Origin of the sequence: Paenibacillus xylanexedens (genome assembly GCF_001908275.1) — a bacterium.
GTDB lineage: Bacteria > Bacillota > Bacilli > Paenibacillales > Paenibacillaceae > Paenibacillus > Paenibacillus xylanexedens_A.
Genome location: NZ_CP018620.1, coordinates 5707404 through 5765074, shown reverse-complemented (window position 1 = coordinate 5765074; position 57671 = coordinate 5707404). Strand labels below are relative to the sequence as shown.

The window sequence follows — 57671 nt, the reverse complement described above, 5'->3', positions numbered from 1 at the left end:
AGACTTTTCTTGGAGCTGAAGAAGGAGATAATGTGTTTACCTGGTTGCCGCATACGCATGATATGGGGATATTTGGACAGCACCTGACACCCGTCCTGAGTGGAGCCAACATCATGGTGATGTCACCTTATACCTTCGTACGGTCGCCTTATCTGTTCTTGCGCAAGATTACGGAGCATCAGGGAAAATGGTTTTGCTGTACCAATTTCGGTTTCGAATGGATGGTTCAGAAGATCCCGGATTCCAAGCTCTCAACGCTGGATCTGTCTTCACTGCGTATGACCTTGAATGGTGCAGAGCCTATATCAACGTCTGTTATCGAGCGATTTGTCAAAAAATTCAGTTCTTGTGGCTATCGTTCCAATATGATGTTTCCTGCGTATGGCATGGCAGAAGCGACAGTAGGTGTATGTACCTCCAGACTGGGTGAAGAGCCGCGAATTGAACGTATTTCGCGTTCGCGGCTGGTGCAGGAAGGACTGGCTGTGCCAGTCCAGCTGCCTAGCAGTGATAGCCATACTTCGGATGTGATCGAATTTGTCCATGAAGGATATCCCATGACAGGGATTCAAATCCGGATTGCGGATGAACAGGGTGAAGTGCTGGATGAGCGGGTTGTTGGCGAAATCCAGATTCGTGGGGAATCGGTAACCTCCGGATATTACAGTCTTCCCGAGATCAATCGTGAAATGTATGTGGATGGGTGGCTTCGCACTGGAGACTTGGGTTATATGGCTGATGGTTCCCTGGTTGTAAGCGGACGAATCAAGGACATTGTGTTTATTCGGGGACAGAACCATTATGCGCATGATCTTGAAGAAATTTTGTACCAGAATAGCAGCATTCCGAGAGGGAATTTGACGGTAGTCGGGCACTTTAACAGCCTCAAACAAGTAGAGGAGCTGCTTGTATTTGTTAAATACAAATCGAGCGCTCCACAGTTTCTGGAGGTACGACAGGATCTGATCCAACGTATGAGGGCTGGATTGGGTATTGAGATCACTCATGTTCTCCCAATCAAGGTCATCCCCAAAACGACGAGTGGCAAGGTCCAGCGCTTCATGCTGAGAAACGATTATGAGCGTGGAGTATTTACCAAGGACATCGAGGCCATTGAAGAGCTGATTCGCAAAAACACACAACAGCAAGGACACGAGACGGTTTCCACATCGTCTTTGGAATATACCGTACGTAAAGCCTGGGCCGAAATTCTTCAATTGCCCGCAGGAAAGATTGAGATGGATACTTCTTTTCTCGCACTTGGAGGCAATTCCATCCTCTCCTATCAATTACTTGACAAGCTGTCTGCACATATGGGACGTGAATTAGGACAAGAACTACTTGTTTTTTGCAGTACAGTACGTGAGATGGTGGAATATCTGCAGGAACTTCCAGCAGAAACGAAGGACTTTGAACAAGCTGAAACCACAGATAATCACCTGAATGTACATCGTGCTATTGCTATTACCGGACTGTCTCTGCGTCTGCCTGATGCCGACACCCAAGAGCAGTTCTGGAGCAATCTGGTTAACGGGTTAGATAGTGTTGACCGGGTTAGCCTAGAGCGTGCAACACGTTCCAAGCAACCCGATTGGGATGACTGGATTGGGGAACTGAAGCAACCGGATACGTTTGATCATGAGTTCTTTGAAATCCCGTCTGAACAAGCTGCATTTATGGATCCGCAGCATCGCAAACTGCTGGAAGTTGCTCATGAGGCGCTGGAGGATGCGGGTATGCTCGTGGACCATGAGGATAAGCGTGATGTGGGTGTGTACGTAGGGATTAATCCAAGCACTTACTTCGATCTGGTTGTTGATTATATGAACCGGAGTCTTGGAAAGGCTGTTCATTCTCACGCTATGGTAGGCAATATGTCCAATATTGCAGCAGCCTCCATTTCACACATGTACAATTTCACAGGACCGGCACTGTCCATAGATACGGCATGTTCTTCCTTTCTGGTAGCACTGACACAAGCTGTGGCGGCCATTCAGGACAAGCGTATCTCTGGGGCAGTTGTAGGTGGAGCGAACATTTTGGCTACACCGCATGTTCATCAACTATCACGCAATGCTGGAATCTGTTCTTCCACTCAACATACGAAGGTATTTGACCGGGAAGCAGATGGTTCAGTCCTGGGGGAAGGTGCTGTTGTTGTATATCTGGAGCCGCTAACAGAGGCAGTTCGCAACAATAAGCATATTTATGGTGTGATTCGCGGGACAGCGGTGAATAACGACGGATATTCCCTGGGCATTATGGCACCCAACCCTCAGGGGCAATATCAGGTACTCCGTGCCGCTTATCGCGATGCCAACCTAAACCCGAGCGAGATTTCTTATATTGAAGCACATGGATCGGGGACAAGGATTGGAGATCCAATTGAGGTGAATGCCTTGCTCCGACTATTCCGGGAAAAGGGATATACAAGCGACAATTCAATTGGATTAGGTTCAGTCAAAACCAATATTGGTCATTTATTTGCAGCCTCCAGTGGAGCCAGTCTTGCCAAGGTTCTGCTCAGTATGCAGCATGGGGAACTGGCACCAAGTCTGCATATGGATAATCCGAATCCAGCCCTCCGACTGGAGCAATCGCCGTTCCATATCGTTAGCGAGCGTAGACCATGGGATGTGCCTGAAGGAAAAACACGGAAGGCAGGCATTAGTTCGTTTGGCCTGGGAGGTACGAATGCCCACATTGTGCTGGAAGAATGGAAAGCCCCTGTCCGTGCAGAAGCCCCGGCACGAGGCCAATTGTTAACGTTCTCTGCGAAATCAGAGCAGGCTTTAAAAAAGCTGATTGATAACACGGAGCAATATGTGAAGAAACATGCGGACCTGGCACCAGAGGATCTTTGTTTTACCCGGAACAGATATAGAAAACATTATCGGTATCGTGCAGCAGTAGCTGTCAGCTCCACCGGAGAGTGGAACATCGAAGTGATGGAATTTGGCTTCAAGCCTAGAAACCGAGCTGCTCGTGTCAATATTGTGGTTGGGGGGCAGGAGATTCGCGGAGAAGATGAAGCGGAAGCACGCCAAGTAATCAGGCCAGACGTTTCTAATGAAGATACGGTATCTACCTTGAACTACTGGGTGACCTTGCTTGAGACACTTGTACGTCTGGTCCCTTCCATTCAAGAGATTCGAGGAATAGCTTCAGGAGAGGAGCTTGTATCCCGTTTACATCTGGATGGCGAGGAATATCACAACGCTCATGCAAGCCAATCCATTCCAGTGAACAACAGAGTGACGTTAGAGAGTCTGCAAGACACACCTGGCAAGATGGCAAACGCCGACATTGTAATTATGATTGCTGCAGATCAGACAGTGCAACAGATTGAATACAGTGGCAAGGAGAGCTTCATCCGCCTGTCTGCCGAGCCGACACTTACCATGGAGGATCAGCTTGCTGTATTGCTGGGACAGCTTTATGTACGTGGTGCTGCGCTGGATTGGGAACAGTTACATCCGAATGGCTCTGGCCAGATTGTACATCTGCCAGCACACCCATTCGAGCCGTATGTACATTGGATAGATGTGAATCAGGGAACGGAGGTCATGATATGACAAAAGAAGAAATTGAGCTTTTTCTCAAAAGCGAGATTGCTGCAGCGTTGAATCAGGAGCCAGAGGACATCGATGAAGAGATGAATTTTTTGAAAATTGGTGTCTCATCTGTGCAGGCGCTCAAGATCATTAATCGTGCGCGTAAGCATCTTCAAGTTGACATCAGTCCGGTTGCGTTGTTTGAATACAAAACAATTGCCGAGTTCGCCGCCTATCTCAATGAATCTCTTCTTCAAGAGGGGGTTGCCGAATGATTGAAGTGGATGTAGAGCAAGAGATCATTCATGAAGCTGAATTGTTTGCTGCCCGTGAAATTCGTCCTTATGCTCGACAGATTCAAGAGCAGCAAGCCATTCCCAGAACATTGATCCGTGCCATGGCTGAAAAAGGTTACTTGGCTGCCTCGATCCCGGCTGAATATGGCGGAATGGGTCTCGGTCCTAAGGCGTACGGGCTGTTGACTGAAGTATTTGGCAAGGCTCTTCCAGCCGTTCGCAGCTTGTTAACGGTACATACTTCACTTGTAAGTGAAACTTTGGTACGTTTCGGAACGCCTGAGCAAAAATCGTCCTGGCTACCCAAGTTGGTGAAGGGAGAATGGATTGCTGCCTTTGGCCTGACTGAACCGGAAGTTGGTTCAGATGCCAAAAGTGTAAAGACCGAGTGGAGAGAAGAATCGGACTGTTATGTTTTGAATGGAAAAAAGAAGTGGATTACGTTTGGACATCTGGCAGATGTATTTATCATTATTGCCTCGAATCAGGGACGAAGCACTGCTTTTTGGGTCGAACGCCAGTTTGAGGGTGTACAGACCAAACCTATTGAAGGTGTCATGGTTGCGGGAGAGACAGGTATAGCTGAGATTGATCTCCATGAGGTGCGTGTACCAAAGAATCACATTATTGGACGTCTGAATGAAGGTTTTGAGTACATCGTAACCGGGGCGCTGGACCAGGGGAGATATAGCATAGCCTGGGCAGGGCTGGCGATTGCGCAGGAAGCGCTGGATGCCATGGTGACTTACTCAAGAAAGCGGAAGCAATTTGATCAGAAGCTGAGCCATTTTCAGCTGATTCGCGGCATGATTGGAGATGCGGTGACAAAAGTCCATGCAGCACGAGCATTATGTTTACGGGCAGCCGAGCTGAGAGAAGCCAAGGACCCGCAGGCCGCCATGGAGACAACGATCGCCAAATATTTTACGTCCAAAGTTGCTGTTGAAGTTGCAAGTGATGCGCTACAGGTTCATGGTGCGAACGGAATTAGTAACCAATATCCTGTTGCCAGGCTGTATAAGGAAGCCAAAATTCTGGAGATTATTGAAGGTTCTTCTCAGATGCAGCAGGAGATGATCTCGCATTACGGATTAAAAGTCTATTACAAGCGTGGCGGTAGCGTATGACGTTCTGTGCGCTATTTCCCGGCCAGGGAAGCCAGTATATCGGAATGTGCAGCGAGTTGTTGCACAGTGAGCCGGAGGCGAATCAGATCTTTGCGGAAGCGAGCGAGGTGATCGGATTTGATTTGAAGGCACTGGTTATGGAAGGGACCCTGGATCAATTGACGGTCTCTGAATATGCTCAGCCTGCTGTACTGACAGCAAGCTACGTTTTATTTGATTCATTTGTTCGCCGAACAGGAATGACTCCAGATTATGCAGTAGGTCACAGTTTGGGGGAGATTTCGGCTTTAGTAGCGGCGGGAGCATTGCGATTTGCTGATGGAATCCGTTTTACAACTCAGCGTGGTGCGTTGATGCATCGCTCCATTCAGGAGCAAAAAGGAAGAGCGGGTATTGTTGTTGATGTAACCCAAGAAGCGCTTGAAGAATTAGTCGAGAATATTCGTCAGAACGAGTATGCGACGATCTCCGGTTATAATTCACCGGGACAGTTTGTCGTCGCAGGTACTGCGAAGGGGCTTCAAATGCTGGATGATCAGGTGGATGGCTACGGTGGGGAATTCATTCCTTTTCGCATGATGCCAATGAAGGCAGATGCACCTTATCATAGCGAGTTGATGCAGTTCATTCAGCCTGAGCTTGAAGAGATGCTTGCAGGGATTTCCTTCTCTGCACCGGTGTTTCCCATCTGCTCTACAGTACATGGGGAGTTCATTCGCGGAGCCGAGGACATTCCTAAGCTGCTGAGTAGCCAGCTTTTGCAACCCATTCGCTGGAATCAGGCATTGGCACGCATTCAAAATCTGGGAGCGACGGTATGGATCGATATCGGTCCAGGCCAGAGCATAAGAAATATGCTGGCTGAGAATAAGACCTTGCCTGCAGCCTATTCGCTGGATGATCCGCAAGATCGGTCCAGGTTACTGGAGCGATATGAAGCAGTAAACCAGACAAGTGGGGGAGGCGATAAGGGATGATCACGGAGATGATGCAGTACAATCAGCGGGTGAAACAATGGCTGCCTGGCGGTGTGCACTATAATTTTCACCTTCCTTGGGAAGAGACGCCGCTCCATTTCAAGCATGCTTCCCGAAGCAGAGTGACGGACATGAACGGCAACGAGTATTTGGATTTATATGCCCGCTTTGGTGCCCTCATTGTTGGCCACGGCAACGAGGAGTATAACGAGTGTCTGAAGGATACCATTGACCGTGTTCTTTCCGTAAGTCATTGCGATCTGGATGCAGAGGCTCTGGAACTGATCCATCAATATGTACCTTCAGCAGAGATGATTCGTTTTGGGTTATCAGGTACGGAGATTGTCCAGAATGCACTTCGTCTTGCCCGGGCGTGGACAGGTAAAAATCGCTTTGTACGTTTTGAAGGCCATTATCATGGCAATGCGGACAATATTATGGGTGGTAAGACTGCACGTACAGGTTTGCCGGTACCTTCAGACTATCCTGGTGACATGAAAGGAACAAAGGGGAGGGCAAGGGATGCCATGGAATCTCAATCCTACCTCGTGCCATGGAATGACGCAGCCCGTCTGGAGGAACTATTTCGCCAGCATGGAGACGACATTGCAGCAGTAATCATGGAGCCGGTTTGTGTAAATGGAGGCGGAGTCATGCCTGCTCCGGGTTATCTGCAAAAAGTCAGACAGTTATGTGATCAGTACCAGGTCGTGCTCATTTTTGATGAGATTATAACAGGATTCCGTATGGGTCTCGGTGGTGCCCAACAGTTATTCGGTGTAACGCCCGATCTGACCACACTTGGGAAGGCAATCGCGGGTGGCGGAGTTCCGGTGTCAGCCCTGGTTGGCCGAGCGGATATCATGAAGTTACTTGTAGACAAAAAAGTAATTCATGCGGGTACGTTTAATGGCTATCCATTAGGTACAGCTGCTGTAAAAGCTACGCTGGAAATGTTGGGACGCAATGGAGGTCAGGCGATGCACAGCATGAACCGCCACGCTGAGATGATGCATGACATACTCTGCCAGGAAGCAGTGAAGGTAGGTCTGCCTTTAATTGTTCAAGGGCCGTCTGGCTGTGCTTCTTATCACTGCTGTACGGAGCCGCTTACGGATACGGCTGAATATACGTTTGAATTGATGTCTTTTGATATTTTGTTAAATAGCAAGCTTGCTGAGCACGGTGTTCTGGTATCTACGCTCTCGCGGATGTATCCGAATATCCTGCTTGATATGCAAGATGTTGCCTGGTTCGGTGAGCGTGTCCCTGCAGCACTTGCAGAAATGAAAGAGATCTACGACGAGCTGATCTAATGGTAGCTCAATAAGGAGGTGATTAGGTATGCATAATCGACTCATTGCAATCATTGGCGCAGGGGTGATGGGATGCGCCACAGCACTGGATGTCGCGAGGGCTGGTTATCGTGTGATTTTGCAGGATATTTCGGCGTCGGTCATCGAACATGCCCCTGATGTTATACGTCGTGAATATCGTTCAGCTTGCTTTCTGAAGCAAGGGTACGGTCAGGTGCCCCTGGATCAGATCATGGAACGAATCTCGTTCCAGACACAAGATGAAGGTGTGGAAGAGGCAAGTATCATTATTGAAAATGTAACCGAAAACCTGGAGTTGAAAAAGGAAGTTTACGCACGACTATACCACAGGGCTCGTCCGGATGCTTTATTTGCGCTAAATACAAGCTGTATTTCCGTGACAAAGCTCGCTTCATTTTTGCCTGACCCAGGCCGAGTCATTGGGGTGCATCTGATGAATCCGGTTCCCGTTAAATCCATGGTGGAGGTGATCAAAGGACATCATACAACGCAGGTTACGGAACATGAGATGGTAGCGTTTTTGGAAACTCTTGATAAAAGTCCAGTTGTCATAGAGGATCTGCCCGGGTTTGTCTCTAATCGCCTCTCGCACTTGTTAATGAATGAAGCGGCGTACATTGTACAGGATGGAATCGCTACACCCGAGCAGGTGGACGCCATTATGAAGAAGGGCTTCAATTATCAGATGGGGCCGCTGGAGACGGCGGATCTGATTGGTCTGGATACGGTCGTGCATTCATTGAAAGTATTGTACGACAGCTATCAGGACCCCAAATTCCGATGCTGTCCGATGTTGCAGAAAATGGTTGATGCAGGACAGTGGGGGCGGAAGACGGGTCAAGGATTCTATGCCTACTAAGATGAAGGGTGGCATGACCATGGAAAAGCTCAAGGATATCAAGTGTATTGTTTGGGATCTGGACCACACCATATGGGATGGGGTTTTGCTTGAATCTGCAGATGTGCAACTGAAGCTGGGCTTAAAGGAGGTGATTGAAAAACTGGACCAGCGAGGTATTTTGCACTCTGTTGCCAGTAAAAATGATGCAGAGCTAGCTTGGGCGAAACTAAACGAACTGGGCATCGCCGAATATTTTCTGTATCCCGAAATCCATTGGGATGCGAAGTCCGTCTCTGTTCAGCGGATTCAGCAGAACATTAATATCGGCATGGATGCCATTCTGTTTGTGGATGATCAACCTTTTGAACTGGAAGAAGTGCAAAGTGTACATGCTGACATCCAGGTACTTCATGCGGATCAATATGAAACCATGCTTGATGACCCAAGGCTGATGCCCCGATTCATTACAGCCGACTCTGCGTGCAGAAGGCAGATGTATCAGGCGGATACGCTCCGTAAACAGGCTGAAGAACAGTATGAAGGACCTTCAGAACAATTTCTGGCTACGCTCGGCATGAAATTTTCCATCTACGAGGCTACTGAGGATGATCTTCAACGTGCAGAGGAACTTACCGTTCGCACCAATCAACTAAATGCAACGGGAATTACCTACAGTTACGAGGAGCTGCATCAACTGATGACTTCGCAGGAGCATATGTTATTGGTGTGTGAACTCGAAGACAAATACGGAACGTATGGCAAAATTGGGCTTGCACTAATTCACATGCAGCAGAAGGTATGGCGGCTAAACATGCTTCTGATGTCTTGCAGAGTGATGTCCAGGGGAGCAGGGAGTGTACTGCTAACGTATATCATGCGTGAAGCTCAGAAGCAGGGCAAACAAATGCTTGCGGACTTCAGGGATACCGGAAGGAACCGAATGATGAATATCAGCTATCGCTTTGCCGGTTTCAAGCAACAATCTGCAGATCAGGAAGGAAGAGTACTGTTTCATCATGATTTACAGCAGGCTGTAGAGTTTCCAGACTACATTGAGGTTTTAGTGCCCGAGGGGCAACATCAATAACAAGGGGGAAGGGCAGTGGATTATCGTCAGGAAATTCGGGAGTTTATCGGGAACAACCTCACCATGGATCATGAGGACACTCAAATTAATGATAATGACAATTATTTTGAGCAGCGGTTCGTCAATTCGCTCTTTGCGATGCGTTTGGTGGACTTTGTAGAGCGTAGATTCCAGATTGAGATAGCAAATGAAGATCTGGATTTGGCTAATTTCTGCACGATTAACCGTTTGCATGATCTTATTGAGAGAAAGTTGACTGAGAAGGAGGCGGCACTATGATTACAGCTAATCAGGCATCCATTCGTCCAGTCACAAGTCCGGCAACCAGCCCGTCCAACAAATATATGTATTTGTTTTTGGGAATTTCCTTTGGCACATGTTATGGAATCGCAAGTTTGTTCATGTTCTTTGCGGATTTTATTGTACCCATAACAGGTGAGTTAACCTTGATGCATCCACTTGCGATCGTTGCTCTGTATTCACCTTCCATTGCCGGATTAATTACATGTTATGTGATGGGCGGAAAGGAAGCATTAAAAGGAATGTTTATGAAGCTGGTTCCGCGCAGACAGGACCTGTTCTGGATACCGCTCATTATTGGAATTTCCATCATCTTTGCATCAACAATGCACTTTGGTTCCTTGTTATTCGGCATACCGGTCCCTGAGCTGACATATAGTGTACCTGAAATGATCTGGTTGGGAATTGTGAATCTGATCAAGGAGACGGGGCTGATTGGTGGGCTGTTTGGCTGGATCGGATTTTTGCTTCCATTCTTGCAAGGGAAGTTAAAAAATAATATAACAAGTGGTCTGATTACCGGCCTGTTGTTCGGATTATGGGTGCTTCCGGGATACTTGATTTCCTCTTTTGGCACCTCAACCACTTACATATACTACGTTGTTCAGCTTATGGCATTTATCGTGTTCCAAAGTTATATCTTCAATGCAACCAAAGGTACACTTCTGTTTTATCTGCTTGCATTCTGGCTTGTAGCTACAGGAAGTCAAATTGATTTGTACTACTTTAATCCGCAAGTTCAAATTATGCAATTTTTCTTTTTTGCAATATCGGCTATTGTCATACATGTCATCTTCAAGCGTAAAAATGTGGATACTTCACTTCAGACATTCCCTGCATATGTTCTGGAAAGAAAGTAAGCCTGGTTATGGTGGTGGATAAGTGATGGAACCGATCTATTTGGAGCAGCTACAAAAGGGGGAGGGAAACAGACAAATGGTCTGTTTTCCTTATCTCGGTGGCAACTCCAACAGTTTTCAGCCCCTAGTGCCGTACCTTCCTGACACGGAAATTTGGGCGTTTACGCCCCCGGGTCATGGTCTGAACACCGAAACACCCCTGGAGCATATGCAGCAACTCGTAGAACTGTATACCAGCAAGCTCCTGGATGTTATACAGCCCGGCAGTCTGTTATTTGGACATAGTCTGGGAGGGATTACAGCCTACTTCGTTGCGCAGCGCTTATGTCAGGAACATCCAGATGTAGCTAAAACGCTACGGCTTGTGTTATCTGCCTGCAACACGCCTGACGAATGCGGGATGCAGAATTATGATCGGATGTCAGACGAAAATCTGATTGATCATCTGTTTTCCTATGAAGCTCTCCCGCAAGAACTGATACATGAAAAAGAATTATTGAATTATTTTCTGCCCGTCATCCGGGCGGATTTCAGGATGCTGGAATCTGCAGCAACGCTTGAATATGAGCCGCTCTCATTGCCGGTGTTGTATCTGTGGGGAGAACGGGATCGTACCGTTACCCTTCAATCAGCGTTGAGATGGGGCCGATATTTTGGCACATCCATGAAGCTTCAAACCATCAAAGAGGGTGCTCACATGTTCATGATGCATCAACCTTCAACGGTGGCGCATTGTCTGACAAGCTTTATGACTCCAGATAAATAGGAACAACTTGTAGATGAGAGGAGCCATGTTCGTTTATGCTGCTACGAATGCTGAGAAACGATATAACGAGAAAAAAAGGGATTACGGCTGCGTTGTTTATTTTTGTACTGCTGGCCGCCTTGCTGGTATCTTCTGGGTCACGAATGATTATGGAACTGACGAGTTCCATCCAATATCTATTTTCTGAATCTAAAACACCACACTTTGTGCAAATGCATGCCGGAGAACTCGATCAGGTCAAAGTAAACACGTGGGCTGAAGAAAATGCCATGGTCCAGCAACATCAGATTGTGGAAATGGTCAACATTGACGGCTCTAATCTGTTTCTCGGAGCAGAGTCCGAAAAGAACAGCGTTATGGATATTGACTTTGTTACACAGAATCAGGGTTTCGACTATTTGTTGAATCTGGACAGTGAGATTATTCAGGTGAACGATGGCGAGATCGCGGTTCCGGTATATTACATGCAGCAAAAAAAATTGAGCGTGGGCGACCAGGTTCGGATCGATAATGGTCAATTTGAGCGTTCTTACACCATCGTTGATTTTGTCCGTGATGCTCAGATGAATCCATCGGTTGTGCACTCCAAACGTTTTATTGTGAGTGCAGGGAATTTGCAGGAACTGAAGCAGAGCGTCGGAGAGATGGAGTATCTCATTGAATTCCGGTTGACGGATCCCGGACTGACGAGTGAATTTACCCAGGTTTACCAAAATGCCGGACTTCCCAACGCGGGTCCAGTTGTAACCTATGGGCTGTTCCAGGTATTGAATGCGATGACCGACGGAGTCATTGCAGCCGTTATTATTCTGGTCAGTCTTGTGCTGATTCTGATTGCGATGCTCTGCATCCGATTCACGATGCTTGCGACCATCGAAGAGGATTATCGTGAGATTAGTGTCATGAAAGCGATTGGAATCGCAGAGAAGGATATTAAGAGACTGTATCTGATGAAGTATGTATTTATGGCCGGATTTGCATCCGTGCTTGGTTACATTGCATCACTTGGCGTTAACAGACTATTTGTTTCCAACATCATGTTGTATATGGGAAAAGCACCTGCAACCCTGTTGCATTTCGCGATTCCGTTATTAGCCGCTGGAATCATATTTGCCATGGTTGTTCTGTTCTGTCGATCGGTACTGCGACGTTTTCGTTCCATCTCCGCGGTGGATGCTCTCCGTACTGGGAGCCTGGGAGATACACAGATCATTCGAAACCGGCTTAGTTTGTCCCGCAATCGCTGGTCTTCCGTACCTGTCTTTCTTGGTCTGAAGGAAGTCATACAGCGAATCAAGATGTTCCGATTATTGTTATTTGTCTTTGTAGTCAGTTCATTTATCATGATTGTGCCGGTCAACTTCCTGAACACTTTGCAGGCGCCAAGTTTTATCTCTTATATGGGTGTTGGACAAAGTGATATTCGCATTGACTTGAGGCACACAGATGATGTGGAGCAGCGTTATGACAATCTGGTTGCCCAGATCCAAAATGATAAAGACATCAAAACGTATTCCCCATTGGTAACAAGCCAGTTCAAGATTAAAAATGCGGAAGGAAGTTACGACAATCTGAGTGTAGAAACTGGGGATTTCAGTATTTTCCCATTGTCTTATGTTAGCGGTAATGCGCCAACAACCGAGAATGAAATTGCGTTATCTGATGCAAACAGTAGCGAGCTGCGCCTGAAGACTGGTGAGCAACTTACCTTGCTGGTTAATGGCAAGGACCAGATGATGACGGTCAGCGGAATATACCAGGACGTTACGAATGGTGGCAAAACGGCGAAGGCCTTATTGCCTTACAACAAGGATAGTGTGTTGTGGTATGTGGTCAGTTTGGATCTGAATAATCGCGGGGACATGGCTACCAAAATTGCTGAATATGAGGCGGCTTTCTCGCCAGCCAAAGTAACCGATCTTCAAGGTTATCTGGATCAGACGTTAGGCGGAACCATCCAACAATTGAAAATGGTGACGATGCTGGCCTTGGTCATCGGTGTCTTCATATCTATTTTAATTACAGCACTGTTCCTTCAGATGTTAGTAGCCAAGGACAACAACGACATTGCTGTACTAAGAAGCCTTGGGTTTGCCTTGTCTAAAATCAAGTTCAAGTATGTCGTGATGTCACTTGTCATATTAATCTTAGGGGTTGTTACTGGAACGATATTGTCCAATACGTTGGGTCCGTTACTGGTTAGTGCCATTATGTCGACGTTCGGTGCTTCCAATATTGTTTTTGTTGTTAACCCGTTACAGGCATATGTTTTGTGTCCATTGTTACTTGCAGGCACGATTGTACTGACAGCATGGATTAGCATCCAATCGATCAAGGAAACGAGCATATCCAAAATGATTGTCGAATAGGGAGGATCAACGATGACAACTATACTTGAGGCTAAAGACGTGAATAAATCCGTAGCGATCGGCGAGAATGAAGAACATAACATCTTAAAAGATATCAACCTTCAATTAAAAAAGGGAGAATTTGTTTCTATCATGGGGCCATCTGGCTCAGGCAAGTCTACCTTACTGTACAACATAAGTGGTATGGATCAGATTAGTGCTGGAAGTGTCTATTTTAATGGCAAAAAAATATCGGCATTTGAGGAGAGGGATCTGGCAAGTCTACGTTTGACCAAGATGGGATTCATCTTTCAAAATATTCATCTGCTCAAGAATCTGAATCTATTAGACAATATCGTACTTTCCGCGTATCTGGCCAAGAATAGCAGCAGAGAAACGATTAATACACGGGCAATGTCATTAATGAAAAAAATGGGGATTGATGAGCTGGCTGGGCATAACATCACCCAAGCCTCAGGCGGACAGCTTCAACGGATTGCCATCTGCCGTGCGCTGATCAATAATCCAGATATTTTATTCGGCGATGAACCAACGGGGGCGCTGAATTCCAAATCAACGTATGAGATCATGGATATTCTGGGCGATATTAATGCAACGGGTACAACCATTCTGCTGGTGACCCATGATGTGAAAGTCGCTGCCAGATCGGAACGTGTACTGTTTATGATGGACGGTAAGCTGGTTGCAGACAGAAATATTGGAAAATATGCAAGAGAGCGTCAGGATCTAAAAACAAGGGAAAGCCATTTGGCGCAATGGTTGACTGAAATGGGGTTCTAAAAAAGGAACTCCATGACTACAATAGACCGACAGTCGGTCGAACGTATCGGAGGCCAGGATATGAGACTGATAAAAAACCCGGAAGAACGCAGGAACGAGATTTTGGATGCCGCCGAGATTCTGTTCATAACAAAGGGGTACACCAAAGCTACGGTCATGGATATCCTTCAGGCGTGCAACATTGCCAAGGGTACATTTTATTATTATTTTCAGTCCAAGGAAGAGGTTATGAACGCCATCGTTATGCGTTTTATTCTGAGTGGGGAGGCATCGGCCAGGCACGTGGTGTCCGATCTCAAACTGAACGCCCATGACAAAATTTTTCGCATCATGATGGCGCAGAATCAGCCAGACGGCAGAAAACATGATCTCATCGAGCAATTACACAGTGTTCATAATGTGGAGATGCACCAAAAGAGTCTTGTAGAGACGGTAATACGATTAAGTCCCATCTTGGCCGAGGTGGTAGAGCAGGGCATTCAGGAGGGGGTATTTCATACACCTAACCCAAAGGAATCCATCGAATTCCTGCTCGTATCTTCACAATTTTTGCTGGATCGAGGCATCTTTCAATGGGAGGAGGAAGAACTCCAAAAAAAGGTTGAAGCATTCACACATATTATGGAACGTGTGCTGGGAGCAGAACAAGGAAGCTTCGCCTACGTCACTCGTCTCTATTTTCCGAATCAAGGTTAGCCGAGAAAGGAGTATCATCCATGGAACATACCGTTCAAAAATCATTTAAAAAGTTTCTGGTAGTATGGTTCGGTCAGCTCATCTCCATGATTGGGATTGGACTTACAGCCTTCTCCCTGGGGGTGTATGCCTTCGAAAAAACGAATACAGCAACAAGTGTTGCATTGATTACCTTATTCACGTTTCTGCCGAATATCCTGCTTCGACCTATTGGAGGGGTACTGGCAGATCGATTCGACCGTCGAACGATGATGATTATCGGCGACCTGGGGTCGGCAGCCGGTTTGATTTTCATTCTGTCCATTATGCTCACAGGTGATATCCAATTATGGCATATCTATGTGGGAGTAGCCTTTAGTTCCGTGTTTTCCGCGTTGCAGAGCCCGGCATATAAGGCCTCTGCTACGGACCTGCTGGATAAGGAGCAATTCTCGAAAGGCAGCGGACTTGTACAACTGGCTGAATCCTCGAAGTTTCTGTTTTCACCCATCATTGCGGGCATTCTGCTTAGTATAACAACCATTGAAGTCATTCTGGTCATTAATATTCTGACATTCCTGGTTGCCATTCTGGCTGTGCTGGTTATTCGGAAGAGCATGAAGGTGGAGCGAGAGGATCGAGAAGGAAAAAACTGGATCACCGATATTCAAGAGGGCTGGAGAGAAGTTGTAACCAACAAGGGAGTACTGTTGCTGGTGGTGATTATTTCACTTGTCACCTTTTATCTGGGATTCCTGGAGACACTCATTGGTCCGATGCTTCTGTCATTCACGGATGCAAAGACACTTGGAACGTTTCAGTCTGTTAGTGCCATCGGCATGCTGATTAGCAGCTTGTGCATCGGCATATTTACAATAACAAAGAGATACGCAAGTGTGCTTGTGATGGGTCTGATTTTGTGCGGTTTGTCCTTTTCACTTCTGGGCATATCCACCAACATTTATTTTATTATCTTCGCAGGTTTTCTGTTCCTGTCATCACTGCCGTTTGTCAATATGAGCGCAGATGTACTGGTGCGAAACAATATCGCCAACGATAAGCAGGGCAGGGTATGGGGAATCATTGGTATTCTGTCACAACTCGGGTTTATTATCGCGTACAGTTTGGCTGGTTTTCTGGCCGACCATGTGTTTAATCCGTTACTGATGGAGGGGGGAGCACTGGCTTCGTCTGTTGGTCAAATTATTGGAACTGGACCAGGCAGAGGTATTGCCTTTCTGTTTATCATCGCGGGTCTGTTTGTTATTCTGATCGCAATAATCACATCCCGGTTGAAAATGATCAAATCTCTGGAGCAGAGCCCAGATATAGCGGCTCCATCCGATGTTGGCGGGTTGGCGCACGATTAATTCGAATCCAACAGCGTAAGCCCTTGTCCGCAGCAGCGTGCGATACTTCTTCTGTACGAAGAAGTTGTTCACACGATGAGCAGACAAGGGCTTTTTGTGCTAAGGAGTCAGCAGATGTACTTAGACAAGATGCGTTTGTGTATTTGGATTGTCGGTGGAGCTTACCCTTTAACCGCCCCTGAAGTTAGTCCTCCTACAATATACTTTTGCCCAATGAGGAACACAATCAACACAGGCAATGACGTGAGCACGATATCGGCACTGACCAGATTCCACTGGGCACTGAATTGTCCAAAGAAGTTATATACAGCCAGCGTCATCGGCCACATCTCCACTGTATTCAGCATATAGAGTGGGGCAGTAAACTCATTCCAGACACTCAGGAAATTAAGAACAAATACCGTTACCAGCACCGAGGTTAACAAAGGTACAATGATTCGCAGGAACAGCTTGACCCCATTACATCCGTCCATGATCGCGGCTTCATCCAGCTCCTTCGGGATGTTAGACACAAACGCATACGTAATGAACAGCGAGATTGGAATACCCATAGCCGTATAGAGCAGAATCATGCCGACATGTGAATTGATCATACCCATGGACTTCATGACTTCCATCAGCGGAATGTAGTTGAGTGGCAGCGTGATACCAAGAATCAGGAAAAAGTACAGAAACTTGCTGAGCTTCGAATGGTTGCGGGATAACGTGAAGGCCGAGAATGCCACAACAAACACCAATAGCAGGGAAGAGACCCCGGAGTGCAGCAGACTGTTGAAAAAGGAACCGCCCAAATGTCCCTGTTCATAGACAATTTTGTAATTTTCGAAAATAAACTTCTCGGGCAACGTCAGTTTAAGCACTTTGGCCTCGGCGTCCGACTTGAATGAATTCAGTACAATGACGACAAAAGGAATCAGAACCACCAGGCTAAGCAGCCAGGCGAGAGCATTTAACCCGATGGAAGCCAATCTTTTTCTCAATCGCATGTTAGTATTCCACCTTTCGGTTCATCAAACGAATGATGAAAAAGGAGATAACCGCCATGATGACAAACAGAATGGTAGATAGCGCACTCCCCAGTCCCCAATACCCTTTGGCAAAAGAGGAATAGACCGCCGTGTTAATCACATCCGTTGCGTTTCCGGGTCCACCATTGGTTAGCACGTATACGGCATCGAATACTCTCAGCCCGTATGTAATATTAAGCACCGTGGCAATGGTAATGGTAGGCATCAGCATCGGAATGGTGATCCGGAACAGCTTTTGACCGAACCCGGCGCCGTCAATGGACGCTGCCTCATAATAATCGCGGGGGATGGCGAGCAGTCCGGCGATGAATAGCACCATGATGTACCCCATGCCTTTCCACGTGTCCACTGCCATGATGGATGGCATGGCCCAGGTCAGGGAGCCCAGCCAGTTCTGGGCGAGAACGTCCAGTCCCATGGAACGCAGGGTTACGTTTACGAACCCGTTGTTGGGGTCAAGCAGACTTTTGAACACAAGCCCAACAATCAGGAACGACAGCACCTGCGGGGAGAAAATGATCATCCGGTGCAGATTCGCGGCCTTTACACCGCTGACCAACAGCAGGGCCAGAAACAAGCCGAGAACCGTCTTGGCGATGGATGTAACGAGGGTGAACAGGACTGTATTTTTGATAAAAAGCAGATAGGTCGGATCACCCGCCAGAATGGTGCGGAAATGCTCCAGACCGATAAAGTTCTTCTCCGAACTATAACTGTTCCAATCGGTAAAAGAATAATAGATGCCCAGCAGGGCGGGAGCGACAATGAACAGCAGATATAACACAATCGCTCCAGATGAGAAATACCAGGGGTAGATTTTGTTTGCATTCATAATCCGTAACACCTTTCCTTCCTGCCAAAATACACAAGCGGGCAAATGCCCGCTGCATGTAACGCTGTTCAGCGTTTATGTTTATCTGTGATTTACGCTGTTACTGCCACTTCTCATCTTTCAGCACTTTGGCTTGTTCAGCACGACGTTTATCAATATTTTGCAAAATCTGATCCGGTGTCATTGCGCCAGCGAACATACCTGACAAGTCCTTGCCAATATCCATCCATTGTGGATCAATGTATTTCACAGCGGCCTGCATGACCGTACCTTTTTCATGATTTTTCTCATAATCAATATAGTCCTGTGTCAGCTTTGGTTCGATTTCCGGCCAGCAGATCGTTAGATTACCTTCACCTTCATCGAACACACGTTGCAGATGATCATGCTCTGTAATCCAGCGGAAGAATTTCAGCACTTCTTCAGGATGTTTACTGTTTTTGTTACCAAACATCGCAGCCGATCCGCCCGGATTCACACCAATCGTTTGATTATCTCCCCACGGCATGACGAAGAATCCCATATTGTCTTCCATTTCCGGATACGCTTCGGACACTTCCTTTTCCGTCCCTGGAACCCGCAGCAGCATGGCCGCTTTCTCCTGACCAAACGCCTCAATTCCCGCTTCTACCGTATTGGACAAGAAGTCTTTGCCGAAATAACCGAGATCCGCAAATTCCTTCAATTGTTCAATGACCGTCTTGAGTTGCGTCATATCTGCGACCTTCATCTCATTGTTGTTTAATTTCTCGTAGGTTCCCGCTGTTGTTTGCTCATAGTTAGGCCCCGTTTCGAACAAAGGCAGAACCTGATACCAGCCGCTGGCAGGTGCTTGATAGAACGGAATAATGTCTTTATCCTTAATTTTCTGGCTGATTGCCTTGAATTCGGCATAGGATGTAGGAGGCTCTATGCCGAGCTCTTGGAAGATACGTTTGTTATAGTACACATACCAGATTTTCGTTGGCGCAAAAGAAACCCCGTACACCTTGTCATTATGACTAACGGTTGGCAAAATCTCTTCAGACATCCGACCTGTGAATTCCTCATTGGTCAAGTCAATGGCATTTTCCTCCGGTCTTACGTTGGCCGGCATGCTCAGTGGGTCCACATCGACATTGAAAATGTCAGGTGCTTCGCCAGAGGCCAGCTTCACCTTGATCAGGTCACGCCACTGTGCGTCAGGTACGACCTGGAAGTCAATTTTGACACCCGTCTCCTGCTCATATTCCTTGGCCATCGTCTGCATGATGCCTGTACGCGGAATACCGGATTGACTTGTTCCAAACGTGAGAGTCACCTTACCCGAACCTTCCGTACTTTTACCTGAGTTGCACCCGGCAAGCAGCAGAGTGGAGAGCAGGAGCACACTTGCAAGCGAAAATAGAAATCGTTTTCTCATCATTGAACCTCCCAGAATATAAAGAAAATTGTCACTTGCCGAAACGCTTAATGTAAGCGTATTCTTATGTGGATAACTTTACTGTGAACAGCGGATGTGCTCAATAGACAAAAGCGTTCTGTTGGGTGGACATTTTCGAATGGTGTGACAGATATCATCATAGGACGAGGTGTGTGGGGATTGCGATATCAATTTGGAACGCTTCAGCAAAGTCTGTTTGCCTATTACTCTGCGGTATTTATTATCTTTTCGCTGATTGTGGCGGGGCTTCTGTATGTTTTTCTTGCAAGTGACATTCGTCAGCGAAGTGAAGAACAGCAGAGACAACTGGGGGTATCAATCGTCAGTAATCTGGATCAGGAAGTGGTGAAAATGAACAACTTCTCCATGAATATCGTGTACTCCAATCTGGTCAAAGAACACTTCAGTCACTACTTGGCACCAGCGGAGGATAGCGAGCAGACAATGACGAGTGATCCGGCATTGTATAAGGATACAACCACACTAATTGATGTTATTCTCGCGATCATCAGCAGCTCCAATACAGCCAAACAGGCCAATATCTATGATGTGAATGGCAAGATGCTGGGAGCGGGTGCATTCAACGGTCAACTGTCGGTAGACCTGACTCAGCGACCGTGGTACAAGGAAACCTGGGAGCGGAGTGGCTGGCGAGTGATCCAATTGTTAGAGGGCGGAGCCTTGCCCATACCGACCGGTGAGGGGAAATCGGATCAACCCTACATTTCGCTTACCCGGGTATACAAAGATGGCAATTATGTCAGCCAGGGTGTCGTTGAGATTTTGCAGGATGCCGGAACCCTGTTTCAGCATTTGAATGAATTGCAGACCAATAACAACGATCTTCGGATCTATGTAGTGGATGAACAAAATACACGGTTGTATCCACTTGCTTCGGATGCTGATGCTTCTCAAGCAGGCCATTTCGATGATGTGGACTTGATTCAAAATCTTTCATTTCCGCCTGATACGATGCAGGAGATTACCGATCCTTTGAGTCAGTCCAAACAAATGATGACGTACATGACGTCACAGGAGACAGGATGGACCGTTATTGTCATGCAGTCCAAACAGTCCCTTTTTGCTAGTCTCAACCGGATGGCTGTGATGTTTATTGGTGCCACATTAGCTACTCTCATGCTGATCCTGGTTCTCTCGTATCTGATCTCCAAACGGGTTACTTTGCCGCTGCATCGCTTGCAGCGCATTATTCAGAAAACGGGTGAGAATGATCTGGTATCGGGTCAGGATTCAGGTCAGTTGTTCAAGCTGGAGCATCCCGGTTCTATTCGGGAGATGGATGAGCTGAATGATACATTTATCCGGCTGAATCAACAGCTTGTGCAATCGTTTCAGGACAGGCTGGCGATGAAATCTCAGGAGACAGAAGCGAGATTACTGGCGCTGCAGTCCCAGATGAACCCGCATTTTCTCTATAACAACATCACAAATATTAGCATCATGGCGGAGGAAGGCATGAATGAGCAGATTGTGGCGTTCTGTGGTCATATTGCGTCCATGCTCCGTTATATCTCTACCCCGGGTAAAAACGGGGTTCCATTGTCTCAAGAACTGGATTATTGTGAGCGGTATCTGGAGTGTATGAAGATCCGGTTTGAAGATGATCTGCACTACGAGTTTCATATTCCGGATGAGATGCAACATATCCAGGTTCCGATGCTGATGGTACAACCACTACTCGAAAATGCCATGAAATATGGACTAGGTGATACCCCTCCATGGAAACTAAATATCACTGGAGATATGGATGCAGTACAGCAAACCTGGCAGATCCACGTGGAAGACAACGGACCTGGCATGGAACCCGAGGCACTTGCCAAGATCATGCATTACATTGAACAGTCACAGGAGTGGGAGCGGATGCCTGACCTCGAAATTAACGGCATGGGACTCAAAAATATATGGGTCCGATTGAAATTATGGTATGGCACGGCAGCCCACATGCAGATTACGAACAAGCCTTCCGGCGGTGTCCAGATTACAATAGGTGGTTCCATTCGAAAGGAGCATGACTGAACCCATGACAATCAAATATAGAACGATTATTGTGGAAGATGAAGCCCTGATTCGCCGGAATGTCTCACGCAAATTCAGAGAGTTGGGCACCCGGTTCGAGGTGATCGGTGAGGCGAGGAACGGTCAGGAAGCGTTACAGCTGATCGAACATTCCGTTCCTGATCTGGTTGTAACCGATATTCAGATGCCGGTGATGAACGGATTGGAACTCGCCAAACATCTGTATTTTGCCTATCCGCATGTTAAAATTGTCATTCTGAGTGGTTATCATGAATTCGAATATGCACGGCAGGCGATCAGTTACAAGGTGGAGGATTATCTGCTCAAACCATTATCGGAAGAACAGCTTCGTACACTGCTGGATGCGATGGAATTGAAGCTTGGGAGCGCTGTGGATTCGCTTGCGCATGTCAGTGCCGTGCTGGATGAGCAGGTGAAGTCGGAGGATATCGCAGAGGCCGTTAAGTTGTATTTGAAGCAGAATTACATGCATGAGATTACACTCCAGGACATGGCGGGACAGATGCATTTTAGTGTGGACTATCTGGGGAAGTGTTTTAAGAAAGTAACGGGTGAGACTCCGCTAAAATATATGACAGGTCTGCGGATTAATGAAGCAAAACGTATGCTCGTCACGCACGAGAATATGGATATCAAGACTATTGGTGGAGCGGTAGGGTATAGTGATTCCCACTATTTCAGCCGGATCTTCAAAAACAAAACGGGCATGTACCCTAGCGAGTACCGACTGCAATTGCAGGAACGAAAAAAAGCCCTGTCCATGGATGATGAGCACCATGTTGACTTGAGCTGATTACTGGGCCAGAGCTTCTTCGGTTATTTTGCGAATATCAAACGGGGAGCGGATACCTTCTTCGATCATGTCGGGGAGAATCTGTTCCAGGAAATACTGCACACAGTGGAGGTCGATATTTTTGATTTTGACCAAGGCATAACGGTACATAACGATAAATTCTTTCTCCGTATTGCCACGTTGGAGCTCAGCAAAGGCTTCATATACTTGATCCATCTTGTCTGCGACTTCGAGTATCAGTCCTTCAACCGACTGGTCTTTACCCTCACGCAGCTGTCTGCGGAAAATAGGCTGGAACTCTTCAGGAATATTTTCATTAATAAAATGTTCAACCATGCCTTCTTCCACCTTTTGCAGCATCGAACGCAGCTCCAGTGAATAATGTTTGACGGGTGTTTTGATATCACCGATGAAGATTTCGCCATAATCATGACTGCTCGTAATTTCGTATAACTTCTTCCAATCGATGGTGGTTCCATGTTGCTCCTCAATATCTGCGAGCGTTTTGGCGTACTGTACGACTTTCCAGGAATGGGCGGATACGCTGTGTTCTTCGAATTTGAATTTGCCAGGTGTACGAATAATACGTTCAAGATCGTTTAGTGACCTGAAGTACGTGTGAATTCCCATATAAGCGTTCATCCTTTGCTGGTTGAGTATAAGTGTGAGTATCCATCGACTATACGCCAGTTATGTCAACTGTGGATTAACGCGGATAGCGACGAAGGTAAAATGAAGTTTTAATTCTCTATAGAAGGACGAGAGGATTACGAGAGGATTAAAGGGAACCTTACGAGAGAGTACGCAGGTTATCGACAAACAATAAAAAGCCACGATGTGTGACTGAACGTGAGTTCGGCATCCATCGTGGCTTTAGTGTGCAGTTACTTAGCGCTACATAAGTGCAGTTGAATCAATAATTATGATTTTTTACGTACCGGTGAAGTATACCAGTAAGCCATTCCAACAAAGAGGGCACCGCCGATAATATTACCAAGCGTTACCGGAATCATGTTATGGAACCAGCCTGCCATCGTGATTGTATCCGGGTGGTTTGGCAGCAACCAGGATAAAGACAGCAAAGTCATATTGGCAACACTGTGCTCATAACCACTTGCGATAAATGCGTACAGACACCACCAGATAAGAACAAGTTTGGCGATATCTTCTTTGGTGCGAGCAGCCATCCAGATCGCCAGACAGACGAGCCAGTTACAGAGAATTCCTCGGAAGAACAACTCAGACACGGGCGCCGCCATCTTTTTGGCAGAGACGACAAACAGCAGATGTTCCGGTGTGGCCGTTTTGAACAGACCGCTACCTACAATGAGTAGACTTAATAGAATTGCGCCGAGCAGGTTACCAACAAAGACGAGCCCCCAGTTCTTCAGCGTTTCGTTCACTGTGGTTCGGCCTGCCAGTGTACTCATGGTAAAGAACATATTGTTACCTGTAAACAGTTCTGATCCGGCAAAGATGACCAGCGTGAGAGCGAGTCCGAAGGACATGCCCATCAACATGGTTTGCAGTGGTGACTGTGCCGCAAGGAGCGGAGCACCAATACTGAAGATCAGAACGATGCCAAGCCCTACATAGGCACCAGCCATCAAGGCAGCAACCATATAACGTGGCAGGCTTGCGTTCATTTGATCCCTTTTTTTAACCGCAGCTTCAATAATTCCCTCAACACTTGGTGTATACATCACGGTTTCCCCCATTATTTTGCATCAATCTTTGAATGTTTCAATGGAGCTATATTTCAATCCAGACCTGGCCGTTCTCTACCTTCACCGGATACATTTGGACTTGACCGTTGTCCGGTGCTTGCACAAGACCTGTAGTCAGGTCGATCTTCCAATCATACAGCGGATCGTACAGATAATGCCCGGACACGATGCCTTCAGCCAGCGGCCCACCCTTAGGGTGGGGGGTGTGATTATCCGCAGCGAAGATGGTACCATCCGATGCACGAAAGACAGCAAGCTGATGGTCCTTAATCTCAACTACTCTTCCGATTCGTGGCAGGAATTCTTCAACTACTCCGGCAGGGAAGTAGGTGCCTGATTGTTTTGTCGTCATCTTAAACCACTCCTTATCTATTTAACATTCTCCAGTATTAATCCTGCAAGCTTGCTTATGGACGAGCCGATACTTCGATGCCATGGAACATTTTGCTTTGGCCTTCCTCATTGCGAATCGCTTTTTGCCAAGGTTCTTCAACATGCTCAAGTGCAAATTCAATCCGCTGCATCAACGCTTTGCGTTCCTCCAGGTTATCCACGACAACCGAACGAATATGCTCCAGACCCATGCGTTCCACCCACTCGGACGTCCGTTCCAGATAGTTACCTGTCTCGCGGTAATATTGCATGATGGCGCCGCACAGTTCTATCAACTCTTCATCTGTTTTCACTTTGCATAGGGAATCAGCCAGTCTAGCTTTAATACCGCCGTTTCCACCGATAAAGATCTCCCAGCCTCCGTCGTTACCAACGATACCGATATCTTTGGTACATGCCTCTGCACAGTTCCGCGGACAACCGTTGACGGCATATTTAAACTTGGCTGGCAGATCCAGACGTTCGAATTTACGTTCAATGCGAGCACCCATGGCCATGGAATCCTGTGTACCGAATCGGCAGAATTGGGAGCCGACACATGTTTTGACCGTACGCAGCGATTTGGCGTATGCATACCCTGAAGGCATATCCAGTTCAGCCCAGACTTTAGTCAGATCTTCTTTTTTAACACCAATCAAGTCGAGACGCTGACCACCGGTAACTTTGACTGCTTTCACATCATATTTGACTGAAACGTCAGCGATACGTTTGAGGTCCGCTGGTGTAGTCACCCCGCCATACATCCGAGGTACAACCGTATACGTTCCATCCTTTTGAATATTCGCGTTCATACGTTCGTTAACAAAACGGGATTCTTTCTCATCTTCGTGAGTATCCGGTGCAATCATGCCAAGGTAATAGTTGATCGCCGGACGACATTTGGAACAACCTTCAGGTTGACTCCAACCCAGTACATTCATGACCTCTTTGGTCGTTTGTAATCCATTTGCACGAATCTCGGCTACAATCTCATCCCGTCCCATGGAAGTACATCCGCAGATGCCCTGTTTGGCTCCAGTACTGAAACTGTCTCCAAGTACATATTGCAAAATCTGTTCCACAACCGGTTTACATCCACCGCAAGAGCGGGTTGCACCGGTACAGGCTTTGATTTCATCTACGCTGGTAAGTCCTTGATTTGTAATGACATCAACAATGGTTCCTTTAGTTACACCGTTACATCCACAAACAATCTCGTCTTCCGCCATCGTTTCTACAGAGGTGGTTTTCTTATGACCCCCGCAGCCTGTACCCATGAGTGAACCATACAATTCTTCGGTCATTTCAGTCTGTTGTTTGATCAGTTTCTGCAATTCGGCAGAATCCGTAATGTCACCGAAGAGAACGGCGCCGACCATTTTATTATCACGAAGCAGAATTTTTTTGTAAGTCCGTTTCCAGTCATCTTTGTGCGAAATGACGGTGTGCTCTGGGCTGTCGATGAATTCACCAGTTGAAAACACGTCCACACCCGAAATTTTCAATTTCGTGGATACAACTGAACCTTCATAAGGAGCGGTCTCCACACCGCAGATATGTTTCGCCAGAATCATACCTTGCTCGAACAATGGGGCAACGAGGCCGTAACATACCCCGCGGTGCTCTGTACATTCCCCAACCGAGTACACATTCTCAAGTGAAGTCTGCATATAGTCATTCACGACAATGCCCCGATTCACTTCCATACCGCTTTCGCGGGCTACAGCCGTATTGGGTTTAATGCCTACAGCCATGACCACAAAATCAACATTCAGAACCGTATCATCTGCAAAACGAATTCCTTCAACCCGTTCGCCACCCAGCAGTTCGGAAGTCTGCGCACCCATTTTGAACCGGATACCCTGACGTTCGAGTTCTGCCTTCAACATGGCTGAAGCTTGCGGATCAAGCTGACGCTCCATCAGATCTTCCATCAGATGCACTACGGTAACTTCCATGCCAAGTTGTACCAACCCTTTGGCAGCTTCAAGACCAAGCAATCCGCCTCCGATAACGGCCGCTCTTTTATACTGCTTAGCAGCTTCCAGCATGACATTACAATCGGCGATATCGCGGAAACCGACAACACCTTCTTTGTCATGTCCAGGTACGGGGAGAATAAAGGAGTTGGAGCCTGTTGCAATGATAATTTTGTCATAAGGAACGCGAGTTCCATCCTCAGTCACAACTTCGTGTGTCTCGGCATCGATTCGTGTAACCGTTGTGCCTGTGTGCAATGTAATGCCGTAATCTTCATACCAGTGAAGGTCGTTCAGCACGATATCGTCCAGCGTTTTGCTTCCTTCCAGTACGTACGACAACATAATGCGGTTGTAGTTAGGATAGGGCTCGGTGCCAAAAACGGTAATATCAAATCGCGTAGTTAATTTCAGAATTTGTTCAACGGTACTGATTCCTGCCATACCGTTACCAATGATGATGAGGTTCTCTTTTTTTCCGTTCATGTGTGTATGCCTCCTTGAATAGACGCTGTACATTACTCAAAATTTAAGTGGTTTATATTTGAAATTATACAAGTAGTTGACGACAGTTTATGTGATTTAATTCACTAATAAAGATAGTTCAGTCAACTATTCGTTGGTGTGATCCCGGTCACAGATTTTTATATATATTTCCAGAGCGACATATATACATATCCAAATGGATATTATACAGGCTGATTAATCAAGGCATATACTACGAGGCATAACGACGCGTCGATATGATCTTTTCAAAATTTGGTATTTTTTTTGCTAACACGAAACACACTACTAGGGCTTAATGAAGTTTCAGAAGTGAAGATGGGGACGTGAATTCTCATTGTGTTGACATGGCTGAAAGGAGATCACCTATGGGTGTAAAAAGAATGGACGATACCTCACCGGCTGCAACACAGCCGGAGATTATTAAAGCGGTTGCAGTAACTGCTGTGATGATGCAGCTGATCCTGTCGGTTCTCTTAAAGCAGTTTCCCGATGTATCTCACAGAATAGAGATTGGCATGTTGTACAATCTGGCGAAGTTCTCGGCACCTGCCTTTATTTTTGCCATTTTGTATGATGTGGCACAGCTGCGAGACGTAAAGTATGGACACTATGTATGGCATAAAGCTAAAGAGATCATCGGGCCTTATCTCTTCTGGACTACCGTATATATATTAACGGTGAATGCAGGCGGATATGAGCAGGTGGGGGATGTTGTACAAGCCTTTCTGCTGGGAACGGCAGCCCCGCATTTGTGGTATACGGTCATGATGTTCCAATATCATTTGCTCATTCCGCTGGTGACTGCACTGGCTCTGCTCATGATTCGGAATCGAAAAAAAGCAGCTGTGGCATGGGTGGTATCCATCATCGTGTATGCCATTCTGATTCTGCTCTATGACCGATATGTTCTGCTGGATCTTTTGCATCCCGATCTGGTCTACACGGATCGAATCTTTGCCATGTATGGACTATTTGCATTGCTGGGAATGGGTACATCCATATATAAGGAAGCTTGCCTTGTCTGGTTGGACAAAATGAAGTGGGCGCTGCTGCCCATCGGTGTGCTGTTGTTTATTTGGGTGAACCGGGAACTATTTGCGTATGGGTTTGAGGATATGAATTTGTTGAAGTCTTCGTATCTGAAACCGTCGATGGTGCTGTTTAACATGGCGCTCATCTTGCTCCTGTACGCTGGTGCAACGGGACTGATTCGTATGAAAGTCCGATTCCTGCCTGCTTTTCGCTGGATTGCCAAATATGCGTTTCGGGCATATCTCGCCAGTTATTTTGCACTGAATCTGACGATCTGGATGATGGGCAGTTATGTGAAGGAGATGCCGCTCGGCATCAGCATCGTGCTTTTGCTGATTTGCACTGCGATTCTAGCCTTCACGATGGTGTATTACATTGAGAAATTGTGCAAGGCAGTGATGCGACTTCTCAGACCGAGGAATCACCAGGGGCATCAGCCAGCGCCAGCTCACGGAAATAAGCGACCGTAAACTCGCGAAAAATCAGACAAGCTTTGGACAGGTAATGATCTTCCAACCAGGAAATCCCAATCGTTCGTTCGCATACAGGCTGTTCAATCCGAATCAATCGTACATGTTCACCCACAGATCCATCCCAGGACACCGCAGGAACGAGTGCAATACCAAGGCCAGCGCGAATGAGTCCGCGTACGGTTGCCGGATCATCACTTTCGAAAATACGCTTTGGATTGAACCCGGCAATTCGGCAAAGGCTGTCGGTTCGTTCACGAAGGTCGTTTCCTGCACGTAGCGTGACAAAGTGTTCCTCGGATGCATCTTCCAATCGGATGGATGTTCTCCCAGCCAGTTTGTGGTCAGCGGGTACAGCCAGGAACAGTTCCTCTGTAAGAAGAGGCAAGCTCTCCACTCGGGGAATCTGCAAGGGCAGCGAAGAGATGCAGAGATCAAATCGGGGAGGCTCAGAAGGACCAAAATGCTGGATTAACGTAAATGTGATATCCGGGTATTGTTGTCTGAATCGGGATAACAGGGCGGGAACCACGTGAGAGCCTACAGGGAATGCAAGACGGATATCGCCTGCCTGACCAGATGACATATCCGCAAGTTCCCGTTTTCCATTTTCGAGTGCCTCAAGAGATTGCTCGGCATATTTCAGAAATACACGACCATAGTTGTTCAGCCGGATGAACTTTCCTGTTCGATCGAATAATTCGGTTCCTAATTCCTGTTCAAGCAGTTTCAACGTTTTGCTCAAAGCTGGCTGGGAGACGTGCAGTTCTTCTGCCGCTCGTGTGATGTGCTCCAGCCTTGCAATTTTGCAGAAATAACGAAGTTGCATTAAATCCATGCCAATCACCATCCATATCAATTTGGTTATGTATATATGTATAACTATATATTATACATTATTAATGTGAGGAGTAAAATAAAACCTGTACCGCATGTGAATGAACGAATTTCAGATTGAATTAGAGAACATGATAATGAAACCAAATGGCAGATGAACATTAAATCATAATTAAGGGAGGCTGGTCAGAGATGAGTACGACCAAACAGCAGCAACAGCCCTTGGGCCCATCAAGCTGGACGACCAGAAGAGATGAGAAACATAGCAGAATGCAGAAGGTAGAGTCTTTACTCAAGGGAAAGGTACTGCCGACAGAGCAAATTGTAAATGCACTTGAGTTGCTCATCCGACCGGGTGATCGTGTTGTACTGGAAGGAAATAATCAGAAACAGGCCAGTTTTTTGTCCGCTGCACTGGTTCAGGTCGATCCGGAGAAGGTCAATCAGTTACACATGATTATGTCGAGTATTTCACGTCCGGATCATCTGGACATCTTTGAAAAGAAGATCGCTTCCAAGCTTGATTTTTCCTATTCGGGTTCACAAAGTCTCCGCATGTCGCAGATGATTGAGGATAACAGTATCGAGATTGGCTCGATTCACACCTATCTGGAGTTATATGGTCGACTGTTCATTGATTTGATTCCAAATGTTGTGCTCGTGGCGGCGGATAAAGCAGACCGTCAGGGGAACCTGTACACCGGAGCCAATACGGAGGAAACGCCAACCATTATCGAAGCAGCGGCCTTCCGTAACGGAATCGTCATCGTGCAAGTGAATGAACTGGTGGATGAGGTTCCACGGGTAGATATTCCCGGCGCATGGGTAGATCTGGTTGTTGAATCGGATCGGCCTTACCAGTTGGAAGCTCTGTTTACACGGGACCCGCGCCAGATCAAAGAGACTCATATTCTCATGGGCATGATGGCGATCAAAGGTATATACGCCAAACATAACGTTCAATCGTTGAATCACGGCATTGGATTTAATACGGCGGCCATTGAATTATTGCTTCCGACTTACGGGGAGTCACTTGGACTGCGCGGCAAAATATGCAAACACTGGGCGCTAAATCCCCACCCCACATTAATTCCGGCAATTGAGAGTGGCTGGATTGAAAGTATCCATTCTTTTGGCGGCGAGGTAGGGATGGAGAAGTATACAGCCGCTCGTCCGGACGTATTTTTCACAGGACCTGATGGTTCCATGCGTTCTAACCGTGCACTCTGCCAAGTGGCAGGTCAGTATGCAGTAGATATGTTTATTGGTTCAACATTACAAATCGATCCCGAGGGCAACTCATCAACGGTGACCTCGGGTCGTCTCAGCGGATTCGGCGGCGCGCCCAATATGGGACATGACCCACATGGACGCAGACATGATACCGAAGCCTGGCTGAACATGATGAATGGAGAGGGACCGCTGGTTCGGGGTAAAAAATTGGTCGTACAGATGGTGGAAACATTCCAGAACGGAGAGCGGCCAACCTTTGTAGATTCCCTGGATGCCATTCATGTTGGTCAGGAAGCCCATCTGCCCATTGCACCTGTCATGATCTACGGTGAGGATGTAACACATGTGGTGACGGAAGAGGGAATTGCCTATCTGTACAAGGCACAGAACATCGAAGAACGCAAACTTGCACTCGCGGCGGTTGCCGGTGTTACTCCGCTCGGACAGGCTCATGATGCAAGCTTGAATGAACGTCTGATCAGTGATGGACTGATTGCGTTCCCGGAACAACTGGACATTCGCCGCACGGATGCCAAACGGTCGCTTCTGGCGGCCAAAAGTGTCGAGGAGCTGGTGGAATGGTCCGGTGGACTATACAATCCACCATCCAAGTTCCGCAGTTGGTAAGCCCTAAGAGGGATGCACCTGTCCCTATGTGGCAGGACTTGAAGCCGATGAAGCTGGCTTGGGCCAGTTCGGCAGCACAGAGATGCGGAGTGCTGCTCGGTGAACTGGCCGTGCAGGCGTTGATTGATGAGGCGGAGTTGACGCCAAAACCGGGTCTTGTAGATTTGCGTGACAATGGCGCACATACAGATCTGAACGTGGAGCTGATGCGCCGCTCGGCACGGGCGCTGCGGCCTGCCTTTACAGCGATGGGTGAGGCAGGGTGGGCACAGCCTGCGGATCAATCGCTGCGTGAACGCCTGGCTGCGATTGGGCGTGACGGCGAAGCCAGTATGCTCGCAGCCACAGGCGGAACCAACACACATCGCGGAGCTGTGTGGGCACTTGGGTTGCTCACCGGCGCTGCCGCGGTGAGTGGGCCCGGCACTAGCGCGACTGAGATTGCAGCCGTCGCTGGGGCGCTTGCCCGGCTGCCCGACCGGCATGCTCCGCAGCAGCGGACGTCGAACGGGCAGCGTGTGCAGCGCCGCTACGGCGCACGCGGCGCGCGGGAAGAAGCCGAAGCAGGCTTCCCGCACGTAGTGGACATCGGGCTGCCAGCGCTACGCGCAGCCCGGAGTGCAGGGCGCACAGAGACGCAGGCGCGTCTGGATGCGCTCCTGGCCATCATGGCAAGTCTCGAAGATACTTGCCTGCTGCACCGCGGCGGGCACGATGCCCTCGCCGCCGCAAGAAGCGGTGCCGCCACCGTGCTGTCACGGGGTGGCAGCGGCACCGCGGAAGGCATGGCTGCCCTGGAGCAACTGGGCAGCCGCCTTGTCGGGATTGGCGCTTCCCCTGGCGGAAGCGCGGACTTGCTGGCTGCGGTCTTGTTTCTCGACCGCATAGATCAGAGTGCGTCAACCGAGCTTGATGCATGTCCGCTCGCAACGAGTCAGTTATAACAGAAACAATTTGGAGGTGCAGGACACCATGGAAACCATGACTTTTAATTATAAAACATCACGTAAGCTGGAAGGTAAAGCCCATGTCGGGGTGGCTGGTTCAGGAGATCTGGAGCTGTTGATGGAACCGTCTGCGGATGGTCAGGCACATGTCGAGATCCGAACGACAGCCAAAGGCTTTGGCGATATATGGCAAGCAGGATTGGACCGTTTTTTTCAAAAGCACGATGTGGCGGTTTCGATCCAAATCAATGATTTTGGTGCAACGCCAGGTGTTGTGAATCTGCGTTTGGCCCAAGCGATGGAGGTGCTGACCCATGAACAATAAGGCAGAGTGGATGGCGGTAAAAGAGAGCTTCATTGAGCTGCGTGCGCGTGATCGTGCCAAGTCGGTATTGGACGAAGGCACATTCCGCGAATTGATTGATCCGTTTCAGCGTGTGGAATCCCCCCATCTTCCGCTTCAGGGCATCGTCCCGCAAAGTGATGATGGTGTAGTTACCGCTCGGGGAACCATTGATGGACAACCTGCTGTTGTGATTGCGCTTGAGGGTGCATTCCAGGGGGGCGGTATCGGCGAGGTATGTGGTGCCAAAATCGCCGGGGCTCTGGAGCTGGCGTTGCAGGATCATGAACAGGGTGTGCCGACACGTCCAGTGTTATTGCTTGAAACCGGCGGGGTACGTCTGCAAGAGGGGAATTATGGTCTGCTGGCTATTGCCGAGATTGGCGCAGCGATTGTAGCTTTGCGTCCTCATACACCTGTCGTCAGTGTGATCTCGGGGATGATTGGCTGTTACGGCGGGATGTCGATCTGTGCAGCAGGTTTGTCCAGTCATCTAATCATGACACGTCAGGGCCGGATGCAGCTGAACGGGTCCGAGGTTATTGAACAAGAGGCAGGGATCGCCGAACTCGATTCGGGTGACAAACAAAAGATCTGGTCCATGGTGGGTGGCAAACAGCGTGTCGAAGCCGGATTTGCAGATCAGTTGGTTGAAGATGACATCGGCCAGATTAAACAAGCCATTCGGGATTCATTCGAGCAAGATGTCAAAAAAATAAACCGGAGCGCACAAGTGAATCTCTACCAGCATCTGCTTGCCGAGATTGGCAGCGCAGAGAATCTCAAGCCGGAAGATGTGCGCGAATTATGGAAGAATCGCAAGGACGAAACGGGCGCAGAGCAGCTGGAGCAGCTTCGTCAAGGATGGGTCTCCAGTTCCAATTCGTCAGGGACACGAGGAGAAAAATGGTTCAACCTGCTGGCGGATCATGGAGACATCAGACAGGGAGAAGCCCCTTCTGTGCTGTGCGCAGATGGACGGATTGGTGAGGAAAACGTCAGATTTATCTCGGTTGTTCCTGATCCCAATGCCAGATTTGTTCGTGCCCGCAACGGCGAAGTGGGGCTGGACGAGGGCTGGAGTATTGCAGCTTACGTGCGTGAAGCCATAGAAGCAGATCAAGATGGTCAGCGCCGTACAATTGTAGCGATCGTTGATGTACCAAGTCAGGCCTATGGCTATCGTGAGGAACTGTTAGGCATACACCTGGCTTGCGCAGCAGCAGCAGATGCTTATGCATCGGCTCGATTAGCAGGCCATCCGGTGATTGCCCTGATTGTGGGCAACGCGATCTCCGGTGCTTTCCTGGCACACGGAATGCAGTCCAATCGCCTTATCGCATTCAATGACCCAGAGGTTACGGTTCAGGTCATGTCCAAACAATCTGCCGCGCGCATCACTCGTCGCAGTATTGATGAGCTTAATGAAGCAGCGACCAAAGTGCCAGGGGCGGCATATGATGTGCAGTCTTTTGCCAAATTGGGTGCCCTACACCAACTGGTTGATGGGATTAACGCATTCTCACCCGATCCGTCTGATGTAGAGAAGGTTCAGCGTATTCTTACGGATACCATACAGGAAATACGTCAGTCCCCGGTGGACCTCCGTTCCCGTCTGACCTCCGAGGCGGCTCAGTCTGGTCGTGCAGCTTCCGTTCATGTGCGTAAGCTGCTGAAGGAACAGTGGAACCAATAGCTAGATCTTTTCAAGTGCATGACCTGTTAAAGATTCACGGGAATGCCGTGCTGAGAGGAGAGCAGCCGGTTCCAGTGTGGGTCACCACTACGATGAGGAAAAACCCTTGGGTTGTAGTTCGCAGGGCAGAACAGACGGCGGGGAACATTCCAGTTGGTGTTCGGGGGCCAGAGCGGCATTTACGCTGGGCCGCTTCCATCTCGCCGGACGATGTAATTGCCAGGGTAAGCCCTGAGCAGCTGGTGGCAGATCAAGCATGGTATAACCTCCCGGAGGAACGTTGGAATATTGCTGCGATCGGTATGATACAGCAGGTTGCTGAACTCTGGAGCAGGACGGAACGGATCTGGGGTCCGGGAGGCAGTGTTGGATTTGAGCTGGCTACAGGGCAAGAGGTCACACGTCCAGAAAGCGATCTGGATCTGATTCTTCGTTTACCCGAACGACTTACACCTGAGCAGGCAACAGAACTGCTGGAAAAGCTAAATACTCATTTGAGCATCTCTGGTAAATGGAGCGGAGTCCGGCTGGATCTTCAGGCAGAAACTGCAGCAGGATCGTTCTCGCTGGCGGAGTGGGCCAGAGGGGGCTCGAAGGTGATGTTAAAAACATGCTCAGGTCCTATACTTACGAATGATCCATGGGAGATTTCGAAATAAGGGAGGAGAAATAGAATGAGCGTAGTCTTCTTATTCCCTGGTCAGGGAGCCCAGCGTCCAGGCATGCTCCATGAATTACCCTCTCATCCGGCAATTCAGGCGACACTGCATGAGGCCAGTGAGATTTTGAACATGGACGTGCTGGAACTGGACACACAGGCATCGCTGGAAACAACCGACCACGTACAACTGGCATTATGTATCAGCGGCGTTGCTGTGGCTCGGGCCCTATTGGAGGAAGGCGTGAAGCCGGCCTATGTTGCGGGTCATTCCGCTGGGGCTTTTGCGGCAGCGGTTATATCGGGCGCAATAACGCTCAAGGACACGTTGCCGTTGGTCCGGTTACGAGGTGAAGGCATGATGACAGCTTACCCCGAAGGTTATGGCATGGGCGTTGTGACCGGACTTCTTCGGCGTGAGGTAGAGGTTGTGGTGAATCAGATTCATACTGAAGAGAATCCGGTGTACATCTCGAATCTGAATGCACCTACCCAGATTTCGATCGCAGGCAAACTGGAGGCGATCGACACCGTTCTCGCTGTATGCCTTAAAAATGGAGCCCGTAAAGCCATACGGCTGAATATGAACGTACCATCCCACTGCAAGCTGCTGGACCCCGTTTCCTTGAAGTTAACGGAAGCCATCGGTCATATCCAAATGAATGAACCTCGTATTCCTTACGCGGGCAACGTCAGAGGACGTGTACTGCGGACGGCCAATGACATTGGACAGGATCTTGCAACCAACATTGCACATCCCGTTCGTTGGGATGAGGTGTCCACGCTAATTTATGAACTGGGAGGAAGACTTTTTCTGGAGATGCCTCCGGGACAGGTTCTGTCAGATTTGGCGAGAGAGGCTTTTGCTGAAGCACGTACTGCTGCACTACAAATGACCAGTCTGGAATCTGCCGTTCTGTTGTCTGAAAGATACAGCGATGGCGTGTGAAGCCGTGTTGTATGAAAGGATAGGCATTCCCGTATCGTGTTGTTGACAAATTGATCGTCACTAAAATAAGAAATGCGAACTATTGTTCTTATTTTGTTTTCGTTGTAAAATCGGAACAGGGCCGTATGTTCCCGATTTCTTCGAAAGGACGTTTTTGCATCATGATGGGAAGATCCCACCTTATTATCGGGACAGGCGTGTCGCTTTCTGTTCTGCAGTTGGCCGGTATGCCGGTGACTGCGCCGGCCGTTACGGTTGCTCTGATTGGTTCGTTATTGCCTGACATCGATGAGCCAAATTCGCTGCTGGTATCCAGAGCCTTGCCTAACAGTCTGATCAGGTTGTTACAGACGATTCTGTTGCCTACAGCTGTCTTTGTGTACTTTTATGTTCATGCCAAACCATGGAACCTGTTGCTTGCGCTCCTCATTGCGCTCGTGTCATTCCTGCCTTCGCGTTCGCTTCGCAAAGTGTTGATGTTTGCGATTGGACTCGGACTGGTGTTTTACGGTCACGCATTTGCGCCGTGGAATCTGATTGCAGGTAGCCTGCTTATGCTGTGCACCACGCTAACTCATAGGGGATTGACGCATACCTTATATGGAACTGCGATATGGGCCGGCTTACTTTACAGCACGACCCAGCAGCAGGGACCGGAGATCTGGGTAGCGGGAGGCACGGCATATGCGATGCATCTGTTGGCCGATTCACTAACCAATCGGGGTATTCGTCCGTTACCTCCGCTCAAGTGGCGCATACGGGTGAATCTGATGAGTACAGGGACCAAGCGTGGGGCCGTTGTAGAGAATGTCTGCATTGTGCTTACCCTTATTTTGGCCTGGATTGCATTCTCGCCGCTATTTCTATAGCCATACCTATAAACGCCAGCCTGCATATTGTAGGCTGGCGTTTATAGGTATGCATTTCATAATGAATGGATCGTAATAACCTAGCCAATTCAGGATTAAGATGGTGAATCAGTAAGGTCGTCAATATCGGAAGAACCAAATACAAATAAAACAACAAGAATGACAATGATCAGTAGCTCAGCGAATCCATTTCCGTCAAAGTCAGACATCACTTCAACCTCATTTCTTGGCGTTTAAGAATTAATTCTCTGTTGAAATGCCTGTATAACATCATTAAGCGTCATATCGCCGCCAGTTTCATCCAGGAATTGTACCAGTTTGTCTGAATTGGAGGGTGTGACCTTTTGAAGTGTTTTATATTGACCAACTAATTCTACAACCAATGTAGCCTCACGAAACAACGTGACTGCATCCACTCTCAACTTTCCGCTCACCAATAGCGCTGCTACAATCAGTTCGAGATTTTTCCCTTTGAGGCTTCCATTAAGGAGGGTGTTAGCAGCGTTTGGTTTTTTGTTAGAACCTTTATTTGATTTTCCGTTCCTTCCCACTGCCATAACAGGTCCCCCACTGGTTGGTGTTTGGTTATTGATCTTCCATTATCGTATATCTTATGTGGCATTCTCCATAATGTTCAACCTATTAAACTAGTTGATTAAACCAAAAAAAGAGACATCCCGGTCTGACGGGACATCTCGTTCAGGTACATCATATTTAAGGACTTTTCTTTTAACCGAACTACGCGTTATTAATAATGGTATTCATTGTTGTCCGATCCAGACCTTTGACCAGTTTCACAATCAGTTCTTTGGCCGCATCGTAGTCATCCGTATGAATAATGGAAGAAGAGGTGTGGATATAACGTGCGCAGATACCAATAACTGTTGATGGTACACCAATTCCACTCAGGTGAACTTGACCTGCATCGGTACCACCTGGTGAGATGAAATACTGCATTTTGATCTGATTGGATGAAGCCGTATCTTGAACATATTCCACCATTCCGCGATGGGTGAACATGCCCGGGTCAAAAATACGAAGCAATGCGCCTTCTCCGATATGTCCAAATGACTGTTTGTCACCTGTCATATCATTCGCCGCGCTACAGTCAAGTGCAAAGAAGATATCAGGCTGAATCAGATTGGCCGCCGTACGTGCACCGCGAAGCCCCAGTTCTTCCTGTACTGTTGCACCAGCATAGAGTGTATTGGGCAGTTTTTCCTTGTGCAGTGCTTCAACCAGTTCAAGTGCAAGTCCTACGCCGTAACGATTATCCCACGCTTTAGCCATAATTTTCTTCGGGTTCGCCATCGGCGTGAATTCACAGATTGGTACGATCTGCATACCTGGGTGGATGCCCCAAGATTCTGCTTCCGCACGGTTGTCTGCTCCAATATCGAGATACATGGAATTCAGATCAACAGGTTTATTCCGCTGGGATTCGTCCAGCAAGTGTGTAGGTGTAGAACCTACAACTCCGGTAATCCGACGATCAGGTGTGATGATTTCCAGTCGCTGAGACAGTACAGCCTGACTCCACCATCCACCTAGAGGACGGAATTTGACCATACCTGTTTCCGTAATGCCTGTAGTCATGAAACCAACTTCGTCAAAGTGTCCGGCTACCATAACTTTAGGACCGGATTCCTCCCCGCGTAATACACCAAATAGACTCCCCAGGCGATCCTGGACGAACTCATCGGTATAAGCGGAAAGCTTATCTTTCATCCAGCCGCGAAGCTCACGTTCAAAACCGGATGCGGAAGGAAATTCCGTCAACGTACGAAACATATCCATCGTTTTTTCATTCATGTGTCAACAACTCCTCTGTTGGTATGTATTTCAGGTCACAGTAGAACGGCTACCCGCCTGTTGTCCTTTTAAGATGTAGTTCAAAAGTCTTTTATCTTTTTGAACATGCACTTTAATATGCTGAGGACTTGTTATTTAACCACTGGTCACATTACAGTATGAACCTTGCGCAAGTGATTGTCCATGTTTATGTCACGTATTTAAGGCATATTTTGGGCGCTTACCGTGTCCAAGTTTCATGATTCTATCCGCTGTAGTCGCAGTCCTGATGCCACTTCAATGAATATGAATATATGGAGGAGATGTCATCATTTTTTGAAGTTCTTTATTTCAATATTTGTTTGTCTGTTTAAAGGAAGGAGCTAAATATACAATGAAGCCTCCAGAAGAGGGCACGGAAAAAGTACTGTTTATCGTTCTTTTTATCTTGCTCGTGATTGTTCTTCTTTATTTATAGACGTATCTAAAAGTCCTCAGATCCGGCGTATTCCCATCTTGTTTTCACAACATAATCTTGTTGGAAACATATGCTGTCTGTCGCCGGATACATAACCTTCCGATTATTAACAAACAATGAATATAGGATTACACACATTGGCATTCAGCCGTAGCTTTGAACCATTTTCACATAGAGGAGGTCTTGTATCTTGCCAGCTCAATCTGCATCCGGAAGCGAAAAAAAATCGTCGTCCCTGTCCATGGATGAAAAGGAGTACAAAAAAGTCGCAAAAAAACATGAGCCGCCTCGTCCAATCCTGAAAAATTGCCTCAAAGCATTTCTGGTTGGGGGTACCGTCTGTTTGATTGGACAGGCCATTCAAGAGGCTTTTATGGCCGGTTTCGACATGACATCGAAGGAAGCTTCCAGTCCTACGGTAGCGGTCATGATTCTCATATCGGTTATTCTAACGTGTCTCGGCGTTTACGATAAAATGGCTCAATGGGCAGGAGCAGGAACTGCTGTGCCGGTTACCGGCTTTGCCAATTCCATGTGTTCTGCTGCACTGGAACATCGTGCTGAAGGACTGGTGCTCGGTGTAGGGGCCAACATGTTTAAACTTGCTGGTTCCGTTATTGTGTTTGGTGTCGTGGCAGCATTTGTCGTAGGGATCGTTTATGCCTTTTTGGGATTTGGAGGTGGGCACCTATGAAGCGATTGGGTCGTCAAACGTGGCAGTTTGAAAATCGTCCGCGGATCATCGGTAAAGCCGCAGTTGTAGGACCAGAAGAAGGCGAGGGTCCACTGTCATCTGATTTCGATTATGTCTATGACAACCTCGAAATCGGCGAGAAGACGTGGGAAAAGGGAGAACGCAAACTGCTCGAACAGGCCTCCCAACTGGCCTTGGTAAATGCAAATATCACCAAGGAAGAGCTTCAATTTTTTGTTGGTGGAGATCTGATGAATCAGATTATCAGCAGTTCCTTTTCAGCACGAAAACTGGGTGTACCTTATCTGGGTGTCTTTGGTGCTTGCTCCACATCCATGGAAACATTAGCTCTGGCCTCCATGATTGTTGACTCCGGAGCTGGAGATTATGTCCTTGCAGGAACGGTGAGCCACAACTGTACGGTGGAAAAACAATTTCGTTATCCGACGGAGTATGGCTCCCAAAAGCCGCCTTATGCGCAATATACCGTCACAGGAGCAGGGTGTGGTGTGGTCTCCCGTACTGGTGATGGTCCCGTTGTTACCAAAGCCACCATTGGACGCATTATGGATTTGGGCATCAAAGATCCCTTTAATATGGGTTCAGCGATGGCGCCAGCAGCAGCCGACACTATAATCTCTCATTTCAGGGATACGGGATTGGAACCCGGCTATTATGATCTCATTGTGACTGGGGATCTGGCTTCCGTCGGTCTGCCAATTACGAAAGAGCTTTTGCAAAAAGAAGGCATTCCCATGGAACAGACGGTATTTAATGACTGCGGCCTGATGATCTATGATCGGGAGAAACAGCCTTATGTTGTTGCCGGGGGAAGTGGCTGCGGATGTTCAGCCACCGTCACCTATGGTCACATTTTGAACCGGATGCAGAAGGGTGATCTTAAACGGGTTCTCGTTGTTGCTACCGGGGCGCTGTTATCTCCGATTTCGTACCAGCAGGGTGAAAGTATTCCTTGTATTGCACATGCCGTAGCCATAGAAAAGGAGGGATAAAGGTAATGCAGTTCTTGTGGGCATTTATTGTTGGTGGTTTAATCTGTGTTATCGGACAGCTTCTAATGGATGGGGTTAAACTGACGCCAGCTCATACCATGAGTACACTTGTTGTGACAGGTGCGCTTGCGGATGCATTTGGCGTGTATGACCCCTTGGTTAAATTTGCAGGTGCGGGTGCTACCATCCCCATCACAAGTTTCGGTAATTCCTTGGTGCACGGGGCATTGACGGAGCTGGAAAAAGAGGGGTGGTTAGGTGTGATTACAGGGATTTTTGACCTGACTGCGGCGGGGATTTCGTCAGCGATCATCTTTTCTTTTCTCGCGGCATTGGTCGTTAGACCAAAAGGCTAACATAGAATGGGAAATCTACTTGAACATAGTGCGATTCAGCAGAGGCTTCGGATAACTTTTATCCGGGGCTTTTTTGTCGTATTCATGCGAGAACTGCGGTGAATCTGACGGGCTGGAAACAAATTGTGAGTTCCTTCGAGTGTACTCGTGACTCTGGATCATGTACAATAAAAGGAAATCTGTATGCTTTTTTAGGAGGTTAGACCACATGCCTGTGCGCAAAGAGTCGATCCAAATCATATCCGCAGTTCGTTCTAATCTGGAATCCTGTATTATGGGGAAATCCTTTGAAATTCAACTTTTACTTACAGCTTTGCTTGCAGGCGGGCACGTTCTGATTGAAGACGTACCGGGAACTGGCAAAACGCAGTTAATCAAGGCATTATCGAAATCCATGCGTGGTGAGTACCGGCGTATTCAATGTAATCCTGATATTTTACCTAGTGATATTACGGGCGTATCGGTGTTCCATCCGAAGGATGAGCGTTTTTATTTCCGACCAGGTCCTGTGATGACCAACATTTTGCTGGCTGATGAGATTAATCGGGCCACAACAAAAACCCAATCGGCTCTGCTCGAAGTTATGGAGGAGCGCAGCGTAACCGTTGATGGTGATACGTATGATCTGCCACATCCATTCATGCTCTGTGCAACTCAGAATCCGATTGATTTTGAAGGTACGTATACTTTGCCGGAAGCACAACTCGACCGGTTTATGTTGAAAATAAGTCTAGGTTATCCCGATAAGGAAATTGAGAAAATCCTATTGAAACAGCATCAGCTCGGTCAGCCTGTAGATCGCCTTGAATCCGTGACTCATATGGACCAGATCTCGGCAATCCAGCAGGAGATTAAAGAGGTCTTTATCGGTGATCCGGTTATGGACTATTTGCTGGATGTTGTTCGTCAAACCCGCTCCCACCCATCTGTATTGCTGGGTGCCAGCCCACGGGCAGCCATATCGTTCATGATGGCCGTAAAAGCCTTTGCTTTCTTGCAGGAACGTGATTATGTGCTTCCGGATGATGTGAAAACGATGGCCCCTTATGTGATCTCTCATCGTATTGTGCTTCGTCCCGAATCGAGACTGGACAGTATGAGTTCCGAGGCCGTTTTGAATGCCGTACTCCAGCAAGTACGCGTGCCCGTCTCCATGGGGCAATAGTTCATGAAGCCGCTTTTGAGAACAGTTAATAGAGGGTTACGCCACCCACGCGTATGGAGCATCGCAATGGTGTGGATGTGCTGTCTGGCTTATGTTTTGTTTCAGGGCGGGAAGACATCCCTTATGTTGCTGTCGATGGTGACCCTGCTCTGTGTGTATCTTGCCATTGCTGGATTTAGCGGGGTAAGACGTGCTCAAGGAGTTCGTAGGTTATCTTCTGGTCCAGACCACGAAGAATTGCTGCATGCGGGTGACCAGGTTCAAGTACAGCTGAGTCTGACGATTCCGGGATTCCTCCCGCTTCCTTATGTTGTTGTGCGTGAAATGCTGCATCGGCATAACGGAGAATCGTGGTCGTTCAAGGAAAGTTTGATTCCCAATATGCGAGGTAATGGCGAGTTGTCTTTTCAGACACCGCCACTTGAGCGGGGGAAGTATGTTTTTTCAGAAACGGAATGTGCCAGCGAGGACATATTTGGACTGATTGAACATCGAGGAAAGTTTAAGGCCAAAGGTGAGTTTCGCGTACTGCCAAGAACGGTATTTATTCCATATTGGCAGCTTTACGACCGCAAATCACGGTTATCCGGTCCTCAGACGGCGTTAACCCGCTCACGGAGAGAGACCACTCAGATCAATGGTGTACGTGACTACGTATACGGAGATCGACTTTCCCGCATTCACTGGAATGCAACGGCAAAGACAGGGAACTGGAAGTCCAAGGAGTTTGAACATGAGTCTGTGCCCAAAACCGTTCTGGTTTTGGATGCGCTGGCATCAAGTTATGATCATGGGGATGCATTTGAAATTGCCGTTTCCACGGCTGCCTCTCTGCTGGAGTATGGTGTCAGGGAACGAATGGGGATGGGGTTATTGACATTGTCAGACCAGACATCCTTCATGGCCCCCAGTGAAAGTCTGATGGAACGACAGAAGATGATGCATCATCTGGTGGATATTCAATATAACGGTCAGGATACCCATCTGTTGCCCAGCGTGGAAAGAATCGCACGTCAACTGCCTCAGGGAGCTTACTTTGTCGTGATTTCTCCCCAGAAGGATGAAAAAATAATGGAACTGTTGCGCTGGGCCGATACGCGGGGCATGACGCCATGTCATATTCTGATCGATACCAGTGAATCCCGCCGGAGTGCCGAGTGGAATGCCATGTTGAGTGGAAGAGGCACGAGGTCATTCACTGTTTCTCACTTGCAGGAGCTTCCAACGGTGATGGGGGGAGGTTCTGTATGAGTACAAAAGGAAATGAAAGTGTTACAGGCAAACGATCCTGGTATCATGCAGCGTCATTGCTCTGGATTTTCCTGATTGGAATGCAGTGGATTTCATTTACGCAGGAATCGTGGTACACGGAGACAACTTCTCTGGTGTTATGGACACTTGCAGCGGTCAGTGTGCTGGAGGTCATTCTGCCCTTCAAAACGATCTATCGGGCGATCATCAAGGCGGTCGTTGTTGGTTACATTTTGCATAAAACGCTAATTGATTATACGGTGTACATCCCTTATGGCTCTTTAACGGACCGAGCGGAACAATTCATATTACACATGACGCCGTACATCTGGTTCTCCCTGTGTGCATGGGTGATGCTTGAAGCTGCGCTTCGACTCGTGACCACAACACGTCGCATTCTTGTTTTTCTGGGTGTTAACATCATTTCGATGGGGATTCTCGATTCTTTCACCCAGATTCCACTCTGGATTGAAATCGCGTGGGTGATGTTTGCGGGGATGGGATGGCTCGTATGTCAGCATTTCCGTAACTATCAGCTTCAGTATCCACAAGGTTGGAAACGAATCATCCGGTATCCTTATAAAGTCCTGGCCAATATTGCCATTATCTTTTCTTTGATTATTGTAGCCAGCGTTAATATGCCGGAGATTCCACCCACCTTGACGGACCCATATACGGCGTGGCGTAACTATACCGGAACTTCCACAAGTCAGGCTGGTAACGGAAACCTTGATATTCCCTCAGCTACCGAATCGGGATACAGCAGGGAAGACAATCAGCTTGGTGGAGGTTTTAACTTCGACTATACCCCTGTCATGTCTGTCACGACCAATGAGCGCAGTTACTGGCGCGGTGAGACACGTGCAGAGTATACAGGCACAGGTTGGGATGACCGTGGACGGGGTTCGACAGAGAATGTTCAAGCTGGACAGCCTCTGGAGAACCAAGAATCCGGTAATGTGAATACCAAACAAGTGACTCAGAATGTAACGATGCTGAATGATAATGTCTATCCGATTCTCTTTGGTGCTTATTCGATCTCGGAAGTGAGCTCAATTAATGGTGAGGACAGAACGGAACGGATGTTGTGGAATGCTAAACAGGCTGAACTGCATGTGGTGACAGACCGTCAGCAACCGCAGTATCCCAAGACGTATACTATCGTATCCGAAGCCCCAGTGATTGTGGAAGATGAGCTTCGTACGAAGTCATTTGAAGATCTGTATAACAGTAATCCGGCAGATGATATGTACTTGCAGTTACCATCCCGTTTCCCTGACCGGGTTTCGGATCTGGCGGCCGAGATAACGGCATCTGCGAATACTCCGTATGAAAAAGTGGCATTACTGCAAAACTATTTACAAACTAACTTTGAATACACAAACAATCCGGATTTATCTCGAAAAGTAAGCAGCGACTTTGTGGAAGGTTTCCTGTTTGATATCATGGAAGGCTACTGTGATTACTTCTCCACTGCGCTGGTGATGATGGCGCGCTCGGAGGGCATTCCTGCAAGGTGGGTTAAAGGTTATGCGCCGGGACAACTGTCCCTGAATTCGGACATGCAGGCCCCACGTCAACCTGGTGCGGAGATTGAGACGACCTACACCGTTACCAATGCAGATGCACACTCCTGGGCAGAGGTTTACTTTGGTGAGTATGGTTGGATTCCTGTTGAAGCAACGCCGGGCTTTGATATGCCTCTGCTGACGGAACAGCCTGATGTACAACCTGTAGATGAGCCTGAAGAAGAGCCAGAAGAGGAGCCGGTACAAGAGGAAGAGCAGACCCCTGCACCTGAGCAGACATCGTCTGCCATCCCGACTTTTGTTATCTGGGCTGCAGGAGCCATTATTGTATTGTGGGTAGCATATATGTTCTGGCGTAATCGTTTCTCCATGCGATTCTTCCTGCTTCGTTTACGGACAGGTGGACCGCTCACCCCTGAACAGAAGGTCGTGGCAGAGACCGAGCGTTGGATTCAGTATGTGAAACGCAAAGGGTTGACCCGGAGCGGAGACGAGACACTTCGTGAATCGGTAGCCCGCTGGAGCCAGGCAAAACCTGCTGCAGAAGCAACATTGTATGAGCTTCTCACGAAGTTTGAACAGACTCGTTACAGTCCGGCGTCCGTAACTGCCGACGACTGGAAGGGCGTCTATCAGACCGCCTTGAAGCTGCGGAAGGAACTGAAAGCGGAACGGGCATAGTTGTTGCCCGTCCCGTTTTTCCTTTTTTCCTATGCCATCAGGCGCTGTATGCATTTTCAGGAAAGACGGATTTGTGATATAGTGTGTCGTATGAAACTGAGGTGACTTCTTTGTTTAAAATGTTAATGCCCAAGCTGCGTGTAGACACGGTTTTTGACATTAATCTGGAAGAGCTGTACGCTCAAGGCTACCGTGGAATTATAACTGATCTGGATAACACACTCGTTGGAGCCAAAGCCCCTGACGCTACGCCCGAACTGATTGAATGGTTTGCACGTGTGAAAGAGGCAGGTTTCAAGCTGATGATTGTGTCCAATAACAATTTGAATCGTGTATCCCTGTTTGCGACCCCGCTGGATATCCAGTTTGTGCATAGTGCACGCAAACCATCGAATGTACCGTTTCGTAGAGCAATGAAAATGATGGAGTTATCTCCTGAAAACACGATTGTAGTAGGCGATCAGATGCTTACGGACGTTTATGGAGGGAACCGGATGGGGTTATATACCGTTCTGGTACTGCCAATCTCCATTGGGGACGAAGGATTTATGACCCGCTTCAATCGACGCGTGGAACGGATTGCTCTAACGAGTTTACGCAGGAAAGGCTTATGGCTTGAGGAGGAAAAGAAGAAATGACAGAACCGCATAACGGCAATCTTGCCGTAAGGTGCAGCGGATGCGGCGTGCATCTGCAAACAGAAAATTCGGAATTACCAGGGTTTATCCCCGAGAAGGCATTGGATCGTGAACCGGTTATATGCCAGCGCTGCTTCCGCATCAAAAACTACAATGAGTCATCATCCGTTACGGTGGATCAGGACGAATTCCTGGCGCTGCTTAGCAAAATCGGGGATAAGGATGCACTTGTCATCCATATCGTTGATTTGTTTGACTTTGATGGCAGTATTATCTCCGGTCTGCAACGTTTTGTAGGCAACAATCCGGTATTGCTTGCTGTGAACAAAACGGACTTGCTTCCGAAAGTAACCAACTGGAACAAGGTTCGCAACTGGGTACAGAAGCAAGCCAAAGAACAAGGTTTGCGTACCGTCGATGTAGTCTTGTGCAGTGCAAAGCAAAATCAGGGCTTCGACCGACTGCTTGAGCTTGTAGGAACGTATCGCGAAGATCGTGACGTGTACGTGGTAGGCGGTACCAATGTGGGTAAATCCACACTGATTAACCGTCTGATTCGTGATTACAGCGATCTGGAGCAGGAACTGACCACATCCCGTTATCCGGGAACAACGCTGGATATGGTGAACATTCCGTTGGATGATGGAAAATATATCATTGATACGCCTGGAATCGTGTATCCATGGCGTTTCAGCGAGATTGTTTCACGTAAGGATCTCGCTGCCATCATGCCGGAAAAACCGCTTAAACCGGCTGTGTATCAGTTAAACTCCGGTCAGACGTTGTTCTTCGGCGGCATGGCTCGATTTGACTTTGTGGAAGGTGATCGCCAGTCGTTCACTTGTTTTATCAGCACTGCGCTTGATATTCACCGGACGAAGCTGGAACGTGCAGATGATCTGTACCGCGACCACCTGGGAGAATTGTTGTCTCCGCCAACCCGTGAGGATGCAGCAGAGATGGCTGAATGGACCAGACATGAATTCCGCATCAAACGCGGCAGTCAATCGGATGTATTCATCTCGGGTCTGGGCTGGATTAAGGTTAATGGCGATATTGGAGCGCTTGTTGCTGTTCATGCTCCAAAAGGCATTCGTGTACAGATCCGCCCATCCTTGATCTAGTAAACTCAGAAGCTGTACATCAGATGGATCGGAGGCGGACCTATGTCTGAGCAGAACAAATTCAACTCTTCACTTCCCGTGTTGCTTGGTGTTATGGGTGATCCTATTGCTCACTCCAAGTCTCCGGCAATGCACAATGCGGCTCTGCATGCTGCAGGAGTGAATGGAATGTATATGCCACTGCATGTTCATCCGGATCAACTGGAAGCGGCCGTTCGCGGAATTGTGGCACTGGGCTATCGTGGTGTTAATGTCACCATCCCGCACAAAGAGCAGGTGATGCAGTATCTGGATGTGATCGATGAAAGTGCTCGCCTGATTGGTGCGGTGAATACCATCGTCAATGAAGGTGGAACACTGACAGGGTACAATACGGATGGTATAGGCTATGTCCGCTCCCTGAAGGAAGAGGCTGTGCCTGAGCTTGCTGGTAAACGTATTGCTGTACTCGGAGCAGGAGGAGCAGCGAGAGGTGTCATATATGCACTTGCACTGGAGAAGCCTGAGCGGATCCATATCCTAAACCGTACAGCGGACAGGGCTATTGCACTTGCTTCGGATTTGCGGGGGCATGGCTTGGGAGAAATCTCGGGCAGTGGCATGGAAGACGTTGCGACGGTACTGGCTATGGCTGATATCGTGATTAACACAACCGCTGCAGGAATGCACCCGTATGTTGATGACGTACCGGTTGATCCCACACTGATCCGTGAAGGCGCAGCGGTGAGTGATCTGATCTACAATCCGCTGGAGACCCGTCTGCTTCGAGAATCGCGGATGCGAGGATGCACGGTGCACGGTGGTCTGGGTATGTTTGTATACCAAGGCGCAGTGGCCTTTGAACATTGGCTCGGCATTCCGGCTCCTGTGGAGACGATGAGACGAGCAGTACTAAACAGTTTTGAAGTGTGAAAATAATAATTGAATGGTCAGGTCCGGACAGTTTTTGCGCTGTCGATCAGGGCCTGCTCAACATAAGGAGTATGGAGTATTCATGTTAAACGGTAAACAAAAGCGCTTTTTGCGGTCACAGGCACATCACCTGACCCCTGTATTTCAGATTGGTAAAGGTGGAACCAATGAGCACCTGTTCCGTCACATCGAAGATGCGATTGAGAAGCGCGAATTGATGAAAGTGCAAGTGTTGAACAACAATGACGAGGACAGAAAAGAGATGGCAGAAGAAGTTGCCCGTGAAACGGGAAGTGAGCTTGTACAACTCATCGGTAACACAATCATCCTGTACAAAGAATCGCGCGATAACAAACAAATCGAACTACCTAGATAAGGGAGCGTGACGTAGGTGAAGATCGGCATCATGGGTGGTACGTTTGATCCGATCCACATGGGACACCTCCTGGCAGCTGAAGCGGCAAGGGACTCGCATGCACTGGATGAGATCTGGTTCATGCCTTCCCATGTTCCACCTCACAAACGCGGAGCCGGAGCTTCGGGACAGCAACGTCTCGATATGACGGAAGCGGCTGTGAAGGGTGTGCAGCAATATGAGGTACTGGGTATCGAGATGGAATTGGGTGGAGTGTCTTATACCATCGATACGATGAAGGAACTGTGGCGTCGCCATCCTGAACATGAATTTTATTTCATTATCGGGGCGGATATGGTGAACTATCTTCCCAAATGGGAGCAGATTGAAGAGCTTGCAGAACGCTTAACCTTTATTGGAGTTGGTCGGCCGGGCTTCCAGTTACATCTGGATGATTTACCAGACGAGTTACAGGATCGGGTCCTGCTGGCCGAGATGCCCTTGGTCGATATTTCATCGACAGCCGTACGCAGACGTCTGGCCAAAGGACATTCGGTACGCTTCATGATTCCTGATGAAGTACACCAATACATTGTAAGGAGCGGTTTATATGGCACTAAGCCGTGAGGAACTGATTCAAGCCGTATCCGGACAAATGCCGGAAAAACGCTGGAAGCATACACTGGGTGTAATGGAATCGTCAGTGATGTTGGCTGAAAAATACGGTGCTGATCCTGTGAAAGCAGATCTGGCAGCGATATTGCATGATGTGGCGAAGTACTGGCCCGTAGCGGAGATGGAAGCGGTCATCCGTGATAACGGATTAAACCAGGAACTTCTGCAGCATGACAAGCAACTCTGGCATTCCGAAGTCGGTGCTTTTGTAGCCGAGCGAGATTACGGTGTAGAAGATTCCGAAGTTATTAATGCCATCCGGTGGCATACCTCGGGTCGGGTAGGCATGAGCTTGCTGGACAAAGTGGTATGTCTTGCCGATTACATTGAACCGGGACGAGATTTCCCGGGAGTGGATCACATTCGCGAACAGGCTGAACGTAGTCTGGAGGAAGGTTTAATTGCCGGATTCGATTCGACGATCAGCTTGCTGATCTCGCAACGACGTGTCATTTATCCTTTGACTATGCTGTCGCGGAATGACTTAATTGCACAATTATAGATTATGGAGGTTGGTTCATGACAGTATCATCGAAAGAACTTATGAATATGGCGGTTGCTGCCGCTGACGACAAAAAGGCATCCAACATTGTAGCGTTGGATCTGATTAATGTTTCTCTGGTGGCAGATTATTTTGTTATTTGTCACGGGAATTCCGATACACAGGTACAAGCCATTGCCACTGAAATTCGCAAACAGGCTCATGCAGCCGGAGCGACGATCAAAGGTATCGAAGGTATGGATTCAGCACGTTGGGTATTGATGGACATGGGCGATGTTGTTGTTCATATCTTCCACCGTGACGAGCGTGAATACTACAACATTGAACGACTATGGTCTGATGCCAAAGTGGTGGAAACTGTATGAGTTTGATTGCTGGAACAGTCGTCTCTTTGCCGGTTTCACGTGAAGTGTCTCCGTTTGGCTTCTTTTTGACGACAGGATCGGAAGATGTACTGCTTCACTATACCGAGTTAACACGGGATATTAAAATTGGTGAGACGCTTGAGGTATTTGTATTCTTTGATACAGAAGATCGTCTGGCCGTAACGATGAAAAAGCCTTATCTCATGCTTGGCGAAATGGCACGACTGGTTGTGGCTGATGTTCACCCACGACTGGGCTGTTTCCTGGAAATGGGCCTTGGACGGCAATTGCTGCTTCCTATTCGTGAATTGCCTGAACTGGAAGAACTGCGTCCTCAAGTGGGGGATGAAGTCTTTGTAATAATGGAACATGACAAGCAGGGACGTCTGCGTGCCAAATTGGCCGGGGAACGTGAGCTTTCACCATTGTCTTTCCATGCGCCAACTTCATGGTTAAACGAGTGGGTTGAAGCGACGGTATACAAGCCACTGCAGATGGGTACTTTTGTACTTGTAGAGGGCGGTGTACTGGGCTTTGGCGCAATTGGTATGATTCATTCATCCGAACGTAGTCATATGCTGCGTCTTGGTGAGAAAGTGAAATGTCGGGTGACACTGGTACGTGAAGACGGACGTGTGAATCTGGCCATGACTCAACTCAAACAAGTTGGACGTAACGAAGATGCAGACAAGCTGCTCGCTTTCATGAAAGAACGCCCTATGGGCGGCATGCCTTACTCGGATGCAACTCCGCCGGATATCATCAAGCAGCGCTTTGGCATCAGTAAGTCTGCTTTCAAGCGTGCCTTGGGGAAATTGATGAAGGACGGACTGGTGGTCCAAAAGGAAAGCTGGACATATCTGTCCGAATCTGCTCCTGCGGATCAAAGTGAAAATAAGTAATTTTCCTGATTAAATAGTTGTAATATGGAACTCGGATAAGGCAGGGATAGGCTGGGTAAACACCGGATGCCCCTGTCTTTTCTTTTGTTAACAGGATTGGAAAATGAAATTGAAAGTGCGGTGCCTGACATGTCTTACCGGAAATTTGCCTATGTGTATGATGAATTAATGGAAGATATGCCTTATCCGGACTGGATAAGGTTTGCAAGAACAGCATGGGAAAAGCATGGAATGCCCAAAAGTGTCGCTGAACTTGGCTGTGGAACGGGCTCCATTACGATCCCGCTCGTGAACTCCGGTTTCGAAGTTACAGGCATTGACCTCTCATCAGATATGCTGTCGGTTGCACGCAGCAAGATGGAGGCTACGCCTCAGGGTCATCGCTTGTATCGCGAGGGCAGTGTCCGTTGGGTGCAGCAGGATATGCGGGAATGGCGAGTTCCGGAACCTGTGGATTCGGTGATATCTTTCTGTGATTGTGTCAATTATTTGCTTGAACAAGAAGATGTCGTTCGTACTTTCCAGCGGACATACGAAATGCTGAAGCCTGGTGGAACGTTCCTGTTTGATGTGCATCATCCCAATACCCTTATTCGTTATGATGAGGAGCAGCCTTTTGTACTGGATGAGCGCTCCGTATCTTATATTTGGACTTGTGATCTGGACCAGGATCGCTGTGAGATTGAGCATCATCTCAGTATTTTTTCGCGTGTGGATGATGGTAACAAGGATATGTACCAGCGGTTTGAAGAAGTTCATGTCCAGCGTGCATATAATCCGGACTGGATGAAGCTGGAGTTATCCAAGGCAGGTTTTAGAGACGTGAAGGTATATGCGGATTTTGAATGGAAAGAGGCCGGAGACAGCGCACAGCGCTTGTTCTACGTTGCTGTGAAGTAAGAGCGAATAATGAGAACTGTCCTTATGTATGGTGCATAAGGGCAGTTTTTTTGTTTGATTTTTTTGGAGAATGAATAAAAAGCTTCTGCAATCCGGCAAGGAACTGCTAGGAAAGACTTACGAGCATGACAAAAAGTATTGCCAGTTAAAGTAAAGGAGGCGATAATAGTCGGATAGAAAGCGTTTTCTAAGGAAATCAATAGTCGAGGTGAGGTGTAGAGGTGGAAAGTACATATAAAACAAGACTTACGTCAGAACAACTGAATGCCATAATAGAGCAGCATTTCTCTGCGAGTATACAGGACTACAAGGAAATGGTGGATGGCTGGGCCAATCATGCATATCTCATCACACTTAGTGACGTACAGCGAGTGGTACTCAAAATTGCACCTTCGGCTTCGACCAATGTGATGCGTTGTGAGCAGGATCTCATGATTGCCGAGGTTGAGGCACTGCGACTCATCAGCGAGCTGCAAGATGTTCCCATACCCCAAGTACTAGCTTATGATGATTCGTTAACTATGGCTTCAGCGCGTTATTTTATCATGGAGTACATGTCTGGAACACCCTATAATCAGGTCAAGGATCAATATTCTGCGGAAGAGCAGGAAGCCGTTGAACAACAACTGGGGCGCTATAATCGTCGAATTAATGAAATCAAGGGTGAGAAGTTTGGATATTTCTCGGAGCACAAACAGCGATATTCCACATGGAAAGAAGCATTTATGAATCTGATGGATGACATTCTTACCGATGGGGAAGAAGCCGGAATTACATTTTCGATCGACTATCCTGAATTGAGACGCTTGATTGAAGATAAGTCGGATGCGCTTAACGATGTCAAAGAACCTGTGCTTGTCAGTTGGGATCTGTGGGATGGCAATGTGTTAGTAGACAAAGGTCGCATCACAGCGATTATTGATTTTGAACGTTCACTGTGGGCAGATCCTCTGATGGAGCATTATTTCAGTCATTTTAACTATACGCCCGGTTTTGTGAAAGGGTATGGGCATGCGATTACGACTGAAAGTGAGCTGAAAAGAAGAAGTCTCTATGACTTGTACTTTGATCTGGTGCTGCGCATTGAGTGCGCTTATCGTCAATATGATAATCAGGAACATGTGAATTGGACCATTCATAATCTGGAGGAAGGCATTGAGCGTTTTCGGTTATCTTGAAAAGAAACCAGCGTTATGAACGGTACGAAGCGTAGACTTCAAGATAGCGATTATAACGTGTAATATTGACTTTGGGCTTGCTTTTTTATATAATGGTCCCGATATTGTATACATATTTCGATGATAAGGATCAGTAGTAATTCCTGTACATAACAGAGAGCCGGCGGTTGGTGCAAGCCGGTTGACAGTGATTTGCGAACTCGCCTTGGAGAAATGCGGTGATTACACCATTCTGTTTAACCTGCTTGTATAAAGCTTGGGATCAGGAATGGAAATCCGCATCGGTTAACCGCCGTTACAGGTCCAAAGGGAGTGGATGACGAAGCACGTTCGTCCGCTAACTAGGGTGGTACCACGGGAATTCAACCTCTCGTCCCTAGCGCTGCAAACGCTACGGGATGCTGAGGTTTTTTTGTTGCAATTAAAGCTAAAGTGAATAACCTGAAGGAGGAACAATAGATGAGTGAGAATAACCAGCCGAAACACGGCTATCAGCCACAAGTCATGGAAAAAAGTTGGCAGCAATATTGGGATGCAAATAAAACGTTTAAAACGGGTGAGGACCCTGCTAAACCGAAATTTTATGCACTGGATATGTTCCCTTATCCATCCGGTTCAGGTCTGCACGTAGGTCACCCGGAAGGATATACGGCAACGGATATCGTTTCCCGTTACAAACGTATGCGCGGTTACAACGTATTGCACCCAATGGGTTGGGATGCTTTCGGTCTGCCTGCTGAGCAGCATGCACTGGATACAGGTGAACATCCACGAGATATTACATTCCGTAATATTGACAATTTCCGTCGCCAGATCAAATCGCTCGGTTTCTCTTATGACTGGGATCGTGAGATCAGCACAACGGACCCTGAATACTATAAATGGACACAATGGATCTTTATCCAGCTGTACAATAAGGGCCTGGCTTATGTGGATGAAGTTGCAGTTAACTGGTGTGAAGCCCTTGGAACGGTACTTGCTAATGAAGAGGTTATTGATGGCAAGAGTGAACGTGGTGGACATCCGGTTGTACGCAAACCGATGCGTCAATGGGTTCTGAGAATTACCGAGTATGCAGAGCGTCTGTTGGAAGACCTGGAAGAGCTGGATTGGTCTGAAAGCATCAAGGATATGCAGCGCAACTGGATCGGTAAATCGACAGGTGCGGAAGTTGTATTTGCCATTGAGGGTCGCGAGGAAGTCATCAAGGTGTTCACTACCCGTGCGGACACATTGTTTGGTGCGAGCTTTGCAGTACTTGCTCCGGAACATGAATTGGTAGAAGCAATTACAACCGATGACCAACGTGAAGCGATTCAGGCTTATCAGGAGCAGGCTTCTCGTAAGAGTGATCTGGAACGTACAGATTTGGCCAAAGACAAAACAGGTGTATTCACTGGCGCTTATGCAATCAATCCCGTTAATGGTGCAAAACTGCCGATCTGGATTGCCGATTATGTTCTTGCAGGTTACGGTACAGGTGCGGTTATGGCAGTTCCGGGTCATGATGCACGCGACTGGGAATTTGCGAAGCAGTTCGGTCTGGATATCATCGAGGTTATTCAAGGCGGAGACGTTACACAAGAGGCATATTCGGGTGATGGCGCGCATGTGAATTCCGATTTCTTGAACGGACTGAATAATGAAGAAGCGGTTGCCAAGATGATTGCTTGGTTGGAAGAGAACGGTAAAGGACAAGGTAAAGTAACCTATCGTCTGCGCGATTGGCTGTTCAGCCGTCAGCGTTACTGGGGTGAGCCAATCCCGATTCTGCATCTGGAAGACGGAACGATGAAGACAGTACCGGAGGATCAACTTCCACTGCTGCTGCCTGATATCGACCAGATCAAACCTTCGGGTACTGGAGAATCACCGCTGGCGAATGTTACAGAGTGGGTGAATACGGTAGATCCGGAAACGGGAATGAAGGCACGTCGTGAGACTAACACCATGCCACAATGGGCGGGTAGCTGCTGGTATTACCTGCGCTTTATCGATCCACACAATGACAAGGAACTGATCTCCAAGGAGAAACAGCAACAGTGGCTGCCAGTTGATCTGTACATTGGCGGAGCAGAGCATGCGGTGCTTCACTTGCTGTACGCTCGTTTCTGGCACAAAGTGCTGTATGATCTGGGTGTTGTGGAGACCAAAGAACCTTTCCACAAATTGGTGAACCAAGGTATGATCCTGGGTACGAATAATGAGAAAATGAGTAAATCCCGTGGTAATGTCATTAACCCGGATGAAATCGTCAATGAATTCGGTGCAGATACATTGCGTCTGTACGAGATGTTCATGGGACCATTGGAAGCGACAAAACCGTGGAATGCAAACGGGGTTGAAGGCATGCACCGCTTCCTGTCACGTGTATGGCGTCTCTTCATTAACGAAGACACAGGAGCCATCAATGACAAGATTACGGTGGACGGTGGAACGGATGAGTTCAAACGGACTGCTCACAAAACGATCAAAAAAGTTACGGAAGATCTGGAACATCTGCGCTTCAACACTTCCATCAGCCAGCTGATGATTTTCATCAACGATGCATACAAAGCGGACACACTGCCTCGTGAAGCGATGGAGAAATTTGTGCAGCTGTTGTCACCACTGGCACCGCATATGGCAGAGGAACTGTGGAGCCGTTTGGGTCATGAAGGTGGAATCTCTTACGTGGCTTGGCCTGAATATGATGAGTCCATGACAGTGGATGCTGAAGTGGAAATCGTTGTTCAGGTAAATGGTAAAATTGTAACTCGTGCTACGATCGCGAAGGATCTGGATGCACAGGGTATGCAGGACTTTACGATGGAGCTGGCACCTGTTAAGCAGGCGCTGGAAGGCAAGACCATTCGCAAGGTCATTGCCGTTCCAGGCAAACTCGTTAATATTGTTGCCGGTTAATCTCACCGGCTCGGAATAGTTCATCCAGCTTTAACAAATCTTCATCATATTTGTCATGTGTCGTGTGGATCAGACTGTCGAAAACACCGTCGAGACTTACCTTCAGCAGTGCAAGTGCCTGAGCGGTAATACCGCCGGGTACAGCGACACGAGCCTGAAGCTCTTGAGGGGTGTATCCTCCTTCGGTGAGCAGCTTGCCTGTTCCCAGGAGCATTTCGCCAGCCAGAGCGCAGGCATCTGCCCTTTTAATGCCTGTCAGCTTCACTGCACTTTCGATCCACTGTTCCAAAAAGAACGATATGAATGCAGGTCCGCAGCTGGAGAAGTCGGATGTGATTCGTGTACAGGCTTCATCCACTTGGTACGGCCTGCCTATATGACTGAGCAGACTTTCCAACACAGCGCGGTCTTCACTGGTCATTCGTTCGCCATGTATGCAGAGGGATGCTCCACTGCCGACTTGGTGTGTGACGCTGGGAATTACCTTGGAGACTTTGCAAGGAAGTGAAGATTCCAGATGTCGCAGCTGCACGGGACTGGTGATCGAGACAATTATATGATTGGGGTTCACGACAGGCAGGATGTCGTCAATAACATGTTTGAATTCAAGCGGCTTCACGCACAGGAAGATGATATTACTTCGGATCACCGTTTCCCGATTGCTCTGGGATTCATGCAGACCGGGGTAACGGAGGGATAACTGACGTACTTTGGACGGGGTTCGATTGCTGGCCGCGATCTGCCGGGGCTCAAGTGCACCCGATTGGATCAGGGCATAGATTAGCAGGCTGCCCATGCTGCCGGTTCCGATAAATCCAACCTTCATTGTTTCAGGCCTCCTTTCATGCTTTACGGTACTGGCGCAGTTCATTCCCTCTATTCTATGCGTGAGGACCTGTTTCACATGACATGAAAAATGAACAACTTGTTTCATCAGGAAAGTACAACGGTTCGGAAGCACCGCCCGTGTTCGAAATGAATGATTTTGAATTTAGGGAGAGGTGTGGAAGAATGAGATGGAACAAAGGGATGACCATTGCTGCTGCGGTGGTTGGAAGTATACTCATATTATGGTCGGGCAAAAGTGAACAACCACCTAGTGGCTGGGAACCCTTGCAGCTCGGCACCGAGAAGCCGACGATAGAGCAGGAACTCCCTGCTGTACAGTCGGCTAATTCGGTTCAGGGCAATACAGGAGCATCTTCTTCGGGAACCGAGGCAAGTGGGCTGCAGACTGGAAATGATGCAAAGGCAGATGAGTCTAAAGAGCTTGCGAGCGTTGGGGTTGAAGGTGATTCAGTTGTTCAAACTACAAGTCAGACGAATGACAATCCACCGGACACCTCAAATTCGATTGAACCAGTGGCGCAAAGTACGAATTCGAATCCTTCGGTTACCTCCGAGACGGGCTCGAACAGTAATCCATCTGTAGTTCGTGAGGAAGTTAGCGACAATGGCAAGATTGATGTGAATACAGCGCCTGTCTCCAAGCTTACGGAGCTTCCCGGAATCGGAGAGAAGAAAGCTCAGGCTATTGTG

53 protein-coding genes and 1 other annotated feature (2 of these 54 cut by a window edge) are annotated in these 57671 nt (G+C 47.9%); of the genes, 42 read left to right on the top strand and 11 right to left on the bottom strand.

All coding sequences use genetic code 11. The features are described from left to right. The 14 genes in view from BS614_RS25260 to BS614_RS25195 are tightly spaced (at most 60 nt apart) and all read left to right on the top strand, a layout consistent with a single transcriptional unit that may run on beyond the window. Nucleotides 1-3575, top strand: the 3' portion of a protein-coding gene (locus BS614_RS25260) for a beta-ketoacyl synthase N-terminal-like domain-containing protein (RefSeq protein ID WP_074095948.1). It extends 625 nt beyond the left edge of the window; 3575 of the gene's 4200 nt are visible here — the last part of the coding sequence; its start codon lies beyond the left edge, outside the window; the stop codon is at nt 3573-3575. Next, nucleotides 3572-3829, top strand: a complete 258-nt coding sequence (locus BS614_RS25255) for an acyl carrier protein (RefSeq protein ID WP_036668520.1) — start codon at nt 3572-3574, stop codon at nt 3827-3829. The genes BS614_RS25260 and BS614_RS25255 overlap by 4 nt, the downstream gene beginning before the upstream one ends. Then, nucleotides 3826-4977 carry an acyl-CoA dehydrogenase family protein gene (locus BS614_RS25250; RefSeq protein ID WP_074095947.1) on the top strand — a complete coding sequence of 384 codons (1152 nt, stop codon included), beginning with the start codon at nt 3826-3828 and terminating at the stop codon, nt 4975-4977. The genes BS614_RS25255 and BS614_RS25250 overlap by 4 nt, the downstream gene beginning before the upstream one ends. A gap of 44 nt (nt 4978-5021) precedes the next feature. Next, nucleotides 5022-5954, top strand: coding sequence for an ACP S-malonyltransferase (locus tag BS614_RS25245; RefSeq protein ID WP_167544417.1), 933 nt, complete (start codon nt 5022-5024; stop codon nt 5952-5954). Next, nucleotides 5951-7270 (top strand): aspartate aminotransferase family protein, encoded by a 1320-nt coding sequence (locus BS614_RS25240; protein ID WP_074095945.1) that lies wholly within the window; start codon nt 5951-5953, stop codon nt 7268-7270. The genes BS614_RS25245 and BS614_RS25240 overlap by 4 nt, the downstream gene beginning before the upstream one ends. Nucleotides 7271-7298: 28 nt before the next feature. Further along, on the top strand, nt 7299-8150 hold the full coding sequence (locus BS614_RS25235) for a 3-hydroxyacyl-CoA dehydrogenase family protein (RefSeq protein WP_074095944.1): 852 nt from the start codon (nt 7299-7301) through the stop codon (nt 8148-8150). Between the two features lie 19 nt (nt 8151-8169). After that, the gene (locus BS614_RS25230; protein WP_074096983.1) at nt 8170-9219 is read left to right on the top strand and encodes an HAD-IIIC family phosphatase; all 1050 of its coding nucleotides are present in this window, start codon (nt 8170-8172) and stop codon (nt 9217-9219) included. 15 nt (nt 9220-9234) lie between these two features. Continuing rightward, nucleotides 9235-9498, top strand: a complete 264-nt coding sequence (locus BS614_RS25225) for an acyl carrier protein (RefSeq protein ID WP_017687156.1) — start codon at nt 9235-9237, stop codon at nt 9496-9498. Continuing rightward, on the top strand, nt 9495-10379 hold the full coding sequence (locus BS614_RS31990) for a hypothetical protein (RefSeq protein ID WP_017687157.1): 885 nt from the start codon (nt 9495-9497) through the stop codon (nt 10377-10379). The genes BS614_RS25225 and BS614_RS31990 overlap by 4 nt, the downstream gene beginning before the upstream one ends. 25 nt (nt 10380-10404) lie before the next feature. Beyond that, nucleotides 10405-11145, top strand: a complete 741-nt coding sequence (locus BS614_RS25215; RefSeq protein WP_074095943.1) for a thioesterase II family protein — start codon at nt 10405-10407, stop codon at nt 11143-11145. A gap of 35 nt (nt 11146-11180) precedes the next feature. Further along, on the top strand, nt 11181-13514 hold the full coding sequence (locus tag BS614_RS25210) for an ABC transporter permease (protein WP_074095942.1): 2334 nt from the start codon (nt 11181-11183) through the stop codon (nt 13512-13514). Nucleotides 13515-13526: 12 nt separating this feature from the next. After that, nucleotides 13527-14294 (top strand): ABC transporter ATP-binding protein, encoded by a 768-nt coding sequence (locus tag BS614_RS25205; protein WP_047843824.1) that lies wholly within the window; start codon nt 13527-13529, stop codon nt 14292-14294. A 60-nt stretch (nt 14295-14354) separates the two neighbouring features. Continuing rightward, nucleotides 14355-14990, top strand: a complete 636-nt coding sequence (locus BS614_RS25200) for a TetR/AcrR family transcriptional regulator (protein ID WP_074095941.1) — start codon at nt 14355-14357, stop codon at nt 14988-14990. Nucleotides 14991-15010: 20 nt separating this feature from the next. Beyond that, nucleotides 15011-16339 (top strand): MFS transporter, encoded by a 1329-nt coding sequence (locus tag BS614_RS25195; protein WP_074095940.1) that lies wholly within the window; start codon nt 15011-15013, stop codon nt 16337-16339. A gap of 161 nt (nt 16340-16500) precedes the next feature. Here BS614_RS25195 and BS614_RS25190 read toward each other — a convergent pair whose 3' ends face one another. The 3 genes from BS614_RS25190 to BS614_RS25180 all read right to left on the bottom strand — a co-directional run bounded on the left by BS614_RS25190 (nt 16501) and on the right by BS614_RS25180 (nt 19604). Further along, complete coding sequence (locus tag BS614_RS25190) at nt 16501-17325, bottom strand: carbohydrate ABC transporter permease (RefSeq protein ID WP_074095939.1); 825 nt, start codon at nt 17323-17325, stop codon at nt 16501-16503. Between the two features lies 1 nt (nt 17326). Next, nucleotides 17327-18199 (bottom strand): carbohydrate ABC transporter permease, encoded by an 873-nt coding sequence (locus tag BS614_RS25185; RefSeq protein WP_074095938.1) that lies wholly within the window; start codon nt 18197-18199, stop codon nt 17327-17329. Nucleotides 18200-18299: 100 nt separating this feature from the next. Beyond that, on the bottom strand, nt 18300-19604 hold the full coding sequence (locus tag BS614_RS25180; protein ID WP_244898192.1) for an ABC transporter substrate-binding protein: 1305 nt from the start codon (nt 19602-19604) through the stop codon (nt 18300-18302). A gap of 177 nt (nt 19605-19781) precedes the next feature. Here BS614_RS25180 and BS614_RS25175 point away from each other — a divergent pair, with 177 nt between their 5' ends. Together BS614_RS25175 and BS614_RS25170 are read left to right on the top strand one after the other, a co-directional pair. After that, nucleotides 19782-21659, top strand: coding sequence for a cache domain-containing sensor histidine kinase (locus tag BS614_RS25175; RefSeq protein WP_074095936.1), 1878 nt, complete (start codon nt 19782-19784; stop codon nt 21657-21659). A gap of 4 nt (nt 21660-21663) precedes the next feature. Further along, nucleotides 21664-22473 carry a response regulator transcription factor gene (locus BS614_RS25170; protein WP_074095935.1) on the top strand — a complete coding sequence of 270 codons (810 nt, stop codon included), beginning with the start codon at nt 21664-21666 and terminating at the stop codon, nt 22471-22473. On the opposite strand, the gene BS614_RS25165 is transcribed toward BS614_RS25170, so the two are convergent. The 4 genes from BS614_RS25165 to nirB all read right to left on the bottom strand — a co-directional run bounded on the left by BS614_RS25165 (nt 22474) and on the right by nirB (nt 27037). Then, a complete protein-coding gene (locus BS614_RS25165; protein ID WP_074095934.1) occupies nt 22474-23103 on the bottom strand; it encodes a YfbR-like 5'-deoxynucleotidase in 630 nt (209 codons plus the stop codon). It abuts the gene before it with no gap. A 290-nt stretch (nt 23104-23393) separates the two neighbouring features. Next, on the bottom strand, nt 23394-24176 hold the full coding sequence (locus BS614_RS25160; protein WP_074095933.1) for a formate/nitrite transporter family protein: 783 nt from the start codon (nt 24174-24176) through the stop codon (nt 23394-23396). 49 nt (nt 24177-24225) lie between these two features. Next, entirely contained in the window at nt 24226-24552 is a 327-nt protein-coding gene (gene nirD, locus BS614_RS25155) for a nitrite reductase small subunit NirD (protein ID WP_036615174.1), read from the bottom strand. 55 nt (nt 24553-24607) lie between these two features. Then, on the bottom strand, nt 24608-27037 hold the full coding sequence (gene nirB, locus BS614_RS25150; RefSeq protein ID WP_074095932.1) for a nitrite reductase large subunit NirB: 2430 nt from the start codon (nt 27035-27037) through the stop codon (nt 24608-24610). A gap of 386 nt (nt 27038-27423) precedes the next feature. Between nirB and BS614_RS25145 the strand changes: the two genes are divergently transcribed. Then, a complete protein-coding gene (locus BS614_RS25145; RefSeq protein ID WP_074095931.1) occupies nt 27424-28560 on the top strand; it encodes an acyltransferase family protein in 1137 nt (378 codons plus the stop codon). Here BS614_RS25145 and BS614_RS25140 read toward each other — a convergent pair. Next, nucleotides 28499-29398, bottom strand: coding sequence for a LysR family transcriptional regulator (locus tag BS614_RS25140; protein WP_074095930.1), 900 nt, complete (start codon nt 29396-29398; stop codon nt 28499-28501). The two genes, BS614_RS25145 and BS614_RS25140, sit on opposite strands and share 62 nt — an antisense overlap. A 191-nt stretch (nt 29399-29589) precedes the next feature. Between BS614_RS25140 and mdcA the strand changes: the two genes are divergently transcribed. From mdcA to BS614_RS25105, 7 genes are all read left to right on the top strand, one after another. Next, on the top strand, nt 29590-31257 hold the full coding sequence (mdcA, locus tag BS614_RS25135; protein WP_074095929.1) for a malonate decarboxylase subunit alpha: 1668 nt from the start codon (nt 29590-29592) through the stop codon (nt 31255-31257). Then, nucleotides 31209-32201 carry a triphosphoribosyl-dephospho-CoA synthase gene (locus BS614_RS25130; protein ID WP_074095928.1) on the top strand — a complete coding sequence of 331 codons (993 nt, stop codon included), beginning with the start codon at nt 31209-31211 and terminating at the stop codon, nt 32199-32201. Before mdcA ends, BS614_RS25130 begins: the two co-directional genes overlap by 49 nt. 28 nt (nt 32202-32229) lie before the next feature. Next, on the top strand, nt 32230-32529 hold the full coding sequence (locus BS614_RS25125; RefSeq protein WP_074095927.1) for a malonate decarboxylase subunit delta: 300 nt from the start codon (nt 32230-32232) through the stop codon (nt 32527-32529). After that, complete coding sequence (locus tag BS614_RS25120) at nt 32519-34243, top strand: biotin-independent malonate decarboxylase subunit beta (protein WP_244898191.1); 1725 nt, start codon at nt 32519-32521, stop codon at nt 34241-34243. Before BS614_RS25125 ends, BS614_RS25120 begins: the two co-directional genes overlap by 11 nt. Next, a complete protein-coding gene (locus tag BS614_RS25115; protein ID WP_084174718.1) occupies nt 34231-34902 on the top strand; it encodes a malonate decarboxylase holo-ACP synthase in 672 nt (223 codons plus the stop codon). Before BS614_RS25120 ends, BS614_RS25115 begins: the two co-directional genes overlap by 13 nt. Nucleotides 34903-34917: 15 nt before the next feature. After that, nucleotides 34918-35850 carry an ACP S-malonyltransferase gene (locus BS614_RS25110; RefSeq protein ID WP_074095926.1) on the top strand — a complete coding sequence of 311 codons (933 nt, stop codon included), beginning with the start codon at nt 34918-34920 and terminating at the stop codon, nt 35848-35850. A gap of 161 nt (nt 35851-36011) precedes the next feature. Beyond that, a complete protein-coding gene (locus tag BS614_RS25105; protein ID WP_074095925.1) occupies nt 36012-36719 on the top strand; it encodes a metal-dependent hydrolase in 708 nt (235 codons plus the stop codon). A 233-nt stretch (nt 36720-36952) separates the two neighbouring features. On the opposite strand, the gene BS614_RS25100 is transcribed toward BS614_RS25105, so the two are convergent. Beyond that, entirely contained in the window at nt 36953-37276 is a 324-nt protein-coding gene (locus tag BS614_RS25100) for a hypothetical protein (RefSeq protein WP_074095924.1), read from the bottom strand. 181 nt (nt 37277-37457) lie between these two features. Then, on the bottom strand, nt 37458-38531 hold the full coding sequence (locus BS614_RS25095) for a M42 family metallopeptidase (RefSeq protein WP_074095923.1): 1074 nt from the start codon (nt 38529-38531) through the stop codon (nt 37458-37460). A 647-nt stretch (nt 38532-39178) separates the two neighbouring features. Between BS614_RS25095 and spoVAC the strand changes: the two genes are divergently transcribed. From spoVAC to leuS, 17 genes are all read left to right on the top strand, one after another. Beyond that, on the top strand, nt 39179-39682 hold the full coding sequence (spoVAC, locus tag BS614_RS25090) for a stage V sporulation protein AC (protein WP_036615164.1): 504 nt from the start codon (nt 39179-39181) through the stop codon (nt 39680-39682). Next, on the top strand, nt 39679-40695 hold the full coding sequence (gene spoVAD / locus BS614_RS25085; protein WP_074095922.1) for a stage V sporulation protein AD: 1017 nt from the start codon (nt 39679-39681) through the stop codon (nt 40693-40695). The genes spoVAC and spoVAD overlap by 4 nt, the downstream gene beginning before the upstream one ends. Nucleotides 40696-40700: 5 nt before the next feature. After that, entirely contained in the window at nt 40701-41051 is a 351-nt protein-coding gene (gene spoVAE, locus BS614_RS25080; RefSeq protein ID WP_036615159.1) for a stage V sporulation protein AE, read from the top strand. Between the two features lie 208 nt (nt 41052-41259). After that, entirely contained in the window at nt 41260-42216 is a 957-nt protein-coding gene (locus BS614_RS25075) for an AAA family ATPase (RefSeq protein ID WP_036615157.1), read from the top strand. Nucleotides 42217-42219: 3 nt separating this feature from the next. Beyond that, complete coding sequence (locus tag BS614_RS25070; RefSeq protein ID WP_210436948.1) at nt 42220-43467, top strand: DUF58 domain-containing protein; 1248 nt, start codon at nt 42220-42222, stop codon at nt 43465-43467. Next, nucleotides 43464-45677 (top strand): DUF4129 domain-containing transglutaminase family protein, encoded by a 2214-nt coding sequence (locus BS614_RS25065; RefSeq protein ID WP_074095920.1) that lies wholly within the window; start codon nt 43464-43466, stop codon nt 45675-45677. The genes BS614_RS25070 and BS614_RS25065 overlap by 4 nt, the downstream gene beginning before the upstream one ends. 110 nt (nt 45678-45787) lie before the next feature. Further along, entirely contained in the window at nt 45788-46315 is a 528-nt protein-coding gene (locus BS614_RS25060) for a YqeG family HAD IIIA-type phosphatase (RefSeq protein WP_036615148.1), read from the top strand. Further along, nucleotides 46312-47439 carry a ribosome biogenesis GTPase YqeH gene (gene yqeH / locus BS614_RS25055; protein ID WP_017687184.1) on the top strand — a complete coding sequence of 376 codons (1128 nt, stop codon included), beginning with the start codon at nt 46312-46314 and terminating at the stop codon, nt 47437-47439. Before BS614_RS25060 ends, yqeH begins: the two co-directional genes overlap by 4 nt. Before the next feature lie 42 nt (nt 47440-47481). After that, nucleotides 47482-48351, top strand: coding sequence for a shikimate dehydrogenase (gene aroE, locus BS614_RS25050; protein ID WP_074095919.1), 870 nt, complete (start codon nt 47482-47484; stop codon nt 48349-48351). A gap of 82 nt (nt 48352-48433) precedes the next feature. Further along, a complete protein-coding gene (gene yhbY, locus BS614_RS25045) occupies nt 48434-48727 on the top strand; it encodes a ribosome assembly RNA-binding protein YhbY (protein ID WP_017687186.1) in 294 nt (97 codons plus the stop codon). A gap of 15 nt (nt 48728-48742) precedes the next feature. Next, nucleotides 48743-49333, top strand: coding sequence for a nicotinate-nucleotide adenylyltransferase (locus tag BS614_RS25040; protein WP_074095918.1), 591 nt, complete (start codon nt 48743-48745; stop codon nt 49331-49333). Then, nucleotides 49317-49883 carry a bis(5'-nucleosyl)-tetraphosphatase (symmetrical) YqeK gene (gene yqeK, locus BS614_RS25035; protein WP_074095917.1) on the top strand — a complete coding sequence of 189 codons (567 nt, stop codon included), beginning with the start codon at nt 49317-49319 and terminating at the stop codon, nt 49881-49883. The genes BS614_RS25040 and yqeK overlap by 17 nt, the downstream gene beginning before the upstream one ends. 17 nt (nt 49884-49900) lie before the next feature. Next, on the top strand, nt 49901-50248 hold the full coding sequence (rsfS, locus tag BS614_RS25030) for a ribosome silencing factor (protein WP_036615136.1): 348 nt from the start codon (nt 49901-49903) through the stop codon (nt 50246-50248). Beyond that, entirely contained in the window at nt 50245-51150 is a 906-nt protein-coding gene (locus tag BS614_RS25025; RefSeq protein ID WP_036668546.1) for a CvfB family protein, read from the top strand. Before rsfS ends, BS614_RS25025 begins: the two co-directional genes overlap by 4 nt. Nucleotides 51151-51279: 129 nt before the next feature. After that, nucleotides 51280-52050, top strand: coding sequence for a class I SAM-dependent DNA methyltransferase (locus BS614_RS25020; protein ID WP_036660118.1), 771 nt, complete (start codon nt 51280-51282; stop codon nt 52048-52050). Nucleotides 52051-52271: 221 nt separating this feature from the next. Next, nucleotides 52272-53228 (top strand): phosphotransferase family protein, encoded by a 957-nt coding sequence (locus BS614_RS25015; protein WP_074095916.1) that lies wholly within the window; start codon nt 52272-52274, stop codon nt 53226-53228. A 111-nt stretch (nt 53229-53339) separates the two neighbouring features. Then, nucleotides 53340-53609: a binding site (T-box leader), on the top strand. Between the two features lie 78 nt (nt 53610-53687). Then, the gene (gene leuS / locus BS614_RS25010; RefSeq protein WP_074095915.1) at nt 53688-56132 is read left to right on the top strand and encodes a leucine--tRNA ligase; all 2445 of its coding nucleotides are present in this window, start codon (nt 53688-53690) and stop codon (nt 56130-56132) included. On the opposite strand, the gene comER is transcribed toward leuS, so the two are convergent. Further along, nucleotides 56113-56958: a late competence protein ComER gene (comER, locus tag BS614_RS25005; RefSeq protein WP_036615122.1), complete on the bottom strand. Its 846-nt coding sequence runs from the start codon at nt 56956-56958 to the stop codon at nt 56113-56115. The genes leuS and comER overlap by 20 nt on opposite strands. A gap of 185 nt (nt 56959-57143) precedes the next feature. Here comER and BS614_RS25000 point away from each other — a divergent pair, with 185 nt between their 5' ends. Continuing rightward, nucleotides 57144-57671 carry the 5' portion of a ComEA family DNA-binding protein gene (locus BS614_RS25000; RefSeq protein ID WP_074095914.1) on the top strand. The gene runs 111 nt beyond the window's last position, so 528 of the gene's 639 nt are visible here — the first part of the coding sequence; the start codon lies at nt 57144-57146; its stop codon lies beyond the right edge, outside the window.

What these genes read in the sequence shown, in the direction of transcription:
- BS614_RS25255 (WP_036668520.1), top strand. Translation starts at nt 3,572, where the DNA reads ATGACAAAAGAAGAAATTGAGCTTTTTCTCAAAAGCGAGATTGCTGCA.
- BS614_RS25250 (WP_074095947.1), top strand. Translation starts at nt 3,826, where the DNA reads ATGATTGAAGTGGATGTAGAGCAAGAGATCATTCATGAAGCTGAATTG.
- BS614_RS25245 (WP_167544417.1), top strand. Translation starts at nt 5,022, where the DNA reads ATGTGCAGCGAGTTGTTGCACAGTGAGCCGGAGGCGAATCAGATCTTT.
- BS614_RS25240 (WP_074095945.1), top strand. Translation starts at nt 5,951, where the DNA reads ATGATCACGGAGATGATGCAGTACAATCAGCGGGTGAAACAATGGCTG.
- BS614_RS25235 (WP_074095944.1), top strand. Translation starts at nt 7,299, where the DNA reads ATGCATAATCGACTCATTGCAATCATTGGCGCAGGGGTGATGGGATGC.
- BS614_RS25230 (WP_074096983.1), top strand. Translation starts at nt 8,170, where the DNA reads ATGGAAAAGCTCAAGGATATCAAGTGTATTGTTTGGGATCTGGACCAC.
- BS614_RS31990 (WP_017687157.1), top strand. Translation starts at nt 9,495, where the DNA reads ATGATTACAGCTAATCAGGCATCCATTCGTCCAGTCACAAGTCCGGCA.
- BS614_RS25215 (WP_074095943.1), top strand. Translation starts at nt 10,405, where the DNA reads ATGGAACCGATCTATTTGGAGCAGCTACAAAAGGGGGAGGGAAACAGA.
- BS614_RS25210 (WP_074095942.1), top strand. Translation starts at nt 11,181, where the DNA reads ATGCTGCTACGAATGCTGAGAAACGATATAACGAGAAAAAAAGGGATT.
- BS614_RS25205 (WP_047843824.1), top strand. Translation starts at nt 13,527, where the DNA reads ATGACAACTATACTTGAGGCTAAAGACGTGAATAAATCCGTAGCGATC.
- BS614_RS25200 (WP_074095941.1), top strand. Translation starts at nt 14,355, where the DNA reads ATGAGACTGATAAAAAACCCGGAAGAACGCAGGAACGAGATTTTGGAT.
- BS614_RS25195 (WP_074095940.1), top strand. Translation starts at nt 15,011, where the DNA reads ATGGAACATACCGTTCAAAAATCATTTAAAAAGTTTCTGGTAGTATGG.
- BS614_RS25190 (WP_074095939.1), bottom strand. Translation starts at nt 17,325, where the DNA reads ATGCGATTGAGAAAAAGATTGGCTTCCATCGGGTTAAATGCTCTCGCC.
- BS614_RS25185 (WP_074095938.1), bottom strand. Translation starts at nt 18,199, where the DNA reads ATGAATGCAAACAAAATCTACCCCTGGTATTTCTCATCTGGAGCGATT.
- BS614_RS25180 (WP_244898192.1), bottom strand. Translation starts at nt 19,604, where the DNA reads ATGATGAGAAAACGATTTCTATTTTCGCTTGCAAGTGTGCTCCTGCTC.
- BS614_RS25170 (WP_074095935.1), top strand. Translation starts at nt 21,664, where the DNA reads ATGACAATCAAATATAGAACGATTATTGTGGAAGATGAAGCCCTGATT.
- BS614_RS25165 (WP_074095934.1), bottom strand. Translation starts at nt 23,103, where the DNA reads ATGGGAATTCACACGTACTTCAGGTCACTAAACGATCTTGAACGTATT.
- BS614_RS25160 (WP_074095933.1), bottom strand. Translation starts at nt 24,176, where the DNA reads ATGTATACACCAAGTGTTGAGGGAATTATTGAAGCTGCGGTTAAAAAA.
- nirD (WP_036615174.1), bottom strand. Translation starts at nt 24,552, where the DNA reads ATGACGACAAAACAATCAGGCACCTACTTCCCTGCCGGAGTAGTTGAA.
- nirB (WP_074095932.1), bottom strand. Translation starts at nt 27,037, where the DNA reads ATGAACGGAAAAAAAGAGAACCTCATCATCATTGGTAACGGTATGGCA.
- BS614_RS25145 (WP_074095931.1), top strand. Translation starts at nt 27,424, where the DNA reads ATGGGTGTAAAAAGAATGGACGATACCTCACCGGCTGCAACACAGCCG.
- BS614_RS25140 (WP_074095930.1), bottom strand. Translation starts at nt 29,398, where the DNA reads ATGGATTTAATGCAACTTCGTTATTTCTGCAAAATTGCAAGGCTGGAG.
- mdcA (WP_074095929.1), top strand. Translation starts at nt 29,590, where the DNA reads ATGAGTACGACCAAACAGCAGCAACAGCCCTTGGGCCCATCAAGCTGG.
- BS614_RS25130 (WP_074095928.1), top strand. Translation starts at nt 31,209, where the DNA reads ATGGTCCGGTGGACTATACAATCCACCATCCAAGTTCCGCAGTTGGTA.
- BS614_RS25125 (WP_074095927.1), top strand. Translation starts at nt 32,230, where the DNA reads ATGGAAACCATGACTTTTAATTATAAAACATCACGTAAGCTGGAAGGT.
- BS614_RS25120 (WP_244898191.1), top strand. Translation starts at nt 32,519, where the DNA reads ATGAACAATAAGGCAGAGTGGATGGCGGTAAAAGAGAGCTTCATTGAG.
- BS614_RS25110 (WP_074095926.1), top strand. Translation starts at nt 34,918, where the DNA reads ATGAGCGTAGTCTTCTTATTCCCTGGTCAGGGAGCCCAGCGTCCAGGC.
- BS614_RS25105 (WP_074095925.1), top strand. Translation starts at nt 36,012, where the DNA reads ATGATGGGAAGATCCCACCTTATTATCGGGACAGGCGTGTCGCTTTCT.
- BS614_RS25100 (WP_074095924.1), bottom strand. Translation starts at nt 37,276, where the DNA reads ATGGCAGTGGGAAGGAACGGAAAATCAAATAAAGGTTCTAACAAAAAA.
- BS614_RS25095 (WP_074095923.1), bottom strand. Translation starts at nt 38,531, where the DNA reads ATGAATGAAAAAACGATGGATATGTTTCGTACGTTGACGGAATTTCCT.
- spoVAD (WP_074095922.1), top strand. Translation starts at nt 39,679, where the DNA reads ATGAAGCGATTGGGTCGTCAAACGTGGCAGTTTGAAAATCGTCCGCGG.
- spoVAE (WP_036615159.1), top strand. Translation starts at nt 40,701, where the DNA reads ATGCAGTTCTTGTGGGCATTTATTGTTGGTGGTTTAATCTGTGTTATC.
- BS614_RS25075 (WP_036615157.1), top strand. Translation starts at nt 41,260, where the DNA reads ATGCCTGTGCGCAAAGAGTCGATCCAAATCATATCCGCAGTTCGTTCT.
- BS614_RS25070 (WP_210436948.1), top strand. Translation starts at nt 42,220, where the DNA reads ATGAAGCCGCTTTTGAGAACAGTTAATAGAGGGTTACGCCACCCACGC.
- BS614_RS25065 (WP_074095920.1), top strand. Translation starts at nt 43,464, where the DNA reads ATGAGTACAAAAGGAAATGAAAGTGTTACAGGCAAACGATCCTGGTAT.
- yqeH (WP_017687184.1), top strand. Translation starts at nt 46,312, where the DNA reads ATGACAGAACCGCATAACGGCAATCTTGCCGTAAGGTGCAGCGGATGC.
- aroE (WP_074095919.1), top strand. Translation starts at nt 47,482, where the DNA reads ATGTCTGAGCAGAACAAATTCAACTCTTCACTTCCCGTGTTGCTTGGT.
- yhbY (WP_017687186.1), top strand. Translation starts at nt 48,434, where the DNA reads ATGTTAAACGGTAAACAAAAGCGCTTTTTGCGGTCACAGGCACATCAC.
- yqeK (WP_074095917.1), top strand. Translation starts at nt 49,317, where the DNA reads ATGGCACTAAGCCGTGAGGAACTGATTCAAGCCGTATCCGGACAAATG.
- rsfS (WP_036615136.1), top strand. Translation starts at nt 49,901, where the DNA reads ATGACAGTATCATCGAAAGAACTTATGAATATGGCGGTTGCTGCCGCT.
- BS614_RS25025 (WP_036668546.1), top strand. Translation starts at nt 50,245, where the DNA reads ATGAGTTTGATTGCTGGAACAGTCGTCTCTTTGCCGGTTTCACGTGAA.
- BS614_RS25020 (WP_036660118.1), top strand. Translation starts at nt 51,280, where the DNA reads ATGTCTTACCGGAAATTTGCCTATGTGTATGATGAATTAATGGAAGAT.
- leuS (WP_074095915.1), top strand. Translation starts at nt 53,688, where the DNA reads ATGAGTGAGAATAACCAGCCGAAACACGGCTATCAGCCACAAGTCATG.
- comER (WP_036615122.1), bottom strand. Translation starts at nt 56,958, where the DNA reads ATGAAGGTTGGATTTATCGGAACCGGCAGCATGGGCAGCCTGCTAATC.